This window comes from Bradyrhizobium sp. MI1.11 (genome assembly GCF_055811255.1).
The window spans coordinates 1-55690 of the sequence record NZ_JBVVPM010000049.1; the positions used below are offsets into that span (position 1 = coordinate 1).

At 62.8% G+C, this 55690-nt stretch carries 55 protein-coding genes and 1 pseudogene (1 of these 56 cut by a window edge); 28 read left to right on the forward strand and 28 right to left on the reverse strand.

Annotated elements, in window-relative coordinates; genetic code table 11:
- Positions 1–89: 89 nt before the first annotated feature.
- Positions 90–1001, reverse strand: a complete 912-nt coding sequence (locus AC0L30_RS32940) for a transglutaminase family protein (RefSeq protein WP_007596629.1) — start codon at positions 999–1001, stop codon at positions 90–92.
- 91 nt (positions 1002–1092) lie between these two features.
- On the opposite strand from AC0L30_RS32940, the gene AC0L30_RS32945 reads away from it, so the two are divergent.
- A complete protein-coding gene (locus AC0L30_RS32945; protein WP_007596632.1) occupies positions 1093–1899 on the forward strand; it encodes an N-formylglutamate amidohydrolase in 807 nt (268 codons plus the stop codon).
- 11 nt (positions 1900–1910) lie between these two features.
- Here the strand turns inward: AC0L30_RS32945 and AC0L30_RS32950 are convergent, their stop codons facing one another.
- The 3 genes from AC0L30_RS32950 to AC0L30_RS32960 are packed head-to-tail and all read right to left on the reverse strand — an operon-like array spanning position 1911 to position 4569.
- Positions 1911–2531 carry a LysE family translocator gene (locus AC0L30_RS32950; RefSeq protein ID WP_007596634.1) on the reverse strand — a complete coding sequence of 207 codons (621 nt, stop codon included), beginning with the start codon at positions 2529–2531 and terminating at the stop codon, positions 1911–1913.
- A gap of 44 nt (positions 2532–2575) precedes the next feature.
- Complete coding sequence (locus AC0L30_RS32955) at positions 2576–3091, reverse strand: hypothetical protein (RefSeq protein WP_007596636.1); 516 nt, start codon at positions 3089–3091, stop codon at positions 2576–2578.
- Between the two features lie 29 nt (positions 3092–3120).
- Complete coding sequence (locus tag AC0L30_RS32960; protein WP_219683733.1) at positions 3121–4569, reverse strand: LVIVD repeat-containing protein; 1449 nt, start codon at positions 4567–4569, stop codon at positions 3121–3123.
- A gap of 116 nt (positions 4570–4685) precedes the next feature.
- On the opposite strand from AC0L30_RS32960, the gene AC0L30_RS32965 reads away from it, so the two are divergent.
- The 3 genes from AC0L30_RS32965 to AC0L30_RS32975 are packed head-to-tail and all read left to right on the forward strand — an operon-like array spanning position 4686 to position 5972.
- A complete protein-coding gene (locus AC0L30_RS32965; protein WP_219683740.1) occupies positions 4686–5000 on the forward strand; it encodes an ArsR/SmtB family transcription factor in 315 nt (104 codons plus the stop codon).
- A complete protein-coding gene (locus tag AC0L30_RS32970) occupies positions 4993–5463 on the forward strand; it encodes an SRPBCC family protein (RefSeq protein WP_354202470.1) in 471 nt (156 codons plus the stop codon). Before AC0L30_RS32965 ends, AC0L30_RS32970 begins: the two co-directional genes overlap by 8 nt.
- A complete protein-coding gene (locus AC0L30_RS32975; protein ID WP_007596644.1) occupies positions 5460–5972 on the forward strand; it encodes an SRPBCC family protein in 513 nt (170 codons plus the stop codon). The genes AC0L30_RS32970 and AC0L30_RS32975 overlap by 4 nt, the downstream gene beginning before the upstream one ends.
- An 18-nt stretch (positions 5973–5990) precedes the next feature.
- Here the strand turns inward: AC0L30_RS32975 and AC0L30_RS32980 are convergent, their stop codons facing one another.
- Positions 5991–6170, reverse strand: a complete 180-nt coding sequence (locus AC0L30_RS32980) for a hypothetical protein (RefSeq protein ID WP_035995268.1) — start codon at positions 6168–6170, stop codon at positions 5991–5993.
- Between the two features lie 392 nt (positions 6171–6562).
- Between AC0L30_RS32980 and AC0L30_RS32985 the strand changes: the two genes are divergently transcribed.
- Complete coding sequence (locus AC0L30_RS32985; RefSeq protein ID WP_354169347.1) at positions 6563–7369, forward strand: transglutaminase-like domain-containing protein; 807 nt, start codon at positions 6563–6565, stop codon at positions 7367–7369.
- A complete protein-coding gene (locus AC0L30_RS32990; protein WP_219683727.1) occupies positions 7369–7560 on the forward strand; it encodes a hypothetical protein in 192 nt (63 codons plus the stop codon). Before AC0L30_RS32985 ends, AC0L30_RS32990 begins: the two co-directional genes overlap by 1 nt.
- Positions 7561–7587: 27 nt before the next feature.
- Here the strand turns inward: AC0L30_RS32990 and AC0L30_RS32995 are convergent, their stop codons facing one another.
- Positions 7588–8361 carry a DUF2189 domain-containing protein gene (locus AC0L30_RS32995; RefSeq protein ID WP_354169344.1) on the reverse strand — a complete coding sequence of 258 codons (774 nt, stop codon included), beginning with the start codon at positions 8359–8361 and terminating at the stop codon, positions 7588–7590.
- Positions 8362–8677: 316 nt separating this feature from the next.
- On the opposite strand from AC0L30_RS32995, the gene AC0L30_RS33000 reads away from it, so the two are divergent.
- Entirely contained in the window at positions 8678–10906 is a 2229-nt protein-coding gene (locus AC0L30_RS33000; RefSeq protein ID WP_473406122.1) for an ATP-binding protein, read from the forward strand.
- Between the two features lie 14 nt (positions 10907–10920).
- On the opposite strand, the gene AC0L30_RS33005 is transcribed toward AC0L30_RS33000, so the two are convergent.
- The 4 genes and pseudogenes from AC0L30_RS33005 to AC0L30_RS33020 form a co-directional block, all read right to left on the reverse strand.
- Entirely contained in the window at positions 10921–12531 is a 1611-nt protein-coding gene (locus AC0L30_RS33005) for an acyl-CoA synthetase (protein WP_354202467.1), read from the reverse strand.
- 119 nt (positions 12532–12650) lie between these two features.
- Positions 12651–13787, reverse strand: a complete 1137-nt coding sequence (locus tag AC0L30_RS33010; protein WP_473406123.1) for an epoxide hydrolase family protein — start codon at positions 13785–13787, stop codon at positions 12651–12653.
- 150 nt (positions 13788–13937) lie between these two features.
- Positions 13938–14393, reverse strand: a complete 456-nt coding sequence (locus AC0L30_RS33015) for a GatB/YqeY domain-containing protein (RefSeq protein WP_473406124.1) — start codon at positions 14391–14393, stop codon at positions 13938–13940.
- A gap of 33 nt (positions 14394–14426) precedes the next feature.
- Positions 14427–15170, reverse strand: a pseudogene (locus AC0L30_RS33020) (alpha/beta fold hydrolase); the annotation flags it as partial.
- A 131-nt stretch (positions 15171–15301) separates the two neighbouring features.
- On the opposite strand from AC0L30_RS33020, the gene carA reads away from it, so the two are divergent.
- On the forward strand, positions 15302–16492 hold the full coding sequence (gene carA, locus AC0L30_RS33025) for a glutamine-hydrolyzing carbamoyl-phosphate synthase small subunit (protein ID WP_007596664.1): 1191 nt from the start codon (positions 15302–15304) through the stop codon (positions 16490–16492).
- Between the two features lie 165 nt (positions 16493–16657).
- On the forward strand, positions 16658–17179 hold the full coding sequence (locus AC0L30_RS33030; protein WP_354202462.1) for a hypothetical protein: 522 nt from the start codon (positions 16658–16660) through the stop codon (positions 17177–17179).
- A 112-nt stretch (positions 17180–17291) separates the two neighbouring features.
- Here the strand turns inward: AC0L30_RS33030 and AC0L30_RS33035 are convergent, their stop codons facing one another.
- The gene (locus AC0L30_RS33035) at positions 17292–17816 is read right to left on the reverse strand and encodes a Dps family protein (RefSeq protein ID WP_007596666.1); all 525 of its coding nucleotides are present in this window, start codon (positions 17814–17816) and stop codon (positions 17292–17294) included.
- Between the two features lie 113 nt (positions 17817–17929).
- Here AC0L30_RS33035 and AC0L30_RS33040 point away from each other — a divergent pair, with 113 nt between their 5' ends.
- Complete coding sequence (locus tag AC0L30_RS33040) at positions 17930–18631, forward strand: class I SAM-dependent methyltransferase (protein ID WP_473367023.1); 702 nt, start codon at positions 17930–17932, stop codon at positions 18629–18631.
- 286 nt (positions 18632–18917) lie between these two features.
- On the opposite strand, the gene AC0L30_RS33045 is transcribed toward AC0L30_RS33040, so the two are convergent.
- On the reverse strand, positions 18918–19289 hold the full coding sequence (locus AC0L30_RS33045; protein WP_007596669.1) for an ArsR/SmtB family transcription factor: 372 nt from the start codon (positions 19287–19289) through the stop codon (positions 18918–18920).
- Positions 19290–19401: 112 nt separating this feature from the next.
- Between AC0L30_RS33045 and AC0L30_RS33050 the strand changes: the two genes are divergently transcribed.
- From AC0L30_RS33050 to greA, 3 genes are all read left to right on the forward strand, one after another.
- On the forward strand, positions 19402–20571 hold the full coding sequence (locus AC0L30_RS33050; protein WP_007596670.1) for an MFS transporter: 1170 nt from the start codon (positions 19402–19404) through the stop codon (positions 20569–20571).
- Between the two features lie 145 nt (positions 20572–20716).
- A complete protein-coding gene (gene carB / locus AC0L30_RS33055; RefSeq protein WP_354169330.1) occupies positions 20717–24181 on the forward strand; it encodes a carbamoyl-phosphate synthase large subunit in 3465 nt (1154 codons plus the stop codon).
- Between the two features lie 213 nt (positions 24182–24394).
- Positions 24395–24868, forward strand: coding sequence for a transcription elongation factor GreA (greA, locus tag AC0L30_RS33060; RefSeq protein WP_007596674.1), 474 nt, complete (start codon positions 24395–24397; stop codon positions 24866–24868).
- 186 nt (positions 24869–25054) lie between these two features.
- Here the strand turns inward: greA and AC0L30_RS33065 are convergent, their stop codons facing one another.
- Complete coding sequence (locus tag AC0L30_RS33065) at positions 25055–25534, reverse strand: Lrp/AsnC family transcriptional regulator (protein WP_007596676.1); 480 nt, start codon at positions 25532–25534, stop codon at positions 25055–25057.
- A gap of 265 nt (positions 25535–25799) precedes the next feature.
- Here AC0L30_RS33065 and trxB point away from each other — a divergent pair, with 265 nt between their 5' ends.
- The 5 genes from trxB (at position 25800) to AC0L30_RS33090 (ending at position 29672) form a co-directional block, all read left to right on the forward strand.
- Positions 25800–26765: a thioredoxin-disulfide reductase gene (trxB, locus tag AC0L30_RS33070; protein ID WP_354169327.1), complete on the forward strand. Its 966-nt coding sequence runs from the start codon at positions 25800–25802 to the stop codon at positions 26763–26765.
- A 5-nt stretch (positions 26766–26770) separates the two neighbouring features.
- Entirely contained in the window at positions 26771–27694 is a 924-nt protein-coding gene (locus AC0L30_RS33075) for a LysR family transcriptional regulator (RefSeq protein WP_007614700.1), read from the forward strand.
- 465 nt (positions 27695–28159) lie between these two features.
- The gene (locus AC0L30_RS33080; RefSeq protein WP_473406125.1) at positions 28160–29068 is read left to right on the forward strand and encodes a 4-hydroxy-tetrahydrodipicolinate synthase family protein; all 909 of its coding nucleotides are present in this window, start codon (positions 28160–28162) and stop codon (positions 29066–29068) included.
- 179 nt (positions 29069–29247) lie between these two features.
- A complete protein-coding gene (locus AC0L30_RS33085) occupies positions 29248–29394 on the forward strand; it encodes a hypothetical protein (protein ID WP_473255684.1) in 147 nt (48 codons plus the stop codon).
- Positions 29395–29492: 98 nt separating this feature from the next.
- Positions 29493–29672 carry a hypothetical protein gene (locus AC0L30_RS33090; RefSeq protein ID WP_007596684.1) on the forward strand — a complete coding sequence of 60 codons (180 nt, stop codon included), beginning with the start codon at positions 29493–29495 and terminating at the stop codon, positions 29670–29672.
- A 77-nt stretch (positions 29673–29749) separates the two neighbouring features.
- Here AC0L30_RS33090 and AC0L30_RS33095 read toward each other — a convergent pair whose 3' ends face one another.
- Both AC0L30_RS33095 and AC0L30_RS33100 read right to left on the reverse strand, forming a co-directional pair.
- Positions 29750–30427, reverse strand: a complete 678-nt coding sequence (locus tag AC0L30_RS33095; RefSeq protein ID WP_007596685.1) for a ParA family protein — start codon at positions 30425–30427, stop codon at positions 29750–29752.
- Positions 30428–30827: 400 nt separating this feature from the next.
- Positions 30828–31190, reverse strand: a complete 363-nt coding sequence (locus AC0L30_RS33100) for a hypothetical protein (RefSeq protein WP_473406126.1) — start codon at positions 31188–31190, stop codon at positions 30828–30830.
- 321 nt (positions 31191–31511) lie between these two features.
- On the opposite strand from AC0L30_RS33100, the gene AC0L30_RS33105 reads away from it, so the two are divergent.
- From AC0L30_RS33105 to AC0L30_RS33115, 3 genes are read left to right on the forward strand one after another with little or no spacing between them, the layout of a single operon-like run.
- On the forward strand, positions 31512–32678 hold the full coding sequence (locus AC0L30_RS33105) for a CaiB/BaiF CoA transferase family protein (protein WP_473255685.1): 1167 nt from the start codon (positions 31512–31514) through the stop codon (positions 32676–32678).
- Positions 32679–32680: 2 nt separating this feature from the next.
- Positions 32681–33604 (forward strand): HpcH/HpaI aldolase/citrate lyase family protein, encoded by a 924-nt coding sequence (locus tag AC0L30_RS33110; RefSeq protein ID WP_473406127.1) that lies wholly within the window; start codon positions 32681–32683, stop codon positions 33602–33604.
- Between the two features lie 6 nt (positions 33605–33610).
- Entirely contained in the window at positions 33611–34555 is a 945-nt protein-coding gene (locus tag AC0L30_RS33115) for an AEC family transporter (RefSeq protein ID WP_473406128.1), read from the forward strand.
- Here the strand turns inward: AC0L30_RS33115 and AC0L30_RS33120 are convergent.
- The 4 genes from AC0L30_RS33120 to AC0L30_RS33135 all read right to left on the reverse strand — a co-directional run bounded on the left by AC0L30_RS33120 (position 34548) and on the right by AC0L30_RS33135 (position 37898).
- A complete protein-coding gene (locus AC0L30_RS33120) occupies positions 34548–35027 on the reverse strand; it encodes an RES family NAD+ phosphorylase (protein ID WP_219683703.1) in 480 nt (159 codons plus the stop codon). The genes AC0L30_RS33115 and AC0L30_RS33120 overlap by 8 nt on opposite strands.
- 9 nt (positions 35028–35036) lie before the next feature.
- Positions 35037–35756 (reverse strand): type II RES/Xre toxin-antitoxin system antitoxin, encoded by a 720-nt coding sequence (parS, locus tag AC0L30_RS33125; protein ID WP_007596693.1) that lies wholly within the window; start codon positions 35754–35756, stop codon positions 35037–35039.
- 129 nt (positions 35757–35885) lie between these two features.
- On the reverse strand, positions 35886–36560 hold the full coding sequence (tenA, locus tag AC0L30_RS33130) for a thiaminase II (RefSeq protein WP_473406129.1): 675 nt from the start codon (positions 36558–36560) through the stop codon (positions 35886–35888).
- Positions 36561–36827: 267 nt separating this feature from the next.
- Entirely contained in the window at positions 36828–37898 is a 1071-nt protein-coding gene (locus AC0L30_RS33135) for an ABC transporter substrate-binding protein (RefSeq protein ID WP_473406130.1), read from the reverse strand.
- Positions 37899–38059: 161 nt separating this feature from the next.
- Here AC0L30_RS33135 and AC0L30_RS33140 point away from each other — a divergent pair, with 161 nt between their 5' ends.
- Positions 38060–38956: a LysR family transcriptional regulator gene (locus AC0L30_RS33140; protein ID WP_007596699.1), complete on the forward strand. Its 897-nt coding sequence runs from the start codon at positions 38060–38062 to the stop codon at positions 38954–38956.
- 39 nt (positions 38957–38995) lie between these two features.
- On the opposite strand, the gene AC0L30_RS33145 is transcribed toward AC0L30_RS33140, so the two are convergent.
- Entirely contained in the window at positions 38996–39958 is a 963-nt protein-coding gene (locus tag AC0L30_RS33145) for a DUF4238 domain-containing protein (protein WP_473406131.1), read from the reverse strand.
- Positions 39959–40658: 700 nt separating this feature from the next.
- Between AC0L30_RS33145 and AC0L30_RS33150 the strand changes: the two genes are divergently transcribed.
- The 6 genes from AC0L30_RS33150 (at position 40659) to AC0L30_RS33175 (ending at position 45683) form a co-directional block, all read left to right on the forward strand.
- Positions 40659–41924 carry a tyrosine-type recombinase/integrase gene (locus tag AC0L30_RS33150; protein WP_473406132.1) on the forward strand — a complete coding sequence of 422 codons (1266 nt, stop codon included), beginning with the start codon at positions 40659–40661 and terminating at the stop codon, positions 41922–41924.
- A 287-nt stretch (positions 41925–42211) separates the two neighbouring features.
- Positions 42212–42808: a hypothetical protein gene (locus AC0L30_RS33155; RefSeq protein ID WP_473306656.1), complete on the forward strand. Its 597-nt coding sequence runs from the start codon at positions 42212–42214 to the stop codon at positions 42806–42808.
- 67 nt (positions 42809–42875) lie between these two features.
- Positions 42876–43967 (forward strand): helix-turn-helix domain-containing protein, encoded by a 1092-nt coding sequence (locus tag AC0L30_RS33160; RefSeq protein WP_473306659.1) that lies wholly within the window; start codon positions 42876–42878, stop codon positions 43965–43967.
- Positions 43964–44380: a Rap1a/Tai family immunity protein gene (locus tag AC0L30_RS33165; RefSeq protein ID WP_473306663.1), complete on the forward strand. Its 417-nt coding sequence runs from the start codon at positions 43964–43966 to the stop codon at positions 44378–44380. Before AC0L30_RS33160 ends, AC0L30_RS33165 begins: the two co-directional genes overlap by 4 nt.
- A complete protein-coding gene (locus tag AC0L30_RS33170; protein ID WP_473306666.1) occupies positions 44359–44937 on the forward strand; it encodes a hypothetical protein in 579 nt (192 codons plus the stop codon). Before AC0L30_RS33165 ends, AC0L30_RS33170 begins: the two co-directional genes overlap by 22 nt.
- Positions 44938–45302: 365 nt before the next feature.
- Positions 45303–45683: a hypothetical protein gene (locus tag AC0L30_RS33175; protein WP_473306668.1), complete on the forward strand. Its 381-nt coding sequence runs from the start codon at positions 45303–45305 to the stop codon at positions 45681–45683.
- A gap of 204 nt (positions 45684–45887) precedes the next feature.
- Here AC0L30_RS33175 and AC0L30_RS33180 read toward each other — a convergent pair whose 3' ends face one another.
- The 8 genes from AC0L30_RS33180 to AC0L30_RS33215 all read right to left on the reverse strand — a co-directional run.
- Positions 45888–47261 (reverse strand): NAD(P)/FAD-dependent oxidoreductase, encoded by a 1374-nt coding sequence (locus AC0L30_RS33180; RefSeq protein ID WP_473406133.1) that lies wholly within the window; start codon positions 47259–47261, stop codon positions 45888–45890.
- 125 nt (positions 47262–47386) lie between these two features.
- Entirely contained in the window at positions 47387–48076 is a 690-nt protein-coding gene (locus AC0L30_RS33185; protein WP_473306673.1) for a GntR family transcriptional regulator, read from the reverse strand.
- A 66-nt stretch (positions 48077–48142) separates the two neighbouring features.
- Positions 48143–48922 (reverse strand): P-type conjugative transfer ATPase TrbB, encoded by a 780-nt coding sequence (gene trbB, locus AC0L30_RS33190; protein ID WP_473306681.1) that lies wholly within the window; start codon positions 48920–48922, stop codon positions 48143–48145.
- 260 nt (positions 48923–49182) lie between these two features.
- Positions 49183–50517, reverse strand: a complete 1335-nt coding sequence (locus AC0L30_RS33195) for an MFS transporter (protein WP_473406134.1) — start codon at positions 50515–50517, stop codon at positions 49183–49185.
- A gap of 135 nt (positions 50518–50652) precedes the next feature.
- Positions 50653–51078 (reverse strand): ribbon-helix-helix domain-containing protein, encoded by a 426-nt coding sequence (locus AC0L30_RS33200; RefSeq protein ID WP_473406135.1) that lies wholly within the window; start codon positions 51076–51078, stop codon positions 50653–50655.
- A gap of 7 nt (positions 51079–51085) precedes the next feature.
- Positions 51086–53074 carry a conjugal transfer protein TraG gene (locus AC0L30_RS33205; RefSeq protein WP_473406136.1) on the reverse strand — a complete coding sequence of 663 codons (1989 nt, stop codon included), beginning with the start codon at positions 53072–53074 and terminating at the stop codon, positions 51086–51088.
- Positions 53075–53111: 37 nt separating this feature from the next.
- On the reverse strand, positions 53112–54875 hold the full coding sequence (locus tag AC0L30_RS33210) for a relaxase/mobilization nuclease domain-containing protein (RefSeq protein ID WP_473406138.1): 1764 nt from the start codon (positions 54873–54875) through the stop codon (positions 53112–53114).
- Positions 54876–55293: 418 nt separating this feature from the next.
- Positions 55294–55690, reverse strand: partial view of a lytic transglycosylase domain-containing protein gene (locus tag AC0L30_RS33215; RefSeq protein WP_473406137.1) — the 3' portion only. It continues 326 nt past the right edge of the window; the window shows 397 of its 723 coding nt (coding positions 327–723); the start codon falls outside the window, past its right edge — the gene reads right to left on this strand; its stop codon occupies positions 55294–55296.

Genomic DNA, 55690 nt, shown 5'->3' on the forward strand with positions numbered 1-55690 from the left:
CCCCCCCCCCCCCCCCCCCCCCCCCCCCCCCCCCCCCCCCCCCCCCCCCCCCCCCCCCCCCCCCCCCCCCCCCCCACGGCGGTGAGCGTCTACGAAACTTCGGCTTCCAGCTCCTCGCCGCTGCGTTGCTCGTCCGACACCACCCTGATGGTCACGTCCATGGCATCGAACGCGCCCGCAGCGCCGATATAGACGCCGTGCAGCGGGATCGCCTGGCGCGGATCGCGTGCGACCGCGACGCGGATGAGGTCGCGGGTGCCGACGATGCCGTTGGTCGGATCGAACTCAATCCAGCCCGCGCTCGGCAGGTAGACCTGCACCCAGGCATGCGTCGAACCACCGCCGACATGGCGCTGCTCGATATCCTCCGGCAGGAAGATGTAGCCGGAGACGAATCGTGCGGCGATGCCGAGATGGCGCAGCGCCTCGATCATGAACAGCGCGTAATCGCGGCAGGTCCCGCTACCGGACTGCAAGGTGTCGAGCGGATGCTGCGTGCCCAACTCGTGGCGCTTGCGGTATTTAAACCGCTCGCGGATGCCGTGGGTCATGCCGCTCAGAATCTTGAAGGTCGGCGTCGGCGCGTCCTCGTCGAGAAAGCCGCGCGCCCATTCCGCGATCTCGCCGTCGGGATCGGTATATTGCGGCGTGATGTAGTGGACGAGGTCGGGAAATTCCTCGTCGTCATAGGCGAACGGATAGAAATAGGCCGAGTCGTCCGGCGTCAGCGCGAACTCCTCGACCGGATTGTGCTCGACGGTGACGTGCCAGTCGAAGACCAGCGTGTCCGCGCGCTCGTCGAAATTCGCGATCGCGACCGAATTGCCGAACACGTCGTGGATCCAGTGCAGCGACATCGGCTCGGGCGAGATCTCGAGCCTGGAGTCGAGCACGCGCAGATCATGCCCGTCGCTGGGACGCAGCATGATCCTGTGTTCGCCGAACGCCACAGGGCGGGTGTAGCGATATTCGGTCTTGTGATGAATCGTCAGCAGCGGCATCGTCAGGCAATCATGGTGATGTCGGGCGGACCAATCTATAGCAATCCAGCCCGATTCTTTGGGGTGACTGCTGTTTCATTAGGCAATCAGGATGGCTTTAGACACAATCGAGGCGACCAATCAACTCCTCAGCGAGGGTGACGTCCCCCCGGTGCACGAGGTGAATGCGCAAGGGACATCGCCTTTTTTGCTCACCTCGGACCACTACGGACGGGTCCTGCCGCGTACGCTTGGCGATCTGGGCGTCGCGGGAGGCGAGCTGACGCGGCATATCGCCTGGGACATCGGCATCGCGGGGGTTGCCGACCGGCTGGCAGAGATGCTGGGCGCACATCTGATCGCCCAGCGCTATTCGCGGCTGGTGATCGACTGCAACCGGCCGCCGGCCGCCATGAGCTCGATCCCCGTGATTTCCGAAGCAACCGCGATCCCGCGCAACGAGGGAATTTCGGAGCAGGAGCGCAAAGCGCGCAGGCGCGAGATTTTCGAGCCCTATCACCGCCGTATCGATGCCGCGATCGACCGCCGCGTGCACGACAAGCGGCCGACGGTGCTGGTGTCGCTGCACAGCTTCACCCCCGTTTACGCCGGCGTCGCGCGTCCCTGGCACATCGGCGCGCTCTACAATCGCGACACCGTGCTGCCGCAGCTGCTGCTCAAGCATCTGCGCAGCGAGGGCGATCTCGTCGTCGGCGATAACGAACCCTATGCGGTGAACGACCTCACCGACTACACCATCCCCGTGCATGGCGAAGCCCGCGGCCTCGTCAACACCGGCATCGAGATCCGCCAGGATCTGATCGCCGACCAGTCCGGCCAGCAACAATGGGCCGAGCGGCTGGCGCGGATTTTCGCGGAGATCGAGCTGGAGCTGCGGGCGGCGAGGCTGGTCGATTAGCCCGATGGCGGTTATTTCGCCCTGGTCAGCGCCAGCCAGATGCCGCCGCCGATCATGAAGCCGCCGGAGATGCGCGACATCATGCGGGTGCGGCGAGCCGAGAAGAACTTTCGGGCACGCCCGGCGGCGATGGCGTAGAGCGCGTCCGTCATCACCGCAGTGACCATGAAGGTAGCTCCCAGCAGCGCGACCTGCGGGAAGTGGTCGCGGTTCATGTCCATAAACTGCGGGATGAAGGCGCCGAAGAACACCAGCACTTTCGGGTTCGACAGCAGCACCAGGAAACCTTGCAGGAAGAATCCGCCGCGCGGCGGCGCCGGCGGCTCGTCCACCTTGACGCCCTCGACCGGCGCCCAGATCAGCTTGATGCCGAGCCAGACCAGATAGGCGGCGCCGGCAAAGCGCACCCAGTCGAACCAGTAGCCCATGGTCGCCATGAGTGAGGTCAGGCCGACCGCGACGATGCCGATGACGATGGCGAGGCCGGCCTGCGCACCGGCCACATTGGTCAGCGCCGCACGCGTGCCGTGACGCAGCCCGTTGGCGATGACGAGGGTGACGATCGGCCCCGGCAGCAGCGCGAGCGCGATGCAGGCGGCAAGGAAGGCGAGATAGGCTTGCAGAGACATCATGGGAGGACTCGCTGAGAGCGGTTTGGGACATTAATGCATGACCCTCAGTTTCCGTCCAGCGCAGCCGTCACCCACGTCTTCATCTCCGGCGTCTGCAGGAACACGAGCACCGCGCGCTGCATCACGCCTGTTCCCCCGCTTCCCTGCGCAGCCGCAACGAAGAGATCGCAGCCCCGTGAGACGGCGATGCCGAGCGCGGCGTGACGAGTGTGGTCGGGCCTGTCCAGATCATAGCGCCTGGCACGGCCGCGCATCGCTCCAATGCCAACTTCCTCACCCGGCGCGACGGCCGCAAAGCGCGGGCTGATCAGATCGATATCCGCAACACGATCGACCTCGTCGTCATCGGCGACACCGCGGTCACAGCTGCAAAAGCCGCGTTTTGCGCGCAGGTACAGCTCAGTGCCGGCGCAGGCGCCATCGCAACGGAACGCGCGCCCGGACGGCCAGCCGTCGCGCGGGAACGGCCAGGCGATCTCGCGCCAGCGCGCCGTCTCTTCGGCGGGTGCCGGCGCAAGCTGATAGGTCGCGACCCCGGACACACCGAGTGCGATCACCATTGCTGCTAACGCTGCCCCACGCCGCATCGTCAGGTCTTCGGCAGACCGGCGACGGCGCGCGCGGATCCGGTCAATTCAAGAATGTGCAGGCCGGTATTGGCGCGATCGACGATATAGACATATCCGCGGTCGTCGGTCTCGACATTGTTGGTCTGGATCGCGACCTTGCAGCGTTGGCCGCCCTCGATCGGGATGCAGCGCTTGTCGGTCGCGCTCGTGATCGACGGAATGAAGTAGCCGACTTCCTTAGGATGATAGGGGTCGCGGATGTCGAGCGCGCGCACGCCGGCATTGAAGAAGGCGATGAAAGCCATCTTCTTGTAATAGACCGGCGCCATGCTCTCGTTCGCGGAATGCGAACCAAAGCGGCCGCCGCGCTGGCAGAACTGTCCGCTCGCCTCCGGCACGGTGTAGCTCGAGATCATCATCGGCCGCGTCTCGGTGGTGACGTCGGCAAACCAGACCATCTGCCGCGCCTCGCCGCATTCGTTGAGGATCGCCTCGTCGACGATCATGACGATGTCTCGGGTCTTGCCGTCCTTGTCCTCGGCAAATTCCGCAACCGGCATGTCGAGCATCGGAAACGTGGTGTGTGCGCCGTTGAAGGCGGACATCGGCAGGCGCGAAATCTCCGGAAAACGCAGATTGTCCGGCGTCGGCTCCTTCGGCCCGTTCAAGAGCTTGTCGCGATCGACGATCTGCAGGATGCCGCCCTTGTTGGTGCCGTAGCCGAAAAAGACACGATTGCCGTTGGGCCCGGTCGAGATCGGTCCATGCAATTCGGTCGGCACCGGGCCGGTCGAACCGGGCTCCTGACCGGGCAGGCCAAAATCCCTGATCTTCTGTGGATGGGCGGGATCACTGAGATCATAGACCTGCGTCATGCGCCGCGTGCGCCAGTCCGGCGCGCCCGAGACCAGGAAGGCAATGCCGGTGTCGCACTCCCACCAACTCTTGTGCGTGTCCTTCAGACCGTCAATGCGCGTGATGAGCACCGGGCTTGCGGGATCGGAGACGTTCCAGATCTCATGCGCCTGACCACCGAAAGTGCGCAGCATGTAGACCGCATTGGAATCCCCTTTCGGCAGCGATTTGCCGTCGCAGACCCGCACCATCTGCGCGCCGCCAGATTCATACTTGCCTTCCTGCCCCGGCAGGTGCCGCAGATACTTTGGCTTCGCGGGATCGGTGACGTCGACGATCGAGGTTCCGTTCGGCTCGGCCTGCCCCGTCATCGGATTGACGGGCGCGGGCACATCGTCAGTGCCGCCGTGATGACCGATATAGGCGATCCAGCGGTCGCCCTGGTGATGAATGGTCGGCTGATACGCGCTGCGCGCCTGAAGGTCGCTCACACCGACCAGCTTCATGTTGGAAGCTTCAGGCGGCGCGCCGATGGTCTGCTCCTGTTGTGCCTGTGCCGCGATGCTGCAGGCAGAAACGGCGAGGCCTATCGCAAGCGGGACCCAACGGAACATCAAAGTCCTCCCGGAACCAATCTGTGTTGGCTGAGCGTTGACGCTAGCACAGCCATTTGCTGGCGCCAAAGAGACCATCTTGACAGGCAACCATTTGGTTGCCTATTATCGCCGCCATGGATGAGGTCTTCAAAGCGCTCGCCGATGCGTCACGACGGTCGCTGCTCGACAGGCTTCACACCAGGAACGGCCAGACGCTGAACGAGCTCTGCGAAGGCCTCGCGATGACGCGCCAGGCGGTGACCAAGCACCTTGCCATTCTGGAAGACGCCAATCTGGTCACGACCATCAGGCACGGCCGCGAGAAGCTGCACTATCTCAATCCGGTTCCGATCCATCAGATCGGCGAACGCTGGATCAAGAAATTCGAGCGCGGCAAGCTCGCCGCACTCGGCGAGTTGAAACGCCAGTTGGAGAAGCGTGATGAGTAAGCCGCAATTCGTCTATGTCACCTACATCGAGACCACGCCAACGAGGCTGTGGGAGGCGCTGACATCAAGCGAGTTCAGCAAGCAATACTGGTTCGGCGCCGAGGTCAGATCCGACTGGAAAATCGGCTCCCCTTTCGCGCTGCTGCTGGATGGCGAGACCACGGATTCCGGCGAGATCCTCGAAGCCGATCCGCCGCGGCGGTTGTCCTACAGCTTCAAGCATGAGAAATATGAGGAGCTGCGCAGTGAGCCGATCTCGCGCGTCGTGTTCACCATCGAACCGTTCGGCTCGCTCGTGCGTTTGACGGTGCTGCATGACGGCTTCGTCGAAGGCGGCAAATATCTCGGCGCCGTTTCCAACGGCTGGCCGGCGATCCTGTCCGGTCTCAAGAGCCTGCTGGAAAGCGGCAAAGTGCTGGCCATTCCGCGTGCAGCCCTCAACAAGGGATTCGATGCAAAATGAACCTCGATCAGTTCAAGCCGCTCACCGTCTACACGATTTACATCGCCGCGACGCCGGACAAGGTGTGGGAGGCGCTGACCTCCGCCGAGTTCAGCCGCAAATACTTTTCCGGCTTTGCGGTTGAGATGGAGCCAAGACTCGGCGGCAAATTCATCGTCCGCGCGCCTGACGGGTCGGAACACATCTCGGGTGACGTGTTCGAATACGATCCGCCGACCAAGCTGACGGTGACGTGGAACGTCAACTGGCCCGACCTCGTCGCGAAGCTCGGCACCACGCTTGTCACTTATGAGATCGAACAAGCCGGCGAGGCCGTCCGCCTCACCATGAGCGAACGTCACGACCGTCCGCTCAGCGACGACATCCTCTCCGGCGGCCGCACCGGCTGGCCCGCAATCCTGTCGGGGCTGAAGAGCCTGCTGGAAACGGGCAAGGCGCCGCAGATCAAGATGGCGCCGCCGGTGCAGATGCTGGAAGCGTTGAAGGCGATGGGTATCAAGACGCCGTAGCGGACGAATTCCGCCCCGTCATCGCTTCTTCTTCACCGGAGGCGGATTGATTTCGTCGATCTTGCGACTGCAATCCGCTTCCGAGCCGTGCGGGCCCGAGACAAAGGTCCCGCTGACCTTGATCGCGTACCAGCCCGACTCGACGCCGAGCCGGAGCGCTTCTTCTGTCTTGACGTGCCGTGGGGAGAGAGCTTGCATCTGGTGCTTTCGGTTGGCGTTCGATCTCATGATCGAATCGCGGTGAAACCTTCAGGCGTCCGCGGCACGCGCCTGCCGCATCCGTCTCACCCGCTGGAGCGGGCAATATGCGCAACGACGGCTGCTGCGACGTCGCGATGAGTCGGCTCCGCCGGTGCGAGGAAATGAGGCGCTTCACGTCGCGCGGATAGTCGTGGCGCTGCATAGGCGCACAGGCGACCGCTCTTTCGACATTCCCGCACCGTGCGCGCAATCGCCGCAATTAGCTATCGTTTTCTCACCCGTGCCGCGCTTTTGAAGCGCCAAATGTCACTCGCGACCGAATAAGCCGTCGAAGCCTTGTGATCGGCGGCTTCGTAGCCATGTTGGGAGCTTAGCCAAGGGAAAAACGTATGAAGCTCCGCGTCGGGTTTGAGATGCTGTACGAATTCCCGCAGCCCACGCCTATGATCATGGTGTTGGGCATGCACTTCACCCGCGCCTCCGATGTCATCGTGCCCGACCTGATGACCACGAGACCCTCGGTGCCGATCACTCCCTATCGCGACCTCTTCGGCAATTGGTGCAGCCGCATCGTGGCGCCGGCCGGCGCCTTTCGGCTTGCCGGCGACGGCGTCGTGAGCGACAGCGGCCTGCCCGACCCGGTGTTCCCGAACGCGGCTCAGCACGCCGTCGAGGCGCTGCCGACCGACACGCTCGTCTATCTGCTCGGCAGTCGCTATTGCGAGACCGATCGCCTGTCGGATATCGCATGGAAACTGTTCGAGCACACGCCGCCAGGCTGGGCGCGGGTGCAGGCCATCTGCGATTTCGTTCATCGTCACATCGCTTTCGGCTATGAGCACGCGCGCGCAACCAAGACGGCGCGGGAGGCCTACGACGAAGGCAAGGGCGTGTGCCGCGACTATGCTCATCTTGCCATCTCGTTCTGCCGCTGCATGAACATTCCGGCGCGCTACTGCACCGGCTATCTCAGCGACATCGGCACGCCGAAGCCCTGGGCCGCGGGAGATTTCGCCGGCTGGTTCGAGGCCTATCTCGGTGGAAGCTGGCACATGTTCGATCCCCGCAACAACACGCCGCGGATCGGCCGCGTGCTGATCGCACAAGGACGCGATGCCGCGGACGTCCCGATCACCCAGACCTTCGGTCCGAATAAGCTGCTCAATTTCAAAGTATGGACCGACGAGGTTGCCTGATGACAGACAACAGCGTTGCGCTCAGCGCCGATGAATTTGCGTCCTTGGCCGAGATCGGCAAGGGCAAGGTACAAGGCGAAATTCCGCAAGCGCACGGCGAGCGCCTGACCAACCTCGGTTATGCGATCAGGCGCCTCGGCGAACTCGAACTGACCTCATCCGGCGAGCGTCGGCTGGCATCGGGTGAATAGCTCGCTGCCGTTGCGTTCGGCTTCCTGCTACGCCACCGGCACCACGATCCGCCGATAAAGATGCCAGGTCGCGTGCCCGAGCACGGGCAACGTCACCACCAGCCCCAGAAAATACGGCAGCGCCGAGACGATCAGGACCATCACGATCACCGCGGCCCAGCCAATCATCGGCAGGGGGCTGGCCACGACCGCGCGCACGCTCGTTACCATCGCCGTGACGAAATCGACCTCGCGGTCGAGCAGCAGCGGAAACGACACCACGGTCAGCGAAAACAGGATCAGCGACAGCACCGCGCCGACCGCGTTGCCGATGCCGAGGAAAAGCAGGCCTTCATTCGTGGTCAGCACCACCGTCATGAACTCCTGCAGGCTCGAGAACGAGGCATGCAGGCCAAGCAGCAGCGCGATCAGAAGCCGCACCTGATACATCCAGACCACGAAGACGAACAGCGTGACGAAGGCCATCCAGCCGATCTCGCTGCGCGCGCGCACGGCCGACCAGATCGCGCCAAGCGAGACGGGCTCGCCGCGTTCGCGGCGGCGGCTGACTTCATAGAGCCCGATCGCCACGAATGGCCCGAGCAGCGCGAAACCGGCGGCCAGCGGATAGACCAGATAGACCATGCCGAACGCCGTGAAGCACAGTATGATGGCGATGCCGCCGGCGGCGTAGAGCGCACCGAAGCAAAGGCCGTAAAGCGGCAGCGCCTGGAAATCACGCAGGCCCTCGACCAGCGCCTCGGCGATGTCGGTCGCCGCGACGGGACGCACCACCGGATCGACCTTGCCCGAAATGGACATCAGCTACCTCCTCGTTGGCCGGCGCGATCTCCGTCGCGCGCGGATTGACCTTGATCTTAGCGTCCCCGCGGCCAGCGCGCACGCGCGAGTTGGATTGCTGCACGACGGTATCCCGACGCCGCCGGCGCAGACCGAGGAAAGCCGTCGCGCCGGCGGCGGCGCTCCCTTCGGGGAGCTCATCCGTGCTGCACGCGGCTCTGAATCTTTCCCGCCGAGGACTTTTTCGGCCCGTTGCCTATGGACTGAGCGGAGGATGGTGCCGCAAATTGGGTCCTTGAACGAGCACCTGCGATGACCAGAGTGGACCGTCCGACCGATGAGCTTGCGTACCCGGCTACTGATACTCGTCATCGCGGCCATGCTGGTGCCGGCGAGCCTCGTCGGGCTGCGTTTCGTGCAGAACCGGAGCAGTGAAATCAACGCCGCACTGGCCAATCTAGCGGCCTCGGCCGACGACATTGCGAGCGACCTGGGCGAGAAGATTCAGGGCACCACGCAGCTTCACTACGGTCTGGCCCGCGCGCGCGACATCGACACGCGCGACAAGGCGGCATGCTCGGCGTTTCTGTCGGACGTGCGCGAGGAATACCCTCAGTTCACGGGAATCCTGACGATCGACCCGGACGGCAACCTCTTCTGCGACTCGCTGCGGACCAACCGCACCCTCGATCTGAGGGATCGCGCCTATTTCAAGCAGGCCCTGGTCTCGCGCAGCGTCGTGGTTGAGCCGGTATTCGGCCGGCTGACCGGAATATCGGTGCTCCAGATCGCATATCCGGTGCGATCGGAGGCGGGCGCGCTGAAGCTGGTGCTGCTCGCCTCGTTCAACCTGCGAAAATTCGCCGAGTATCACCACAAGCGGCTGCTCGCCGAGAAGGATATCCTGCTCATCGACAGCAAGGGCACCGTTCTCGTCGCTCCCTCGGGAGCCGGCTGGACCGCGCCCGTGGGCGCGTCGATTGCTGGATCCGACCTGCTCCGCTTTGCGACGACTCCCGATCAAAAGGCATTTCAGGAAGTGACCGATCGCGACGGCCGCACGCAGGTCTGGGCCGTCGCCCACTCACCTTCGATCCGTGATGCCGGCCTCTACATCCTGGTCGGACGGTCCAAGGACGGATTGGTCGCGGCGGCAAATCGCCGGCTCTACGAGGACATGGCGATCCTCGCGGTGGCCTTGCTGCTGCTGCTCGCCGGTGTATGGATCCTCGCGACCGTGAGCGTCGGGCGCCAGGTCGGGCGGCTCGCCAACATGGCGAAGAGACTCGGGCTCGGCGATCTCAGCGCGCGAATTCCTCCTCCCCATCCGCGCGGCGAGCTGGGCGGATTGATGACCCTGCTCAATGGCACCGCCGAGTCGCTTGAGCAGCAACGCGCGGCCATCGCGGACCTCAACCAGAGGCTCAGCCAATCCCAGAAGATGGAGGCCATGGGCCAGCTTACCGGCGGCGTGGCGCATGACTTCAACAACCTCCTCACCGTCATCCTCGGCAATTCGGAGCACCTTGCCGACAGGCTGGCGGGGAACAAGGAGTTGCACCGGATCGCCGGCGACATCGCGACAGCCGCCGAACGCGGCTCCGACCTGACGCGCAGCCTGCTCGCCTTCGCGCGCAAGCAGCCCCTGAGGCCGCGAGACATCGAAATCGGCGACAAGATTAAGGAGATGGAGCACTTGTTGCGCCGCCCCTTGGGCGAGCACATCGAATGCACCTTCGCGCTCGCGCCGGACCTGTGGTTGATCAGCGTCGATCCCGGCCAGCTAACGACGGCGCTGCTCAATCTCGTGCTCAACGCGCGCGATGTCATGCAGTTGGGCGGCAGGCTGACCATCGAGGCGCGCAACGTCTCGCTCGGTGAATCCGACTTGGACATCAATGGCGAACCGCGACCAGGCGACTATGTCATGGTGGCCGTGACCGACACCGGCAGCGGCATGACCGCCGAGGTGGCGAGCCGGGCGTTCGAGCCGTTCTTCACCACCAAGGAGGTCGGCAAGGGGACCGGGCTCGGCCTGAGCATGGTCTACGGGTTTGTGCGGCAGTCCGGCGGATTGGTGCAGATGCAGTCTGCGCCGAGGCAAGGCAGCGCCGTCAGGCTGTTCTTTCCCCGCCTGGCCACGCCGCCAAACGAGGACGCCTCACCCGCCGAAGGGATCGTCGCGCGCGAAGGAAGCGAGACCATTCTCGTCGTCGAGGACAACGATATGGTTCGGACCTATGTCGAAAGCGAGCTGAAGACGCTCGGCTATCGCGTCATCACAGCCGCGAGCGGCCCGGCTGCGCTCGACCTGTTGCACCAGTCCGGGGACATCGACCTGCTGTTCACCGACGTCGTGATGCCCGGCGGCATGTTCGGGCCGGAGCTTGCCAGGCAAGCAATCCAGCTGCGGCCCGGGCTCAAGGTGCTCTTCACCTCCGGCTACAGCCAAAATCCGGTCAAGGCCCCCGACGGGATTGGCGATGCCCGCATCCTGACCAAGCCGTTCCGGCGGCGAGACCTCGCCGCGATGCTGCGGTCCGCGCTGTCGACGCCGCAGCGGTGAGATGACGATGTGCTCTACCCGAGCGCTCGCAGCTCGCGCCGCAGCACCTTTCCGGTGGCGGTCATCGGCAGTGTCTCCGCGAACTCCACGAAGCGCGGGTATTCGTGGGCGGCGAGCTGTATCTTGACGAACTCCTGGATTTCTCGCGCGAGTGCGTCGCCGGCGGCGAAGCCCGGACGCAGCACGATCCAGGCCTTGATCGATTCGGTGCGGATCGGATCGGGAATGCCGACCACCGCCGCCATCGCCACCGCCGGATGCTTCATCAGCGTGTGCTCGATCTCGGACGGACCGACGCGATAACCGGCGGTGGTGATGACGTCGTCCTCGCGGCTGATGTACCAGAAGTAACCGTCCTCGTCCTGGATACCGAGATCGCCGGTGAGCAGGAACTCGCCGGCATATTTCTTCGCCGTCGCGTCCGGATTGCGCCAGTATTCGAGCATCGTGCAAGGACAGGGTTGGCGCACGCCGATGATGCCGCGCTGGCCACGTGGCTGCTCCTCGCCTCTGTCGTTGACGATGCGAACATCGAAACCCGGCGTCGCCTTGCCCATCGAACCGGGGCGAATCGGAAACAGATTCGCGTTGCTGCCGATCACGAGATTGCATTCGGTCTGGCCAAACACCTCATGCGCGTCGATGCCGAAAGTCTCGCGCACCCAGCCGAGCAACTCGCCACCAAGGGACTCGCCGCCGGTAAAGATGCTGCGCAGCCTGACGCCCGGATGCGTCACCCCGGCCTGCCGCATCAGCTTCAGCGCGGTCGGCGGCAGGAAGACATTGCGCACGCCGAGATCGGCCATCATCTGCATCGCCGCCTGCGGCTCGAACTTTCGCGCGCGGTGACCGACCAGGGGAATGCCGTGATACCAGAACGCGAACAGGCCGTTGATGAGGCCGCCGATCCAGGCCCAGTCAGCCGGCGTCCACATCAGATCGCCGGGACGCGGCAGGAAGTTGTGGCACATCTCGACATTGGGGAGATGTCCGAGCACGACGCGGTGCGCGTGCAGCGCGCCCTTCGGATTGCCTGTCGTGCCCGAAGTGTAGATGATCAGCGCGGGATCGTCCGCAGACGTCTCCACCAGCGTGAAATCGGGCGATGCAGCCTTGACCGAATCCCAGAACGATGTCGTGCCCGCCGGCGTTCGTTCGCCAACGATGTAGATATTCTTAAGCTCCGGCAGACGGTCGCGAATCTTCGAAAGCTTCTCCCAGCCGCCCGCGTCGGTGAAGATCGCCTTGGCCTGCGAGTTCGACAGACGGAATTCCAGCGCGTCTTCGCCGAACAATGCGAACAGCGGAATGGAGATCATCGCCGATCGGAACGCGGCCATGTGCGCGATCGGCAGTTCCAGCGACTGCGACAGGAACACCGCGACGCGGTCGCCGCGGGCAAGACCATCCGCCTTCAGCACATTGGCCAAGCGGCGCGACATCTCCGCGACCTCGTCGAAGGATGTGCGCGTGATGGCGCCGTTCTCGTCGAGATAGACCAGCGCCAGCCGGCCGGTACCGTCGGCGTGGCGATCGCAGCAGGCCTCCGCCATGTTGAAGCGCGCCGGGATCTCCCAGCGGAAATTGCTGTAGAGTTCGTCGTAGGTGCTGGCTTGGGTGAGCATGGTCGTTTCCCGGCCGCGTCGTCATGGCCGGACTTGTTCCGGCCATCCACGTTCTTGTTTGGCCTCAGTTTAAGGACGTGGATGCCCGGGACAAGCCCGGGCAAGACGGAGAATGCGTCTCAGCGCACCGTCCGGAAGAAATTTCTGACCTCGTCGACATAGAGCTCCGGCTGCTCGAATGCGGCGAAATGCCCGCCCTTCTCCATCTCGCTCCAATGCGTGATGTTGTGGAAGTTCGGCTCCATCCAGCGCCGCACCGGCGTGATGATCTCCTTGGGAAAGACAGCGACGCCCGTCGGCACCTTGACGACCGGCGTGGTCCGGCGCTTGCCGAAGCTTTCCCAATAGAGCCGCGCAGACGAGGTCGCGGTCTCCGTCGCCCAGTAGAGCATGACGTTGTCGAGCAGCTCGTCCTTGGTGAAGATGTTTTCGGGATGACCGTTGCAATCGGTCCAGGCCCAGAATTTTTCCAGAATCCAGGCCGCCTGCCCGCTCGGCGAATCCGTCAGACCGTAGCCGAGTGTCTGCGGCCGCGTCGATTGCTGCTTCGAATAGCCGGAGTCGAGGTCGACGTAATGCTTGAGGCCGGCGAGCGCGCGTTTCTCTTCCGGTGTCGGTTCGCCCTCGACTTTCGGCGCGGCGTTGAAGGCGAGCGTGATGTGGATGCCGGCGCAATGCTCGCCGTCCTGCATGCCAAGCGAGGTCGTCACCGCCGAGCCCCAGTCGCCGCCCTGCGCGCCATAACGCGCGTAGCCGAGCCGGTCCATCAGCCTGGCCCAGGTCGCGGCGATACGATCGACGCCCCAGCCGGTGGTGTTCGGCTTGCCCGAGAACCCAAAGCCCGGCAGCGACGGACAGACGACGTGGAAGGCATCGGCGGGGTTGCCGCCATGCGCGACAGGATCGACCAGCGGCGCGATTACCTTCTGGAATTCGACGATCGAGCCGGGCCAACCATGAGTGATGATCAGCGGCAGCGCCGTCGGCTCCTTCGAGGGCGCATGCAGGAAGTGGATGTCGAGCCCGTCGATCTCGGTGGTGAACTGCTCGAAGCGGTTGAGCTGGGCCTCACGCGCGCGCCAGTCGTAGCCGTCGGCCCAATAGGTGCAGATCTCCTGGATCCATGTCAGCGGCGCACCCTGGCTCCAGTCGTCGACCAGCTCCGCCTCCGGCCAGCGCGTGCGAGCGAGGCGCGACTTGAGGTCGGTGAGGATATCGTCGCTGATGGCGATGCGAAACGGCTTGATGGCGGTCATCGGTTGCCTCCCCATTTTTTCTTGTCATTCCGGGGCGTGCGGAGCACGAGCCCGGAATCCATCGATCAACAGAGTCGGCGGCGCGATGGATTCTCAGATGCGCAATTGCGCATCATAGCTCGACGCTATGCGTCGCCCCGGAATGACGGCCTAGCCCGTCAGAGCAACCTTCACCAAACCGGACGCCTTGCCGAAATCCATCTGGCCGGCATACTTCGTCTTCAACACGGCAATCACCTTGCCCATGTCCTTCATGCCGGCGGCGCCGGTCTCGGCGACCGCGTCAGAGATCGCCTTCTTCACGTCGTCGTCCGACATCTGCTTCGGCAGATACGCCGAGATCACCGCGATCTCGTCGCGCTCCTGCGCGGCGAGTTCGGCACGGCCGCCCTTCTCGTAGAGCTCGACCGACTCCTGGCGCTGCTTGATCATCTTCTGAAACACGCCGAGCAGGTCCGCGTCCGAGAGCGGCGGCTTGCCGCTGCCGCGCGCCTCGATGTCGGCGTTCTTGATGGTCGAGTTGACCATACGTAGCGTGGACAGCTTGCGCTCTTCCTTGGCCTTCATGGCCTCCTTGACCGCATTGTTGATGTCGTCGCGCAGCATGATCGTGCTCCCCTAGAATATCCGACGCCTGATCTAGGCCGTTCGCGGCCCTGAGACAACGGGGGTTTCCAGCCATTCGACCAGCGCGCGCACCGTCGCCGCAGGCTGCTCCGGTTGCGGCAGGTGTCCGCAATTCTCCAGAACGACGAGCCTTGCGCCGGCAATGCCCTCCGCCATCTCCTTCGAGAATGCGTTGGGAATCGTGTTGTCCGCATCTCCCGTCAGCACCAATGTCGGGCATTTGATCGTCGCAAGCGTCGGCCGTGAATCCACTCGCGCGATGATCGCGGTCTGCTGTCGCAGATAGCCTTCGACGCCGACGTCCTCGCCCTGCTCGTGCACGAGCTGGCGAATACCGGAATCGTCGCGGCGAGAGGGATGGACCAGTTCGGGAAACATCTCCTCGCGCGCGGCACGCAGCTCACCGCGCCGGGCCCGCTCCATCAGGCCGCGGCGGCGCGCGGTCGCCTCCGGCGTGTCGGGCCGCGCCTGGGTGTTGATCAGCGCCAGCTTCGTCACCCGCTCGGGCGCCTGGCGCATGATCTCGAGGGCGATGTAGCCGCCCATGGAATGGCCGGCGAGCGCGAAGCGCGGCGGCGCCTCGCTCAGCACCCGTCGGGCGATTGCCGCCATGCTGTCGTCGCGAACATGGTTGGCGACCATCACCGGGCCGAACCGCCAGAGCGCCGGGATCACCGGCGCATAGATCCGGGCCGAGGAAGCTAATCCCGGAACCAGCAGAATCGGCGTCGTCTGGTCCATTATTGCCTCCCAAGCCCCGGAATTTGCCGGAAATTATGCCGCGGAGCTTAGGGGCCCAAGGCGACCTGTCAAATATGCAAAAACGCATGTGAATCCGCGCTTCTCCGCTTTGACGGCAGCGCCCGCGGGGACTATGAACCGGGCTTATGACACAATCCGAAAACGATACCGCCTGGCCGGACCACAAACCGACCGCGCTGTTGGTGCTTGCCGACGGCACAGTGCTGGAAGGCTTTGGCCTCGGCGCCGAAGGCCAAGCCGTCGGTGAGGTCTGCTTCAACACCGCGATGACCGGCTATGAGGAGATCCTCACCGATCCCTCCTATGCCGGCCAGCTCATCACCTTCACCTTCCCGCATATCGGCAATGTCGGCACCAACGACGACGACATCGAGACGGTGAACATGGCCGCGACACCAGGCGCGCGCGGCGTGATCCTGCGCACCGCGATCACCGATCCCTCGAACTACCGCGCCACCAAGCATCTCGACCAGTGGCTGAAGGCCCGCGGCATCATCGGCCTCTCCGGCATCGACACCCGCGCGCTGACCGCACTGATCCGCAACAAGGGCATGCCCAACGCCGTGATCGCGCACGCCAAAGACGGCGAGTTCGACCTGCACGGCCTGAAGGAAGAAGCGCGCGAATGGCCGGGCCTCGAGGGCATGGACCTCGTGCCGATGGTCACCTCCGGCCAGCGCTTCACCTGGGACGAGACGCCCTGGCTCTGGGAGAAGGGCTTTGGCCGTCAGGACAAGCCTGAGTTCAACGTCGTCGCCATCGACTACGGCATCAAGCGCAACATTCTGCGCCTGCTCGCCGGCGTCGGCTGCAAGGTCACGGTGGTGCCGGCAACGACGTCATCCGAGGATATCCTGGCGATGAAGCCGGATGGCGTGTTCCTGTCGAACGGTCCCGGCGATCCGGCCGCGACCGGCAAATATGCCGTGCCCGTGATCCAGGACGTGATCAAGTCCGGCACGCCGACATTCGGAATTTGTCTCGGCCATCAGATGCTCGGCCTCGCCGTCGGCGCCAAGACGAAGAAGATGCACCAGGGCCATCACGGCGCCAATCATCCCGTGAAGGACGAGACCACCGGCAAGGTCGAGATCACTTCGATGAACCACGGCTTTGCCGTGGACGAGAGCACCCTGCCGACGGGCGCGACGCAGACCCACATCTCGCTGTTCGACGGCTCCAATTGCGGCATCCAGCTCGACGGCAAGCCGGTGTTCTCGGTGCAGTACCACCCCGAGGCCTCACCGGGTCCACGCGACTCGCACTATCTGTTCCAGCGGTTTGCGGACCTGATGCGGCAGAACAAGAGCGCGTAAGGTGCGCGCTCTCCTGCAACTGCTATGACGACATCGAGCCCGGGTCTTCTCCCGGGCTTTTGTCGTTCCGGGGCGCAGCGCAGCGCGAACCCGGAATGACAGCGGAACGAGGAACGCCGCTCAATTCCTGTCGTTGATCCCTGCTACGCTCACGCAGGAGCCCTTATGTCCGTCGTCCGCGACAATGCCGAGCCGCTCGCCATCGTGTTTGAGGATGACGGGCTCGTGCCGAACAATATCCTCCCCTTCCTGGTCTACCAGGCCGCAGTGAAGCTTGATTCCAGACAGCCGGAAGAGACAATCGAACGCTTGTTCGAAGCGAACGGCTGGGGCGGCACGTGGCGCAATGGCGTCTTCGATTATCTGCATTATCATGCGACGGTGCACGAGGTGCTCGGCGTTGCGCGTGGCAGCGCCCGCGTTCGCTTCGGCGGCGACCACGGCCAGGAGCTGGAGATCAAGGCCGGCGACGTCGCGATCCTGCCCGCCGGCACAGGTCACCAACGCATTAAGGCGAGCGCGGATTTCTGTGTGATCGGCGCCTATCCGCCGGGCGCGAAGATGGAGGTCACCCGCGCAACGCCGGAGAACCACGCCAAGGCGCTGAAGACGATTCCAAAGGTCGCGCTGCCGCCGGCCGATCCGGTGACGGGCAAGAATGGCGCGCTGATGCGGTTGTGGCGGTAGCTACAAAGACGTTGCAGTAGGGTGGGTTAGCGAAGCGTAACCCACCTCTTCTGTTTCCGCGGAGGCAGAGGCGGTGGATTACGCCTGCGGCTAATCCACCCTACGACCTATCCTACGCCTCGTTCGCACCTTCCTGTCTCGTGGCTTCGAACAGGAACCAGGTGCGGCGCTCGGTCTCGTCGATGAAGTTTTCGAGGATGCTGGCGCTGGCGACGTCACCGGCGTCGTCGCAGACCTCGTGTGCCTTGCGCATTGCCGCGGCGACATGCTTGTTGTCCTGCATCAGCTCGCGCAGCATCTCGCGCGGCGGGACATAGTCTTCGTTGTTGTCCTTGATGGTCTGGAGCTTGGCGATCTGCCCGATCGATTTCAGCGTGGTACCGCCGATCTTGCGGACGCGCTCGGCGAGTTGGTCGGTGGTGGCGAAAATCTGGTCGGACTGTTCGTCGAGCAGCAAATGATAGTCGCGGAAATGCCGGCCGCTGATATGCCAGTGGAAATTCTTGGTCTTCAGATACAGCGCGAACGCATCGGCCAGAAGCACGTTGAGCGCCTCCGAAACCTTGTTGACCGCCTGGGACGACAGATCGGTGGGTGTGTCGAGGTCGGGCGAGACCTTTTGTGGGGCTTTGCTCACGGGAAACCTTCCTGTTAGGACGCGGACATTGACGGCGCGCCGCCGCACCCCTAACGCAGGCGGGCAGCGCCGGTTCCTGCATCGGAACCGTTTGGCCGGGACCCTCGACGACCATGGACGATTGGATCGACTATTACGACTCGACGCACACGATCTATGTCAGCAAGCTGCATCGCGACTTGCACTTCCAGATCATCGCGCGGGACATTATCGGCTACATCTCTTCGCCCGAGGCGACCGTGCTCGACTATGCCTGCGGCGAGGCGCTGTCGGCGAGCGAGGTCGCTGCGGCCTGTGGAAAGCTGATCCTCGCCGAGCCCGCGCCCGGCGTGCGCGGCCGGTTGATCGCGCGCTTTGCCCCGAACACGAAAATCCGCGTCCGCTCGCTCGACGACGTCCACAACATGCAGGAGCAGTCGATCGATCTCGCCGTGATGAACTCCGTCGCGCAATACATGACGCCGGACGAGCTCGATGCCGCGCTCCTCAACTTCCGGCGTATCCTAAAGCCCTCCGGCAAGCTCGTGCTCGGCGACATCCTCCAGCCCAATGTCGGCATGTTCAGGGACGTCACGGCGCTGCTCAGCTTCGGCCTGCGTCACGGCTTTTTGAAAGATGCGCTGATCGGGCTGATCAGCACCGCACTGTCGGATTACCGTCATCTGCGCACGCGCATCGGGCTGCAGCGCTACAGTGAGGAGGAGATCACCGCCAAGCTCAAGATAGCCGGCTTCGCGGTCCAGCGCGCTCACCGCAATATCGGCCACAATCGCTGGCGCATGACGTTCGTCGCGCGGCCGCCGTTGGTTCGGTAAGTTTCTTGGGTTCGGTGAGTTTCCTGGGTTCGTTAAGCATAACGTCTGCCTGAGGTGGCTTGTCGCACCCTGATCGGCAATGATCGCCGCGGCCCGGTGGCGGAAGTGTCTACGCGAGGGCGATGCATCGCTCTTTATCCTGGTTCAAATCCAGGCCGGGTCTCCACGCTTCGCCCCTGCGGGGCTACGCGTGGCGCCGCCACGCGAAGCCCGAAGGGCGAAGGGCGAAGCGTGTCCGGCGTAGCTGGAGCGAAGCGCATGCGTAGACGGACTGGCCGACCAATCCTCACTCCGCCTCGACCACTTCACATTCAGGCAAGAGTCGCAGCCGGTCGGCATCCTTTGCCGCGGAGGCGATGACGGCATCGAGCAGGCCCGGAAAACGTGCGTCCAGATCCTCGCGGCGCAGCCGCACGAAGCGGTTGGTGCCGGCGACGCGGGTCTGCATCAGGCCGCATTCGCGCAGCTTGGCGAAGTGATAGGCGAGGTTTGATTTGCCCGCGAGCCCGTTGAAATCGCCGCAGCACAGCTCGCCGCTGACACGTTCCTGCTGCGCGAGCTGATACACAATCGTCAACCTGATCGGGTCGCTCAGGCAATCCAGAACCATCGGCAGTTCGATCTGCTCGCGGGTGGGGTGGGGAGGCGTGCGGCTCATGGTCTGAGGATCATAGTGAAATCGCCTCGATGTTCAATAGTTCTTGAACCAATTGACTCCTGACCCCGTCCCATCGATAGTTCAATAAACGTTGAACATCGGGATTTCTCGGATGAGCGTATTCTGGTTGGCCTTGGCGGCCTTTGCGATCGGCACGGAAGGCTTTGTCATTGCAGGGCTTTTGCCGTCGATCGCCACCGACCTGGCGATTTCAGTCCCCGCCGCCGGCCAGTTGGTCACGGCCTATGCTCTCACCTATGCGGTCGGCTCCCCGATCCTGGCGGTGACGCTGAACAATATCGACCGCCGCACCGTGCTGGCCCTGGCGCTATCGACCTTCATCGCCGGAAACCTCGCGGCGATGGTGGCGTCGAATTACGCCCTGCTGCTGGCCTCGCGCATGCTGATGGCGCTGGGCTCCGGGCTGTGCATGCCGACCGCGCTGGCCGTATCCGTGGCCGTCGCCGCGCCGGAGCGACGCGGCCGCGCGGTGGCACTCGTCACCTCGGGCCTCACGGTTGCGACCGTCATCGGCGTTCCCCTCGGCAATCTCGTCGGCAGCATGCTCGGCTGGCGCGCGACCTTTGCCATGGTCGCCCTGATCGGTGCCGTTGCGCTCGCCGGCCTCCTGCTCGGCCTGCCCCGCGGCCTGCCCCGCAACACGGCCTCGCTCAGCGATCGGCTGGCGGTGGCGCGTCACCGCAATGTCCTGACGGCGCTTCTGATCACGATCTTATGGGCGCTCGGCGGCTTCACAGTGTTCACCTATTTCGCGGTCCCGCTGCGCGGTCTTGGATTTGATGCGTCGCAGATCAGCCTCGCGCTGCTGGTGTTCGGCGGCGCCGCCGCGATCGGGAACATGCTCGGCGGCGTCCTGGCCGACCGGCTCGGCACGCTCGCCACAGCAGGTCTCGGGCTTGCCGGCATGGCCAGCGCGCTGATCCTGCATTCGCTGGTCCTGAAGCTGATGCCGGGACAGGCGCATTATGCGGTGCTGGGCGCGATCTTCCTCTGGGGCATCTCGGGATGGGCGTTCTACCCGGCCCAGGTCGCCAGCATCATCCGGATCGAGCCGCAGGCCTCGATGATCGCGCTCTCGCTCAACGCCTCGGCCATGTATCTCGGCTTTGCGATCGGCGGTGCCTTGGGCGGCGCCGTGCTTGCGGCGTGGAGCCCGGCCGATCTCGGCTGGGTCGGCGGATTGAGCGTTTCGGCGGCTCTTCTGGTCCATCTCGCCCGGGGCTGGCAGGCTCGGCCAAAACCGGTCAAAATTGCCGGTTGATGGGCGTTTTTCGGGGTTTCGCCGCCCCGAAAACTGTTCTAAGACCCACCCCGCGCGCGAGGGGGGACCACCGCGCTCTCGGCCAAAGGGACGCGCAGCAGGCGCGCCCTTTTTTTGTGCCCAAATTCCACTTCGGCGAGAGTTGATGCCCAAACGTACAGACATCACCACCATCCTGATCATCGGCGCCGGTCCCATCGTGATCGGCCAGGCCTGCGAGTTCGACTATTCGGGCACCCAGGCGGTGAAGACGCTGAAGGAAGAGGGCTATCGCATCGTCCTCGTCAATTCCAATCCGGCCACCATCATGACCGACCCGGAATTGGCCGATGCGACCTATATCGAGCCGATCACGCCCGAGATCGTCGCAAAAATCATCGAGAAGGAACGTCACGTCATTCCCGGCGGCTTCGCGCTGCTGCCGACCATGGGCGGACAAACCGCGCTGAACTGCGCGCTGTCGCTGCGCCAGCAAGGCACGCTCGAAAAGTATGACGTCGAGATGATCGGCGCCACCGCGGACGCGATCGACAAGGCCGAAGACCGTCAGCTGTTCCGCGAGGCCATGACCAAGATCGGGCTCGAGACACCGAAGTCGCGGCTCGCCAACGCCTCCGCCCTGAAGAAGTCCTTCCGCGACAAGTACCAGGCCGATCGCGCGAAGGCCTCGGGCGCGGCGCTCGCAGAGCTCGAGCGGCAGTGGACGCTCGGCGAGAGCGACCGCCGCAAGCGCTACCAGGAATATGCGCTCGGCCAGGCGCTGATGGCGTTGTCCGAGATCGGCCTGCCCGCGATCATCCGCCCCTCCTTCACCATGGGCGGCACCGGCGGCGGCATTGCCTATAACAAGGAAGAGTTCCTCGACATCATCGAGCGCGGCCTGGATGCGTCTCCTACCAACGAAGTGCTGATCGAAGAATCCGTGCTCGGCTGGAAAGAGTACGAGATGGAGGTGGTGCGCGACAAGAAAGACAATTGCATCATCGTCTGCTCGATCGAGAATCTCGATCCGATGGGCGTGCACACCGGCGATTCCATCACGGTGGCGCCGGCGCTGACGCTGACCGACAAGGAATACCAGATCATGCGCGACGCCTCGCTTGCGGTGCTGCGCGAGATCGGGGTCGAGACCGGCGGCTCCAACGTGCAGTTCGGCGTCAACCCGGAAGACGGCCGCATGGTCGTCATCGAGATGAATCCGCGCGTGTCGCGTTCCTCCGCCCTGGCTTCGAAAGCCACCGGCTTTCCGATCGCAAAGGTCGCCGCCAAGCTTGCGGTCGGCTACACGCTCGACGAAATCGCCAACGACATCACCGGCGGCGCCACGCCGGCCTCGTTCGAGCCGACGATCGACTACGTCGTCACCAAGGTGCCGCGTTTCGCCTTCGAGAAATTCCCCGGTGCCTCCACCACGCTGACCACGTCGATGAAGTCGGTCGGCGAAGTCATGGCGATCGGCCGCACCTTCCAGGAAAGCCTTCAGAAGGCCTTGCGCGGGCTCGAGACCGGACTCACCGGCCTCGACGAGATCGAGATCGAAGGTCTCGGTCGCGACGACGACAAGAATGCGATCCGCGCTGCGCTAGGCACGCCGACGCCGAACCGGCTGCTCCAGGTCGCCCAGGCGATGCGGCTCGGCTGGTCGGACGAGGAGATCTTCAATTCCTGCAAGATCGATCCGTGGTTCCTCAGCGAGATGCGCGGCATCGTCGACATGGAAGCGAAGGTCCGCAAGAACGGCCTGCCGGGCAACGCCTTCGGCATGCGCACGCTCAAGGCCATGGGCTTCTCCGATGCCCGGCTCGCGGTGATCGCGGAGACGACGGAGGCCGAGGTCACGGCGAAGCGCCACGCGCTCGGCGTTCGCCCGGTCTACAAGCGCATCGACACCTGCGCGGCCGAGTTCGCCTCGCCCACCGCCTACATGTACTCGACCTATGAGGCGCCGTTCGCGGGCGCGCCTGCGGACGAGAGCTCGCCGTCCGACAAGAAGAAGGTCATCATCCTCGGCGGCGGACCGAACCGCATCGGCCAGGGCATCGAATTCGACTATTGCTGCTGTCACGCCTGCTTCGCGCTGCACGACGCCGGCTACGAATCCATCATGGTCAACTGCAACCCGGAGACGGTGTCGACCGACTACGACACGGCCGACCGGCTCTATTTCGAGCCGCTCACCGCCGAGGACGTGCTGGAGATCATCGCGAAGGAACGCACGAACGGCACGCTGCACGGCGTGATCGTGCAGTTCGGCGGCCAGACCCCGCTCAAGCTCGCGCGGGCGCTGGAAGCCGCTGAAGTGCCGATTCTCGGCACCTCGCCCGATGCCATCGATCTTGCGGAAGACCGCGACCGCTTCAAGCGGGTGCTCGACAAGCTGCGGCTGAAGCAGCCCAAGAACGGCATCGCCTATTCAGTCGAGCAAGCGCGCCTGGTCGCAACCGATCTCGGCCTGCCGCTGGTGGTGCGCCCGTCCTACGTGCTCGGCGGCCGCGCGATGCAAATCATCCGCGAGGAGAACCAGCTCAGTGATTACCTGCTCGGCACGCTGCCGGAGCTGGTGCCGGGGGACGTCAAGGCGCGCTACCCGAACGACAAGACCGGCCAGATCAACACCGTGCTCGGCAAGAACCCGCTGCTGTTCGACCGCTATCTGTCCGATGCGACCGAGATCGACGTCGACTGCCTCTGCGACGGCAAGGACACCTTCATCGTCGGCATCATGGAGCACATCGAGGAAGCCGGCATCCATTCCGGCGACAGCGCCTGCTCGCTGCCGCCGCACTCGCTGGACGACAAGATGATCGAGGAGCTGGAGCGGCAGACCCGCGAGCTGGCGCTCGGCCTCGACGTCGTCGGCCTGATGAACGTGCAATACGCCATCAAAGACGGCGAGATCTACGTGCTCGAAGTCAATCCGCGCGCCTCGCGCACGGTGCCCTTTGTCGCCAAGGTGGTCGGCACGCCAGTCGCGAAGATCGCGGCGCGCGTCATGGCCGGCGAGAAGCTTGCCGATTTCAAGCTGAAGAAGGCGAACTTCGATCATGTCGGCGTGAAGGAATCGGTATTTCCGTTTGCCCGCTTCCCCGGCGTCGATACCGTGCTCGGCCCCGAGATGCGCTCGACCGGCGAGGTCATGGGCATCGACCGCTCCTTCGCGGTGGCGTTCGCCAAGAGCCAGCTCGGCGGCGGCACACGGGTGCCGCGCAAGGGGACGGTGTTCGTCTCGGTCCGCGAAAGCGACAAGACGCGCATCACCGAGGCCGTCCGCGAGCTGCATTCGCTCGGCTTCAAGGTGCTGGCGACGTCGGGCACGGCCCGCTTCCTGACCGACCAGGGCATCCCGACCGAGAAGGTGAACAAGGTGCTGGAGGGCCGGCCGCACATCGTCGACGCCATCACCAATGGCGACGTCCAGCTCGTCTTCAACACCACCGAAGGGCCGCAGGCGCTCGCCGACAGCCGTTCTCTGCGGCGCGCGGCCCTCTTGCATAAAGTGCCGTATTACACCACTCTTTCCGGGGCCGTGGCGGCCGCGCAGGGCATCCGCGCCTATCTGGGCGGGGACCTTGAGGTTCGGACCCTGCAGAGCTACTTTTCGGAAACCTGATCGCGAGCGGGAGGCCCAACCTTCCGCTAAGTGATTGGCGATGAAGCCACTATGGCCGGAGGAACTGTCCGGCCATAAGGTTGTTCTGTTCCGGCGCCAAGCCCATATGAACGTTCGGCGGCACGCGCGTTGAGCCCCCGGACAGAACTGACGAATCAAGTTGCGTGCGCGCTGACATGTCAGGGCGCGCGCGACCGAAGGACGAGAGAAGAGATGGAAAAGGTACCGATGACAGCGGGCGGCTTTGCCGCACTCGGGGAAGAACTGAAGAAGCGCCAGTCGGAGGACCGTCCGCGGATCATCGAGCATATCGCCGAGGCGCGCTCGCACGGAGACCTTTCGGAGAACGCGGAATACCACGCCGCGAAGGAAGAGCAGTCCCACAATGAAGGCCGCATCGCCGAGCTCGAGGACAAGCTCGCGCGCGCCGACATCATCGACATCTCGAAGCTGTCCGGCGACACCATCAAATTCGGCGCGACCGTGACGCTGGTCGACGAGGACACCGAAAAGAAGACGGTGTGGCAGATCGTCGGCGAGGTCGAGGCCGACGCCAAGAAGGGCCGCATCTCCATCACCTCGCCGCTCGCGCGCGCGCTGATCGGCAAGAAGAAGGGCTCAACCGTCGAGGTCAATGCACCCGGCGGCGCCAAGGCTTATGAGATCACCAAGGTGGAGTGGCGGTAGCGATTTGCCGTCGCGTGTGATTTGAAAAGGCCGCGCGATGCGCGGCCTTTTTGTATCTGCGTGTTGCCGGGAATGAGGTGGGATGATCCTCACCTCTGGTCATTGCGAGCGGAGCGAAGCAATCCAGAGTCTTTCCGCAGAGGGAGCCTGGATTGCTTCGCTCCGCTCGCAATGACGGAGGAGGCGCTACCTTCGTCCCCTCACGTCGAGCGGCACCGCCGCCTCGTATTTCGAATTGTGCAGCACCAGCGAGGTCCGCACGTTGCGGACGTGCGGGGCGGCGGTCAGGTGGGTGACGAAATCCTGGAAGGTGGCCATGTCGGGCGCGACGCATTTCAGGATGAAATCGACCTCGCCGGACAACATCCAGCACTCGCGCACCAGCGGCTCGGCGCGGACGAACTCCTCGAAGGCGCGCAAATCGGCCTCGGCCTGGCTGGAGAGGTGCACTGCGGCAAACACCGTGACGTCGAAGCCGAGCTTTCGTGCGTCCAGAAGCCCGCGATAGCCATGGATATACCCCTCCTCCTCCAGCGCACGGACTCGGCGCAGGCAGGGCGGTGGCGAAATGCCGACGCGCTTGGCCAGCTCGACATTCGTGATTCGACCGTCGGCCTGAATCTCGGTGAGAATTTTCAGGTCGATCTCGTCTAGGTTCCGCGACACGTGATTGGAACTCCTGGCCTTTGCGGCGGTATTGGTGGGTCTGTCGCAATCCTCATAGCGCAGACCGCGCACTCGGCGCAATTTTATTGCGCGTGCAGCGCAATCGACTTTTGTTCCCTGTTGGAAAAATCCGCCGACAGGGAATGCAATTCTTGCATAGCTCACCAGAAGGCTTAGATTACCTCTGATATTTCAGCGCCTCCGCGAGGCCTCCCGGCACGTTCCGCGCCCGCGCTGCAGTCCCCCGTGAAAGGCATCTGTCGAAATGTCCGCCGCTGTCCATGCAAAGGTCGTCATCATCGGCTCCGGCCCCGCCGGCTACACGGCGGCGATCTACGCCGCGCGCGCGATGCTCGAGCCGATCCTGATCCAGGGCATCCAGGCGGGCGGCCAGCTGACCATCACCACCGACGTCGAGAACTATCCCGGTTTCGCCGACGTGATCCAGGGCCCCTGGCTGATGGAGCAGATGGAGAAGCAGGCGCTGCATGTGGGCACCCAGATCAAGACCGATCTGGTGACGAAGCTCGACACCTCGCAGCGACCCTTTCGCCTGACCTGCGATAGCGGCGACGTCTATCTCGCCGACACCGTCATCCTCGCCACCGGCGCCCAGGCGCGCTGGCTCGGGCTGCCGTCCGAAGCGAAATTCCAGGGCGGCGGCGTGTCGGCCTGTGCCACCTGTGACGGGTTCTTCTACCGCAACAAGGACGTCGTGGTGGTCGGCGGCGGCAATACCGCGGTCGAGGAAGCCCTGTACCTCACCAACCATGCCTCGCAGGTCACCATCGTGCATCGTCGCGATCACTTCCGCGCCGAACGCATCCTGCAGGAGCGTCTGTTCAAGCACCCAAAGATCAAGGTGGTCTGGGACTCAGCCGTCGACGAGATCTGCGGCACCGAGAACCCGAACAAGGTCACCCATGTGCGACTGAAGAACGTCAAGACAGGCGCCTTGACCGATGTGCCGACCGACGGCGTCTTCGTCGCCATCGGGCATGCCCCGGCGACCGAGCTCGTGGCCGGCCAGATCAAGCTGAAACCGTCGGGCTATGTCGAGGTCGCCCCGAACTCGACCGCCACCTCGGTCCCCGGCCTGTTCGCCGCCGGCGACGTCGCCGACGAGACCTATCGTCAAGCGGTCACGGCGGCCGGCCTCGGCTGCATGGCAGCACTCGAGGCGGAACGATTTTTGGCCCTGCGCGCCAGCGAGCGCGCGGCAGCGGAATAGACATCATGGCAAGAACACGCGACGGATTTACGGATATGGACTGGGACAAGCTGAAGGTGTTTCACGCCGCGGCGGAAGCGGGCAGCTTCACGCACGCGGGCGAGCAGCTCGGCCTGTCGCAATCGGCGGTGTCACGCCAGGTCTCGGCACTGGAGCAGGAGCTTTCGGTCTCGCTGTTCCACCGCCACGCCCGCGGCCTGATCCTCACCGAACAGGGCGACCTCCTGTTCCGCACCGCCCATGACGTGTTCATGCAGCTGCAGGCGGCGCGCGCCAAACTGACCGACAGCCGCGAGCGGCCGAGCGGCGATCTCAAGATCACCACCACGCCCGGCGTCGGCATCAACTGGCTGATCCCCAGGCTCGGCGAATTCACCGCGCTCTATCCGGAAATCCGGATCTCGCTGATCGTCACAGACGAGGAGCTCGACCTGTCGATGCGCGAGGCCGATGTCGCGATCCGCACCCGCAAGCCGACGCAGCCGGATCTCATCCAGCGCAAGCTGTTCGCGATGGGCTTCCACGCTTATTGCTCGCCCGATTACATCAAGCGCTTCGGCACGCCGCGCACGCTGGAGGAGCTCGACTCCCATCGCATCATCACGCTCTCCGACGGCAACTTCGCGCCGCATCTTCAGAACCGCAACTGGCTGGTCGAAGCCGGGCGCAACGGCTCGGGTCCGCGCGAAGCCTATTTCAGGGTCAACAACATTCTCGGCCTCGTCCGCGCCTGTCAGCAGGGCCTCGGCATCGCCGCGCTGCCGGACTATCTGATCGAAGAACAGAGCCGCCTCGTGCAGCTGTTCGGCGAATCGGATTCGATCCAGCTCGATACGTATTTTGTTTATCCGGAAGAGCTGAAGACGGTCGCGCGCGTGCAAGTGTTCCGCGACTTCGTGGTGAGCAAGGCGCAGCGTTGGCCGTCCTGATTTCCGCATGTCTGACATGCGGCTTGGACGCTTGATGCATGGCGCGAAGCTAGCCCATAATCTTTTCACGCTGAGCCTTCGCGTTGCGCATTTGTCCCCCTCCTCCAGTGGCGCGGGAGTTCAGTAATCCCTCTTGGAAGGTGATTGTGTCGGCCTCACGTGGCCAATACCTTAAGCCGGGCTCGATCGAGCCCGGCTTTTTTTTGGCGGATTCGGCCTTCGCCCTCCACGTGTATTGACAGTTCCATGCTTACCCCGCATGATTTGCAAATGATCACGAAGTCGTGCGTAAGCTCGTCGCAGGCAATCGCCTCGAAAAAAGGCCCCCATCTGGGGACCTCGGATTTTTGCACGCGCTAACACAGCCTTCGTCATCGCGAGCCGAAACTTCGAAAACCCCGCCGCCTGGACGGGGTTTTTTCATGTGCCCTCGTCTCAGGACTTTTCCCGAGAAGGAGATGGAACATGACCGGACTACAGGAACAATTGCACGGGCTCTGGCTGCCGCTGGTGACGCCGTTTCGCGACGGCGCCCTCGACGAGAGGTCGCTGCGCCGGTTGACACGGCATTACAGCGGACAGGCTGTCGACGGCTTCATCCTGGGAGCGACCTCCGGTGAAGGCATGACGCTGCGCGACGCCGAGCTCGAACGCCTCGTCGCCATCGTGCGCGACGAGCTGACCACCGGCCACAGCAAGCTTCCGATCTGCCTCGGACTCTCAGGCGCGGACACTTCGCGGCTGAAGGAGCGTCTCGACGCGACCGCGGACTGGCCGATCGACGGTTTTCTGATCGCGAGCCCGTATTATGTGCGGCCGTCGCAACGCGGGTTGCTGGCGCATTTCGAAGCGCTCGCCGATCACGCCGCCTGGCCGTTCGCGCTCTACAACATCCCCTATCGCACCTCAGTCAACATCACCAACCAGACCCTGCTGCGGCTTGCCGGGCATCCGAACATCATCGGCCTGAAGGATTGCGGCGCGAGCCGCGAGCAATCCATCGCGTTGCTGCGCGACCGTCCGAGGGATTTTCGCGTGCTGACCGGCGAGGATGCGAATTATTTCGACGCGCTCAGCGACGGCGCCGACGGCGGCATCGTGCTGTCAGCCCATCTCGAGACCGCGACATTTGCGGCTGTCCATGCCGAGCTGAAGCGCGGCAATCACGATGCGGCGCTGGCGCGCTGGCAGGAGGTCGCGGACCTGACGCGGCTGTTGTTCACCGAGCCCAGTCCCGCACCGGCAAAATACTGGCTGTGGCGCACGGGCCTGATCGACAGCCCCGAAGTGCGCCTGCCGATGGTCGAGATCGGCAGCGAACTCGCCGTCCAGCTCGACCGCGAGATCGAACGGCGGACGCAAGTCGCGGCGTAGCTGATGGCCCCTCACCCCACCCTCTCCCCGTAAGAACGGGGAGAGGGAGTGAGAGAGCGGAGTGCTTGGTTAACCGCGCCCGAACGGCCTTCGCTGCTGCCGCATGGCGCATCCACGGCTCGTTTACGCAAACGCGCCTATCGTCTTCATTCAAAGTCTTTTCAAATGGGGGAACGATCATGGGGCAGCGCATCCGCCCGACGGCCGCAGACATGTTCGCGTCGGCTGATTTCATGCGGGGAATTCTGGTGGTGTCGTCGTTCGGCTTCTGGGCGGTGATGCTCGGCCTGATGCCGGTGCTGGTGTTTCGAGTCTGGCTGGCGTGATGCCGGTGCAGGTCCGGATGGTTAACCCGTGGTAGCACCTGTGTTCGAAAGCGCGCGAAACTGCGACCCGGATTTTTAAATCATCCCGTGTAGCGTTCATGCCCATAAGCGAAGAAATCGCGGGGGCGTTTGTGAATAGTCATAACGAAATGGCGTCGCATTACGACGCTGGACAGCAGGGCTTCACCACCGAGGACATTCTCTGGGCCGCCGGCATCTGGTCAGTGATCCTCACTTTGTCGCCGGTGATCGTGTTCTACATGCTGATGGTGGCATAGCCTCCACAGCGATCTCCAGAAACGCAAAACGCGCGGATGTCCGCGCGTTTTTCGTCCGGGGAATGATTTATGAAAAATTACGCCGCCTGCTTGTGCATTGCGCCGGACGCCGACGCCGTGCCGCGAATAGCCTTCACCGAACGTTCGATTGCCGCCCACAGCCTTGCGATTTCCTGAGCCGCACGACTCTCGGCCTGATATTCCCGCGCGCCCTCGCCGTGGCTCAGCGCCATCAGCAGATCCGAACGGTTGGTGATCTGGCCGCCCCACACCGGAGCACGGAACTTCGCCAGTGCCTCGCGGGCAATGGTGACGATCGGGCTTTCGGACTCGTCGCGGCGCGCCGGCGCACCGTTGAGCACGACCGCGTAGGGCTTGCGCGCCGCACGGCACATCTGGATGGTTTCCTGCACCGCGTTGACGTCGAACACGCCGGGACGGGCGGGGATCACCACCATGGTGGCATTGCGGATGGCGTCGTCGACGACGGCCGAGAGGTTCGGCGGCGTGTCGATCAACACCCATTCATAACCGTCGCGCTTGGCAGCGGAGACGATGCCGCTGACCGAGTTTACCGCGGACTTGATCGGCGGTTCGTTGGTGCCACGCAGCTTGTGCCACAGCGTGAGCGAGCCTTGCGGATCCGCATCGACGAGCAGGATCGGCTTGGTCGCCTTGATCTGCGCGGCGAGATGCGCGGCCAGCGTACTCTTGCCTGAGCCACCTTTACGCGATGCAAAAACAATAACGTTCATACCTCTGCCTCCAGATTGACCCCAGGCGGCGAAAATGAATCACCGCGGTGATTCGGGAAAGAAAAATTTATCATAAGTTATGCTGGCGCCATGAAATAACAAAGCGCGTTGGCTTTTGAGTCACACTACTGCGTGCGCGGCGCTGCGGGACGAAGCGGAATGCAACCTCGCCGCGCAATCCGCTTCGCTAACCGTTTCCATCCCGCCTTGTCGCAAGCGTCCGCACACGGAGGCGAACAAAAGGAGTCCGGTGGCTGGTGTGGGGCTGATGCCCTGGTCGGTTTGACTCAAGGGGACAGCGAACGAGGAGCCGGACACGCAAATGCCCGGGACTTCAAACGCACTGCGCGCTTTGGCCCGGGCATGATCGAGTTTCAAAGAGGGAACGCGGTGTCCGCGTTCAGCCTTCGCTGGCTTTCTTCTTCTTGGCCGGCTTGGTGCTCTTCTTCGCCGTCCGGGTCGAGCTCTTGGGCGCGATGCTGGTCGGCTTGCCGGCGCGGGGCGCGGCCGCCATGCCCGGCTCCGGCCCCGGCCGGAAGAACACCCGGCACTGTGGCGAGAGCTGCGACTTCTTCTGGATCATGCAGGCGGTGATGGCGTCGACGTTCGGAACGAACTCGCCGCACAGCCGCATCGCATCAGGGGTGCAGGCCTGCTGCTCCTCCTGGGAGTAGGCAAAGCCTTCACCCGGGTGGATCAGGACGGCCAGGGCGATCCCCGTGATCGCAGCAGCGAAAGATTTCTTAAAGCGGAACGCCGGCATCGATCCCCCCAAATGTCGAGTCGGAGGCGATAGTGGGTGAACGGGCGTTCGTTGGCAACCGAGGCGAGATGCGAAAGCCGCGACGTGTGCGGTCTCGGCAACAGGGCCCCTAAAACAAAAAACGCGAAAACAACCCCATGCACAGTAGCCAAGTCCATGTGGCGATTGAACTTTGCGGATCGCGATTTGCGGATTTTACGAAATTGGATTTGACTCGTCGGGCAAAACAGGAGCATGATGCCATCATCACAGAACGTGCGTGGGCTGGTCGGCTTGTCTCCTGCGCTGGACAAAAGCGTGAGCGGGAGCGGAGACGATTGCATGGAGCGACATGAGGCGGAGCTGCCGCTGTCGGGCGTGACGGTGGTCTCGCTCGAGCAGGCGATCGCGGCTCCTCTTGCCAGCCGGCATCTTGCGGATTGGGGCGCGCGGGTCATCAAGATCGAGCGGCCGGGCGATGGCGATTTTTGCCGCGACTACGATCATGTGATGAACGGGATGTCGAGCCAGTTCGTCTGGACCAACAGGTCGAAGGAGAGCCTCGCCATCGACATCAAAAGTCCTGAAGGCCAGGAGGTGCTCGACGCCCTGCTGCCGCAGGCCGACGTCTTCATCCAGAACCTGGCGCCCGGCGCGGCGGAGCGGCTGGGCCTCGATGCCGCATCGCTGCTGCGGAAGTATCCCCGGATCATCGCCTGCGACGTTTCGGGCTATGGTACGGGCGGACCCTACAGCAACAAGAAGGCTTACGATCTCCTGGTGCAGTGCGAGGCCGGCGTCCTCGCCATCAACGGCACCGAGGCGGAGCCCGCCAAGGTCGGACTTTCCGTGGTCGATATCGCCACCGGCATGTACATCCTCAACGGCGTGCTGATGGCGCTGTATCGCCGCGAGCGCACCGGCAAGGGCACCGCCTTCCAGGCCTCGCTGTTCGATTCCATTACGGACTGGATGAGCTATCCCGCCTTCTACACGCAGAGTACGGGCCGCCCGCTGCCGCGAACCGGGGCAAGGCATGCAACGATAGCGCCGTATGGCCCTTTCCGCGTCGGCGACGGCAACACGATCTTCTTCGGCATCCAGAACGACCGGGAATGGCGATCGCTGTGCGCCATTGTGCTTGGCGAGGCCGCCTTTGCCGACCATCCCCGCTTCCGCACCAATCCGCTGCGCATGCAGAACAGGGACGATCTGCAGGTCCATATCGAGCAGCGTTTTGCGGCGATGACCAGTGACGAGGTGCTGCGGCTGCTCGACGAGGCCTCGATCGCCAACGCACATCTGAATTCGGTCGAGGCGTTCCTGGAGCACGAGCAGCTCCGCGCCCGATCCCGGGTGCAAACGGTGGGCACTCGTTGCGGCCCGGTGATGAGCTTCCTGCCGGCTCTCACCATTCCGGGCCTGTCGCCCAGGATGGATCCGGTGCCTGACGTCGGCCAGCACAACCCATCCATCCTCAGCGAGCTCGGTCTCGCAAAGGAGACGTGACGATGGTCCGTCTACGGCCGACGCGGGTCTATCTGGCCGTTCCCGCGCATCGCTCCCGTCTCGTCGCCAAGGCTGCGGCCTCGGCCGCGGATGCGGTGTTCATGGATCTCGAGGACGCCGTGCCGCCGTCCGAGAAGAGCGCGGCGCTGGAGGAAGCCGCGGGGTCGTTATCTTCTCTGGATTGGGGCAACAAGGTCGTCGCTGTCAGGCTCAACGCCGTCGACAGCCCCTTCATCGCGCAGGAGATCCGTAAGCTCGCTGCGCTGCCCCGGCTGGATTCGGTGATCGTGCCGAAGGCGGAGCGCCCGAGCGACACCGCCGCCATTGCCGATCAGCTGCGCGCGGCCGCGCCGGATCGCGCCTCGCCTGTCGCGGTCGAACTGCTGATCGAGACCGCGCTGGGTCTCGTCAATGTCGACGCGCTCGCCGCCGCGCACCAAAGCGTCGCCGCCCTTCATCTCGGCGTCGGCGATTTCGCCGCCTCGATCGGCGCCCGCTCCTCGGAAATCGGCGCGTCGCCGGACGGCTATCGCCACGTCGGCTCCGCCGAAAGCGGCTATGCCTCCGCCCCGCTCGATCTGTTCGCCTATCCGATGATGCGCCTGCTGGTGGCCGCGCGCGCGTTCGGCCTGCGCGCCATCGACGGCCCTTGCGGCGCGTTCCGGGACGCCAGACTGACCGAAAGCAGCGCGCTCAAGGCGGCGGCGATGGGTTTTGACGGCAAGCAGGTGATCCATCCCGACCAGATCGAGCCCACGCTGCGGGCGTTCGTCCCCTCCGACGCTGAGCTCGCGCACGCGCGGCGGGTGGTCGAGGCCATGGAGCAGGCCGAGGCGCAGGGCCAGGGCGCGGTGACGCTCGACGGCAAGATGATCGACTATGCCAATGTGCGCATGGCGCGCCGGATCATCGAGATGGGGTCGTAGCCGCGCATGGCCACCGTGCTGATCGTCGCGCCGGTGTTTGCGCTGATCGCGGCCGGCTATGCCGCGGTGTTGTTTCGCTTCGTCTCCGAGACCGCGCATAAGGGCATCTCCGAATTCGCCTTCAGCATCGCCATTCCCGCCCTGCTGTTCCGCACCATCGTCGTCTCGGAATTCTCCGGCGTCAGCCCGTGGCGGATGTGGGGCGCCTATTACGGCGCGCTCGCGCTGACCTGGATCGCGGCGCTCATCCTCTCGGCGCTGCTGCGGAAGCGGCGCGAGGACCGCGAGGACGGCGTCGTGTTCGCGATCGGCTCGGTCTACGGCAACATCGTCATGCTCGGCATTCCGCTGACGCTCTCGGCGCTGGGCAATGAGGCCGCGGGCCCGATGGCGCTGATCCTGTCGGTGAACACGCCGCTGCTCTGGCTCTGCGGCACGCTGCAGATGGAGCTGGTCGACCGCAAGCAGACCGCCTCGGCCGCATCGCTGATCCTGCCGGTGCTGCGCGATCTCTCCCGCAACCCGATCATGCTCGCGATCGGCTTCGGCCTCGTCTGGCGCCTCACCGGCCTCGGCCTGCATCCGGTCGTCGACCGGACCGTCGAGCTCTTGGCGCAGGCGGGATCGCCCGCTGCCCTGATCGCGCTCGGCATCAATCTCTTTCGTTTCGAGGTCAAGGGCGAGAAGCTCGGCATCCTCGCCATGAGCGCGCTCAAACTGCTGGCGATGCCGGCGGCCGCCTTCGTGCTGGCAAAGCTGCTCGACCTGCCGCCGCTCGCGGCCGGCGTCGTCGTGCTGTTCGCGGCGATGCCGACCGGCGCGAATGCGTACATCTTCGCGGTTCAGTATCAGCGGCTGGTGAACCCGGTATCGGGCGTGGTGGCGCTGGGGACGCTGCTGGCGGCGGTGACGTTGCCGGTGGTGGTGTGGGTGGTGGCGGGGGTTAGGTAGCGTTGGCCGGCCATTGGCCGAACAGCCTGAGGTCATGGGGATAGCGCGCGACATGCGCCACGCGGATGCGCGCCGCGTCCTTGTGCCTGGGATTGATGAGGTAGTTTTGCGCGAATGGCACGATGACCGATGGCACCGACACCATCGCCGTGCGCACCTCAGTGAACCAGGTCCGCAACACGTCGCGGCTCACCCTGGGATCGTCAGCCCAATCCGGCGATATACTCTCGATGTCGGCCCGGCTCACCGTCTCGACGGCGAGGTCGTCCGGCACGTCGATGCCGAGCAGTTGGTAGCTCGTCGGCAGGTCCTCGAAATCGATTTCAAGATGCACCATCACTTCGAGCAGTGCCGACGCCGGATGATCCGCTGCGTAGACCGCGTGCCGGCCGCGATCATGCCAGCGGCCGTCGGCCTTGAGGCCGCCCACGCCAGACAGATCGTCGAAGTTGGAGATCCGCCAGATCCTCACGCCAAATCCTTACGCAAGGATGCCGTGATCGATCCGGTGCAGCATCTCTTCGACGACGCGCGCGCCCGCCTCCGTCGCGAGGTAAGCAAGTGGCGTTTCCCCGCGAAGCAACTTCTTGGGCTTGCGCAACCAGCGGTGCGCCTTCGCAGGCTCGCCGAACACGTTGGCGGCCAATCGGTCAACCCGCGCCAGCCGCACGGCTTTGTCGGTCTCCTCGACCGTCAGCGGCTCGCCCTCCGACAGCCGCCGCGCCAGTGTGCGCTTCGGCACGACAAGCGCGTGAATTTCGTCGTCGCTGTAATTGGCGAGGCGCTTGAGCGCGGCAGGTTCGATGCGAAACAGGCTGTTGGCGTCGATAACGACATTGAACAGCTCGGCCGACGGCTGCGATTCATCCGTCCCGCCCCTGCCCAGCCCGAGCGAAGGCGCGTCGGTGACGGTGGAGAGCCCCGTGACCGCATCGAAATGCCCCTGCACGACAATGGCGCCGGCTTGCGGTTGATAGGTGTGGTCCTGCTCGGAGGCGAACAAGCGTTCAATTGCCGCCCCCCCGCGCGATTTGTCGGGAGGAGATTTGTGCGTCGGCTTCGATGATGGCTTGCGGTCAGGTCGCTGGGTCAGGGCTGCCGCCGCGATCGTCTTGATCTGTTTGTTGGTCAGCGAGCCGGGGGCACGAAGCCCGCGGGAAGTTGAACCAACGCCTTTGCCAGTCCGCTCGTTCTTTGCCATTGGTCCGCCGTAATGCCAAATGCCTGAAAAATACAGCCAAGTGGCATTTAAGCACATGGGCTGCCGGATTCAAGCGCGGCGGTGCTCTCGCGACCTCATGCCGGGAAGCTCAGACAATGCCTGAAAGAGCTATTGAACGCGCTGACCCTCGCGCCAGGCCATCTCCCAGAAGTCTGCCTCGAGTCGGGTGGCTTCCTTGAAGATCGCAATCAGTTCCGCCTCGCGGGCCGGCGTGGCGTAGAGATCGGCGAGATGCTCCATGTGCGCCCGCGCTCTGGCAGCGACCTCCTGGTACGGCGCGCCGGCGTACTCGGCGATCCAGACGCGGTAGGCGTTCGTGTCAGCGTCCGCGAGGGGGAGCGACGCGAGCCGCGTCGCGATCTCCGCGTACCCGATCACGCAGGGGGCAAGCGCGACCTTGAGCGCCAGCAGATCGCCGCGCATTCCCGCGTCGAGCACGTAGCGTGTATAGGCCAGCATCTCGGCCGCCGGAGGAGCATGTTCAAGATCGGTCGGCGATAGACCCCAATCGGCACAGAGCTTCACGTGGAGGTTCATCTCGACATCGAGGATGGCCGAAAGTCCGGCCGCTGCTTCACGCATGTCGGCGAGTTTTGGCGACTTGTAGACCGCGAGCGCGTAGGCGCGAGCAAACTCGATGAGGAACAAGTAGTCCTGAACGAGGTAGTGACGAAACGCCGCTTCGGGGAGCGAGCCGTCCGCCAATCCGCTCGTGAAGGGATGCTCGGCGTAGGCCCGCCACTCAACGGATGCTGCTGTCTTCAGACGCTCGAAGAAACTCACGATGTCTGCCCGGCCTGCTTGTCCATGAACGCCCTTGGTTCGCTACCGATAGCGTATTGCGAACCGGGGAGCTACGGTGACCGCGCACAAAACTGGATTTGAGCAGCGTTGCGGATGGGGCACTCCCCGCGTCGAGAGCTTTGTGCACTGTCACAGTAATGCCGAACCCACCGTTCCGAGAGTTTGATCGCGCAAAGCTGCCATTTCGGCATCGGCCACGCTTCACCCGAAAAGAAGATTGCAGGAGCGGCCCCACTCGGCGAGCCTTCAGATGTCGACGAGGTACACGCCTTTGGCTCCAGTCGGATTGGGGCCGAGTGCAGGCCCGATCATCTCCTCGAACTGAGTCTTCAGCCGTTCGACGCGTGTCCGATCCTGCATGAACAGCCGGAAACGCAGCGGATCCGTATTGTACTCCGAAATCGGCTTGTAGCCACCGGGGACCGGCACGTCGCGACGCACCGACCACTGGCCGGTCCGGGCAATCGTGGCATCTTTCGAGGCCATCCAGCTTAGATAAAGCTGTGCTGCGGCTTTGTGCTGCGCCTCGCGAAAGATTGCCGCTGTCTGCGGCCAGCTGTGGAACACGTCGTGCGGAGGCAATGCGAAGCGTAGCGGGCTATTAGCTGCCGGCGCAAATGCTCCGGAGGCTGTGAAGGTCGCAGCTCGCTTACCCTCCTGCACCGCTAGGCGCGCCGGCACAGTACCACGGACCCACAATACGTCCTGCTGCAGCAGGCGATCTATGTACTCCCATCCATGGGCGTTGACGATACGATCGAACTGATAGAGCACAGCATCGTCATCGTGCGGATAAGTGAGACAGATGCGCCCCTTGAGCTTCGGATCGAGATAGTCGAGCGCATCGCGTGGCGCGTCCGCCTCCGGAACAAGCGTAATATTGAACGAGTTGCTGAAAGCGACGACGCTGATTGCGTGGAAAGCGGCGTCCGGGTCCTTATATTCGGGCGCGATGGCGTCCCAGTCGAGCGGCTTGTAGGCGAGGAGTTGATCTTGTGTCTTCCAACGCTCGAAATCCTGCAGCGTCTGCAGGTGCGCGACATCAGCCTCCAGGCGACCGCGCGCAAGCTGCAGGTCGATGCGCGCATCATGGAATTTGCTGAGATCTGTTATGATGCGGGCGTCCATGCCCGGAAAGCGCTTCTTGAAAGCCTGCTCCAGGCCCGCCGAGGCGTTCGGAATGTCACCCCCTGCGTACACCACAAGCTTTCCGCCTTCCGCGAGTGCCGCACGATGCAGCTCGTCCAGGCTGCGCGTCTCAACGTCCGGGGGCACTGACTGAGGTCTGGCGACCGATGCACGCGCGGCAGCAAGCACGAGCGGTGCTGCAAGAGAGATTGCCGCAAAGGCGCGACGGCTGAACTGTTGCATGACTCTTTGATCTCCGAATTTTGCTTCCCTCAGTTATTCCGCGCGCTTGCCTGATACAATCACGTGAAATTGTGACATACAGTAACGCGGCAGCGATACAATCGCTGATGGATCGTTTGACCGAACTGGAAGCCTTCATTCGAACCGTCGATCTGGGCAGTCAGGCGGCGGCAGCCGCGGCGCTTGGTCTGTCGCGAATGGCGGTCGGGCGACAAATCCAAGCCCTTGAGCGGAGATTGGGGGTACGCCTGTTGCAACGCACGACCCGGCGACAAGCGCTGACCGAGGCCGGTGCGGCATTCTACGAGCTAACGCGCGAACCATTGAGGCAACTGCACGACGCCTCCGACCGAGCATCGGAATCGCGAACCAGCCTTCACGGCAGGCTGCGCCTGAGCGCGCCCGTGTCTTTTGGTGTGCGGTATTTACCGTCGGTGCTCAGCCGTTTCAGCGAACAACACCCCGGGGTGGAGATCGACCTGGTGCTCAATGATCGGATCGTCGATCTGGTGGAGGAGGGATTCGATCTGACGCTGCGCATCGGTCGTTTGGCAGACTCCAGCTTGATGTCGCGGCGGCTCGCGCTGTGTCGAAGAGCAATCTGCGCTTCGCCCGCATATCTGGCGCGACACGGCATTCCAAAGCATCCGGCCGACCTGCTTGCTCACAACTGCCTGCGCTACACTCAGGCCGGACAGTCGCAAAGTTGGGCGATGACAGCTCCTGACGGAACCAAGGAAGTGGTGACGGTGGGCGGCAACTTGGCTGCCAATAATGGGACGGCCCTCATGATGGCGGCCTTGGCGGGAGAAGGCATCATTTTGCAGCCGCTGTTCATCGTTGATGAGGCCTTGCGTGATGGCCGGCTGGTTCAACTGCTGTCGACCTACCGCCTCGGTGAATTGGAGCTTCATGCTGTTTTTCCGGCAGCACGCTACATGCCGGTGAAGCTGCGGCGTTTCGTCGACCACTTGGTGGAATCCTATGCCGTCGGGCTACCGTGATAGAGAAAGCGTGGCCCCCATTGGAAGGCTGCCGCGGGCTTAATCGCCGCCTCTGGTGGATTTGACTCGAATGGTTGAGATCAACGCGTATCCCGTGGGCGTCTTGAGTTCGGTGGTTACCGGTTCAACGCGAAAGGACCGATGCTTATTGAGGAAGGGTTCGACCCACTCGTGATGGTCGCGAAAAAAGATAAGTTCTTCTCCGCACCTGGCAATGGCTTGATTTATAGCGCGGACTTCGTTCCGGGAAGGCGTCAGCAGGCGACAACGAAAAGCCTTGAATGTCGTGTCCATATTTTGATCCCGCGCATCAAGATCGGGGCGAATACGCAAAGCAAGGTCGGGAGCTAGCGGCACCAGCCTGTTGATGATTCTTGGATCGTTAGACGTCTCAATTCCGTTTGCGAAATCGCTAGTAAAGAAGGGGCTATCCTTGGCGTATTCGTTAACAACAGTATCCCAGGCGGAATTCCCCCAGATGTTCACCCGCTCCATGATTCCATTGATGCCGAGGGCTTGAGGGTACTTCTCGTTGATGGTTGTTTTGATGACCGCACTCTCGATCAACTCGGTATAGCTCTTGCCTCCGAGAGCTTCCGGCGCTCTCGGAATCTCTCCCGATGCGTCGAGGATCTTGCCGGTGGCTTCAACCGTGCTCCTCAAAGGTCCCGAATGTAGCCGCATTGCTGCCGGCGAGCAGATCGTTACGTAGGCGGCGAAGCCGGCAACCACATGGACAGTATCACGACTCGGTTTTCCAGTTCGCAGTTCTGCGATTGCGGGATTGTAGTTGGGTTCGACTGTTTTCAAGAATTCTTCGATGGCTCGATCGTTCAGCAGATATTCGTTCGTGCTGCCGTTTTGCACGCGGCAGACATCTTTTGAACTGCATGGGAAAACATGGCCGTCGCGCTTGCGAAAGCCGTGCATCTGCTTTCCATCAAGCTCAGGCGAATAGAACTGCCGCAGATGAACCTGTGAAACGTAATGATCGAGAGGCATGGCGGGTTTTGTCAGAGAATTTCAGAGGGCGGGGCCTCAAAACAATTAGGCGACTCAACCGGACTATAATTTTAGGCATACCGGCTTGCTCAACGAATAAAAGCCCGGGCTGAGAGCGGCGCTTTTGGTTAAACCGCGATGGCCGTTATCGTCGTCATATTCTCGACGACGTAGCGAAGCCGCTCAGCTGTTTCCTGTTGGCTCGAATGCTGTAGACAGGGACGCAACGATAATTCTCTATCCACATTTGATTACGGTGATAGTGCACTCTTTATATTGCCGGATATCGCAGATGCCATGTCGCAGATAGCGCAGGCCGCGCGTTGGGCAACGAGCGCTTCTTCCACTGCCCCTTGCGACTGACCAGCTATGGTTCATGTGGAGTTTCGACACTCTCACCGCGCTCCCGACCGGTTTTATACGCAGATCGCGAAATGATGATAACGCGCCTGCCGCAGGCGGGAGGCGCCAATCCGTGATGTCTGCTTAAGCCCTGCCGCACCGTTGGTACAGTTGGGTGGGCTCGAACCACCGACCTCCTGTTCCACAGACACAGACAGGGCTCCGCCGGCACTACGCCATTCCCGCCGTTCGTACGCAAATCGTTGCATTATCAAGAAGTAAGACCGCCGGTCCTCGCCTTACCTGCGCTGCAATTGGCGCTATGGTGGTAGCTACGTGGTAGCTACAGAGGCGATCGATGGCTGTTTCGAGTATAACGATCCGCGCAGTGCAAGCGCTCAAGCCGGGCGAAACTATCTGGGACGCAGACCACCGCGAAGCGGTGCGGGGCTTTGGTGTACGGCGTCAACGCGACCAGGCGACCTACGTCCTAAAGTATCGCGTGTTCGGTCGGCAGCGCTTCGTCACCATCGGTCCGCACGGTGCCCCCTGGACACCAGAGCTGGCACGCAAGGAGGCCAAACGGCTTTTGGGCCTCGTTGCCAATGGCAAAGACCCGGCGGACGAGAAAGCCAAAGCGCGCCTGCAGGCGGCCGACACGCTCCGGACAATCGTGGATCAGTATCTCCGGAACGCCAAGCAAAGGCTGATGCCCAGGACCTATTCGGAAATAGAGCGCTATCTGCTGGTCAGTTGGAAACCCCTGCATCCGGTTTCGGTCTTCCAGATCACCCGCCGTCATATCTCGGCTCGCGTCACTGACATTGCATCAACTCACGGAGCGGTCTCAGCAGCCCGCGCCCGGACAGCACTGTCCTCAATGTTCAACTGGGCAATACGCGAGGGCCTCGACATTGCTGCGAACCCGGTTCTCGGCACCAATCGACCCGCGCAGCCGGGAAGCCGCGAACGGGTCCTAACGGAGACCGAGCTATCAGCGATCTGGCGAGCCTGTCGCGATGACGATTACGGACGCATCGTGCGTCTATTGCTGCTCACAGCCCAACGCCGTGATGAAGTTGGCAGTATGCAATGGGCCGAACTTGACACCGGTGCGGGGCTCTGGACGCTGCCAGGCACCCGGACCAAGAACCATCGCGAGCATTTGCTGCCATTTGTTCCCGCCGCCCTGGCCCTACTCCCACCCCGCCGAGATGGTCGAGACTTTCTCTTTGGTGACGGACCCCGACGCAGCGGTGACCCGCATCGCGGGTTCTCCGGCTGGTCAAGGTCGAAGTCGGCGCTTGATGCGCGCATTGCGGAAGCCCTGGGTGAATTCCTACCCCATTGGACGGTCCATGATCTTCGCAGATCCGCGTCCACTGTGATGGCCGACCGGCTTGGCGTGCTGCCACACATCGTGGAGGCGATCCTAAACCACGTCAGCGGCCACCGGGCTGGCGTAGCCGGTGTATATAACCGCGCGCGGTACGCGGCCGAGATGCGTGATGCGCTCGAACGTTGGGCCGAACACGTCACGGCCTTACCAGCCCAAAAGCCGGGGTGTGCTGGCGCTGGCTCTCATCCGGATTTCATCCACGAGGCAGCCGGGGTCCATTTCTAGTTCAAGCTTGCCCTCGAGGGGGCGAGGCTTTTTCTCGAGAGAGAGCCGCTTGCTCGCCCGCCCCAGTTCAAATCCGACACCTCGGCGGCGAGTACCGCTGCCTTGGCCCGAGAACCGGTTTTTGACCTACCTACCGCTAAGTGAGAATGAGTGAAAATTTTACAATGTATAAATACAATTATAATCATGCACTTAGAATAGAAATGCAACAGAATTGAAAAATAATCTTTGAATTTGGCGTTTTCCTGATAGGGTTCCTGCTAGCGATTCACCGGAGGCCACCGTGCATGTCGTTGCCCGTCGAGAAGGAAGTCCGCGAGATCCTTGAGCCGTTCAACAAGCGGATCCGCAAGGTGCTCGATAAGGCGTTCAAGGACTTCCTCGCCAAGCGCGGCGCCGGCAATGTGTACAAGCGGACTGACTCGGCCGACGTGTTCGACAGCGTCATCCGCGCCGCGATCGCGGAGTTCAACGGCAAGGCGGACGTGGTGGTCTTCCCGACCGGCGCGACGGCGCGCTTCCTGTTCGGCGGCCGGGTGCTAGTGCGGTTCAAGAAGGCGGTCCGCCGCGGCAAGGGCAGCAACATCTCCACCGGCGCCAACGACAACTTTCTGGATCCCGGCATCCCGTTTGCGGACGCGCCGCAGGCGATGAAGGTCGAGGTCTGCTGGAAGGTGAACGAGTTCGGTACCGGCTACAAGTCGGTGCACGTGACGGCGCGCAACGGGGATGGCCAGCTCTGGAGCTACGAACTGCCCGGCGGCCAGCAGGGCATCATTGAGTTCCCGCAGAAGACCGCCATCCCGCAGCCCCGCCGCCGCAGTGTGGCGAAGCTCAAGGACATGGCCAAGACCAAGGAAAAGAACGGCGGCAAAGCGTCCTGACCCGCCCGAGGCGGTTAACCGGACGTAAACGAGAATCGTCGCCGACTGCCAGGGTGAGGACTGCGAAATGTCGAAGGTTGGAACCATGCTGCGCCTCGCGCGGCAGCTACGCGGATTCCCGCAGAACGAGGCGGCGGAATGCCTCCGCCTGCCGAACACTGAACTGTCTCGCATCGAGAACGGATTGAAGGAGCCGACCGCGCAACTGCTCGAGACGGCGGCCGAGATTTTCTCGGTGCCGGTGGAGTTCTTCGGCCAAACCGACGCCATCTACGGCGCGCCGATCAGCGTGCATGCGCCGATGTGGCGCAAAAAGTCGAATGTGTCGGCGACCGAGCTCCACCGGATTGTCGCTGAGCTTAACGTGCGCGTCATGCACTTACGCAAGCTGCTGGAGGCGACTGACCTCGATCCGGTGAACAAGCTCCCGAGGTTCGACGCCGACGAATACGACAACGACGCCGAGAAGATCGCCGGCCTGCTCCGTCGCTTCTGGCAGGTCCCCGATGGCCCCATCCACGACCTCACCGCGCTGGTCGAGCAAGCCGGCATCCTGGTGGCGCATTCCGACCTGGGCGGCTCGACCGTCTCGGGCGTGCGCTTCTCCGTGCCGGGCATGCCGCACATCATCGTGCTCAACCGGCGGCAGCCTGCGGATCGCATGCGATTCACTCTGTGCCACGAACTCGGCCACGTGATCATGCACGGGTATCCGACGCCGAACATGGAGGAAGAGGCCGACACCTTCGCTTCGTGCTTCCTGGTTCCCACCGAGGACGTCAAGCCGTACTTCGCCGAACGCCGTGTTGACTTGCGCCTGCTCGCGGCCTTGAAACCGGAGTGGAAGGTTTCGATGGGCTCGCTAGTGTTCGCCGCCAAACGCGCGGGCTTTCTGAACGAAACCCAGGCCCAGTACATCTGGAAGCAATTCAACATCCAGAAGATCAGGCTGCGCGAGCCGCCGGAGCTCGACTTCCCGATGGAGGAGCCGCGCACGCTCTCCGACCTCGTCTCGTTGCACATAAACGACATGGGCTATTCGGTAGCCGATCTGTCGAAAGTGTTGATGATGAACGAGACCGAGGTCGCGAAGACGTATTCGATCGATCTCCCCGGCCAGGAGAAGGGCCGCGCCTCCCACCTTCGCATCATACAATGATGCGGTTGATGCTGGTCGCGGCCTGTTTCGGCCTGTCGGGTTCTGCGCTCGCCGCCGAGGTGCCGTCGACGGCGTTCTTCTCCGGCAACGACGTCCACCAGTGGTGCCAGCGCGACAAATCGATGGCGCAGACCTACGTCGCCGGCCTCTATGACATGGCCGCCCACGGCGCCACCGCGATCGACAACATGCGGCATTGGCACAAGGACATGCCGAACAACGACGCAGAGGTCGACTTCGCGTTGGATCGCGTCGTCGGATACTGCAAGTCGGACCGCGCCACCCTCGAGCAGGTTACAGACGTGTTCTGCAAATATCTCACGGACAACCCGGTTGAGCGTGACGGGCTGCCGGCGATCATGTTCCCGAAAGCGCTGACGAAGGCGTGGCCATGTCCAGCGATGAAAAAGTAAGGTCAGGCAAGAAGCGGCGCGCGCGGATGGAAAATTCGCTGGCCGACATCATCGGCTGGAACGGCGACAAGAGCGATCTCTACCGCGAGATCGGCCGCTTCGTGTTCGAATACAGCCAGCTTGAGGCCGAGTTGCGCCGCATATTCCGGAAGAAGGTCAGCATCGATCTCGAGCACAACGACATCATGACGGCGGCGTTCGACTTCGCGAAGCTGGTCACGGCAATCCTTGCCGCATCAGCGATTGAGGAGGATCGGCAAGACGGAAAGCCGGATCCCGTGCTCGAGAAGCTGCTGAAGGCCTGCCACAAGGTGAACGAAGCTCGCATTGCGGTTGTGCACGGTCGTTGGTCGTCGACCTACGGCGGAGATCGGGTCTACCAAGTCGCGCGCGGATCGATGAAGCAGCAGAAGATGTTCGAGTACGGGGGCGACTTGGACGAGCATTCGGACGCGATCGTCAAGCTACGTACAGACATCGTCAACGCCGTCCACGCCGGCGACGAACGTCGAGGGCCGCCGATGAAGAAGCGTATCTTTCGTAAAAAGAAGATTTGAAGAATCTGCGGCACAAATGATTGAGCCCGCATATCGGCCGATGTGCGGGCACCCCTCGTTTAGAGGGTGGTTGCTAGGAGATGCAGGATGGCCACGGCCACGCCCGGATCTATTGAAAGGCTTATCTTCACAAGCTTTCTCCTTCTGGTTGGGAGGGCTTGGACCAAGCGATTTCAGGGTTTTCGGCACCGCGCGATGCCTGCATTCTTGGTGGCTATCGGTCACAAGTCGTGAGGCTTTCGGTCCCAAGTCGTCCGGTACGACGCGTTGTCCGGCTAACGAGCGGTGCGGCTTTTGTGCTGGCCGCGGCTCCGAGGTATATGACGCCCCGGTCACTGCGGTATTCAAGATCGACCAGGAGACGGGTGAACCCTGCCCCGTTCAACGTATTGAGTCACTGGTATCCATCCGACATCCATCCGAGCGGCCGCATGCTGGTGGCGGAGCACAACCTCCCTGTCACCATACGCGACGGTGACGGTCTAAAGATCGTTGCCGCCGGATTGTCGGTGTTCCGCATCGGCGATGATGGCCCGCTGGAGTTCGTACGTAAGTACGATATCGAAGTGGGCGACCAAAAGCATGTTCTGGATGGGAATGATGGAGCTATGAAATCGCGCCAACGTGTGGCGACTAATTCTCTGAATCAATGCGTTGACCGAGAGACTCACATCTGCCCAGCGTCGCTCTTCCGACAGCAACGGTCACAGGTGCGAATCGTGTCGGGTGCGCCAGAAAATCAGTAATTTGGCTGGATCGCGCGACCACACGCAAGCCACACTCACCAAAGACTTAGCGAGAGGGCCATGTTGGCGTGTGGTCGACGGCTTGTTGTCCCGCGACGAGCGCATCGTTTTCGTTGGCCCGCACTTGGATGCTTCGTCATGCCGCGCACACGATTGCCGTTTTGGGTACTCCCGACGCCCGATCAACCGCCTCAGCCGGCCGAGCTAAAGGGTACCGGTTCTCGCGCCATCCTGCAGCTTTCGTATGAAATTCTTGTCGTCGTAGCGAGACAGGCTGAGACGTTCTGCGAATTCGAACCGACTTGCACCTCGAATCCAGTCTGCGCAAAGCGCTCCCGTTGCACAGGCAGCCATCGTTCCGAAACCTGAAAGCGCGCCGGCGACGAAGGCCCCCTCGGTCTTCATGGGCCCAATCAGCGGCCAATTTTCCTTCGTCATAGTATAATACCCACCGTAGTGCGCAATTTGCCGCGGCAGCCGCCCGTAGTATTGCCTAAGGCGGGGATTGAGCCGGCTTGCTCCTCTTAGAACAATATCCGGAAAGTTGGGGTCGATCGGTAGCGTCCCCTTCGGTTCTGACGGCGTTTGATTATAAGCCCAGCCAAGCTTGATCCATTTTCCGTGATCGCCACCGTCCGGACGGCAGTGGATTCCACCTGGCATGGGGCGGGCGAGCCAGGCCGTTGTGGAATCCTCATCGAGAAGCTGACGCTCCTGGCTCGTCCAGTCGAGCATCTGCGCATCCAAGTCAATCGAGAATGGCATTCGTCGATCGATAGCACCGAGGTTATCGGCGAACGCAATTTTCTGATGGAATACGTTCTCGACTGGAAGCTGCTCCCCTAGCATTCCCGCTATATCGGCGACGTAGGGGCCGGCGGCGTTCACCAGGATCTCGGCGTGCAGCATCTGCTCGCCTTCCTTGCCACGCGTCTTCAGTACGAAGCCACCGCCTTGCCGGGCGATTTCAGTGACACACGCCAAACTCACTTTGCCTCCTGCAGTTCGGATTTCCTCCAACATCAGGCTTCCAAGCTGCTGGCCGCTGATATCTCCGGCGCGACGAACATGGAGAACGGTGGAAACTTCGCTGTCGAACGTCGGAAAATGACGCCGGATCAAAGCCGGATTTTGAATCACATCGACGCCCTCGGGGGCGTCGCGCCAGTCCTCCGAAACCGCCGGCGTGTAGGACGACGTGGACGCAGCTTCGTGCACACGTATCCGGCTGGCGCCCTCTGGCCCGTAACCGGTATAGAGTTCCTCCAGCAGTTGATCCGGCTTCCGCTGACGTGTCGCCAGTGCGTAGCCCCGGCGCGTAATATGTATGCAGTTGTCGTGCCGCTTGGCAATTTCCTCGAGCAGGTCGATGCTATAGTCGGTGAATGCCGTCATGATCGGATGTGGCCACCAGTTGCGGTAGTTTTCACCCGAGGCGGCCGAGGTGAGGCCCATGGGTGCACTCTGGTCGACAATCACGATCCGCAAGGCAGGGCGGCACTTGGCCAAATGGTAAGCGCAGGCGATACCGACGATTCCTGCTCCGATAACGGCGACATCAGCTTTGCGAGCAGTCATTTCACTCTTTCTCCAAGTCGACTTTCCAAATCGACTTTTATTGGCACGCGATCAGGACGCATCCGCTCGGACTGCCATCCTGGTTTGACATTGCATGTGGGCTGAGAGACGCGGAGCAAGTCAGCTTACGGGCTGTCTTCCCGCAAGGTGTAACGTTGTGCGGACCTGAGCGTTTTCTGGGTCTGCACAATGTGGTCGCGCAACAGGCGGACGGCCTTTTCGATCTCGCCGTTGCGGCACAGTTCGAGCAACTGGTAATGCTCACGCTGTGGACGCTCCTTGCCGGTCGCGCGGGAAACCAGTGCTCGGGTAAAACGGCTGACGTGGCCGTAGTTCGCCTCGATCATCGCCAGCAGCCGCGGGCGATTGCAGGGCGCGTAGAGTGCTTTGTGGAATCGCCAATTGAATGCGCCCCATTTTCCCGGGTCGGGCTCCCGGTCATACGACCGGAGAATTTTGTTGGCTTCCTCGAGATCGATCTCTCCCATCGCCGGGATTGCCAGGCACAGGGCATGGCATTCGAGTGCAATGCGAATCTCAAGCAGCTCCAGCACCTCGTCGATCGACAAATCCGAAACGACCGCGCCGCGATTGGGCTGCAGCGTAACGAAACCCTCCGCTTCCAACTGCCTAAGGGCCTCTCTTACTGGGATACGACTGGTTCCGAACCGCTCCGCCAGTTCGTCCTGCCGGAGCTGAAATCCAGGCGCAAACTCGCCGGAACTGATCGCACGCCGCAGCGCCTCGCACACGGTGTCCGGCGCCGACCCATGACCTCCGGCCCATCGATCTTTTGCGGCTGGTTGAGATCTCATCCCTGCTTCTCCGGCGCCTGTTGCAGGCCGCGATCGACATAGAATTGTATAAAATACATTTGTATATTATTCAACCACTGCATACAATACGTTCATATTATATCCAATATCCACCGTTCCCATGAATTCGGAATACTGTCGCCGAAGGAGTAAGCCAATGAAATGGCCGGTACCCCACGCCTTGAGAAGATCGAGAGCTTCGGCCCCGCGGACCTCGCCGATTGGGATGCGGTCAGGACGCAGCCGGAGTGAGGAGCGAACGAGGTCAGACAAGGTGGCTACGCCGTCCTTAGTCCGCAGCGCCACAAGGTTGGGCGCCTTGCATTGAAGTTCGCGCGTATCTTCGATCAGGACGACACGATCAGCGGTCTTCGCTACCTCCGCCAAGAGAGCATTGGTCAATGTCGTCTTGCCGGTCGATGTGCCACCGGCCACCAAGATATTCTTGCGAGTGGCGACCGCAGTCCTCAGGGCGTCGGCTTGCCCGGAGGTCATGGTTCCGGCGGCGACGTAATCGTGCAGCGTAAAGACGGCGACCGCTGGCTTGCGGATAGCAAAAGCCGGGGCAGCAACGACCGGAGGCAAGAGGCCCTCGAAGCGCTCGCCGGCCCCGGGAAGTTCAGCCGACACGCGTGGCGAGCTGGCGTGCACCTCCGCGCCTACATGGTGAGCCACCAGACGAACGATGCGCTCGCCGTCCGCCGCAGACAGGGTTTCGCCTGTGTCAACCAAGCCACTCGACAGACGGTCGATCCAAAGCCGCCCATCGGGATTGAGCATGACCTCGACGATCGCATCATCTTCCAGGTAGCCTGCGATTGCCGCGCCAAGTGCGCTCCGCAGCATTCGCGCACTGCGCGAATTCGCTTCCGATTGAATGGAATGGATTGCCACTGCCGTCCCCACCGAACGAGAACGTCTGGAGCGTCCTCAGGTGGGTTGATTAGAAAAAGCACCAATGGATTTGGCGCAACAAGCGCTTACGGGAAGCGTAGATTGGCGTAGAAAAAGAAAGACCGAAAACTCATACGCGCACTCGTGCGAAGCGAACCGGAGCGCTGCTGAACGTTCATGGTATTCCTCGGTAAGCTTGCTGCGGACGTGGTTCACCACTCCGCATCGGCATCCGCCGGCATGACCACGAGCAATTGCTCGTTGGGCATGAACGTTTCGGCCTTGTCGGAAACGCCAGCAGGCAGAAAGAGCGGAATTGAACGCATCCGCCGCCCGAAGGATCCAAGCCACGGTAGCGCGAACCAGACGAAGGCGGTGATCTGCACCGTCGCATTCACACCGAACGCGACCTGATAGGCCAGGACGGTCCTGTGGCCCTCCACGAGTGGCCATTGCTGCAAGATCAAGCCGGTCCCGAATTGGGAAAGAAATGCCCAACCGAAGTGCAGCACATTCAACGCGCCGTTGGCACGACCGGTAAGTTCTGGCGGAAAGTATTCAATTATCGCCGCGAAGCTGACCACGGTTGCCGTTCCGACAATTGCGACCACCGACCAAGGCAAGATCGACGGCAAAGGCACGCGAAGGATCAAGGATAGCTCGGCCGCGATGAACAGCCCTGCAATCACGCCCGCGATAATCTCTACTCCACCCCCTCTTCGCTTGATGCAATGGACTAATGTGCCGAACAACCAGGCACCGCCGCAAAGGACGAGCGACATCGTGAATAGCTGTCCGACAAGTCTCGTTCGATCAAATCCCTCGACGTCGGTCAGCCACGGCGCCGCCCACAATCCTTGCAGAGACCAGGCCGATCCCACGCAAGTGGCTGACAACGGGGCAATTCGCCAGAAACGCCAATCGCGAAAGACGGAGCTCAGTGTGCTGACCGTCGATGCTGTTGGCGGGATGATGGGTCGTTCAGGAACCACGATATAGATGAGCAGGGCCGTCGCGCCGGTTGCCGCCGCCAGGATTTCAAAGAGCTGTCGCCAGCTGATCCAGCCGAGGAGGTGTTCGGCCGGGGTCGTGGCGGTCACCGCTCCGAGCGAGCCCAGCATGATCATGTAGCCGTTCAGCAAGGCCACTCGTTCGCTCGGAAACCAGAGAACGATGGACTTCAATCCAGCCGTCAATGCCGCCGCCAAACCAAGGCCGATCAATGCTCGCGAAATCAAGAGCGATGGCAACCCGGTCGACATCGCGAATAGGCAGGAGCCTGCGGCGGCGACCAAAAGCAGGCAACTCTGAATCCGGCGAGGGCCAAAGCGATCCAGCAGAATACCGATTGGAATCTGCGCCGCCGCGAACACCAGGAAGTAGACGGACGTGAGGAGCCCGAGATCGGCAGTGCCGAGACCGATCTCCGCGACGAGATGACTGGAAATCAGAGCGTTGATCGTTCGGAACAGATACGAAAGATAGTATCCGGCAGCAAATGGGAGAAAAACGCGCGCGACGAGACGCCATGCCTCCGAATTTTGCATGCTGCCCCTTTTGCTCTCTAGCTCATGCGAGCCGATAGCGCGTCCAGCTTTTTGTCGGGTTGGCTAAATTGCTGCGATCGTGGGCTGGCGTGGAAAAAGAAAGATCGGCAAAAATCCCTGACCTACGTGGTTCAATCAGGTTTGGCTGTCGGTCTCCTGACGAACGATATCCTCTGGAATGTCCCGCAAAAAGCTCTGCCCCTTCTGCAGCCGGCGTCCGAGCGCTTCGACAAATCCTTCAAAGCGCTCCCTGCCCTTTGCCTGCGCGGCCGCTTGCGCATCGTTGGGCAACGGTGGCGTAATCGTCAGCCAGAAGCGGATGAACAGAGCCAAGGTCTCAGCCGTCAAACCAACGTCACGCTCCAGCCGCTGCATCTGGCGCGATAGCCTGTCCAGGCGACGGGCAAATGCGGCTTCCCGCCTGTCCTCTCCGTCGGGCGATAAAAATGAAGCAACAGCCGCTTCCACGATCGCAGACCGAGAGAGCCGCTTGCGATCGGCGAGTTCCGAGATCTGTTTCAGAAGCTCTGGCGGGAAATACACGTTCATCCGGTCGCGCATATTTGCCTCACAGGTCCATGCCGTCGTTTGGGTCCATGACGACCTGACGGGTGATGCCGCGCATCTGCTGACGGATAAGTCGAGACTGGCGAACCGCGTCCTCGTCGTCGTCAAGCACGACGGCAAACTCTTCTGCCGGCGTCGGCTCGGTCGTCTCCTTGACAATCGCGACGTGATCGGGGAGTTCGGGCTCGCGACGGAGGCCGCTGTTCGCCGTGTCTTCCTCGGCGTCCGCGGCTTTGTCAGTTGGATCTCCCGTCGGATTCGGCGTTCCGAGCGCTGACCATCCGTCCGTTCGCGATGACCGGCCGGCGGCCGCGAGATCGGGCGGCGGCAGAACCCGCTCGGTGAATCGCCGATCCTCGTAGTAGCGTACCTTCTTCGCCCGGATCGGCGCTGTCCCTGCCACCATGACGATCTCGTCCATTGGCGGAAGCTGCATGACCTCGCCTGGGGTCAGCAGCGGCCTTGCAGTCTCCTGACGGGAGACCATCAGGTGCCCCAGCCAGGGATTCAATCTGTGACCGGCATAGTTCTTCATGGCCCTCATCTCGGTCGCCGTACCGAGCGCATCGGACACGCGTTTCGCGGTCCGCTCGTCATTGGTCGCGAAGCTGACCCGGACGTGACAGTTGTCGAGGATCGCATTGTTCGGCCCATAGGCCTTTTCGATCTGATTGAGCGATTGCGCAATCAAGAAACTCTTGATGCCGTACCCCGCCATGAAGGCCAGCGCGGACTCGAAGAAATCGAGCCGCCCCAGAGCTGGGAACTCGTCGAGCATCATCAAGACGCGATGCCGGCGGTCGCGGGCGTGCAAGTCCTCGGTCAAGCGCCGGCCAATCTGGTTCAGCACCAAGCGAATCAATGGTTTGGTTCGTGAGATATCCGAGGGGGGCACCACCAGGTACAGCGTGGTGGGGCGGCTATCCGCGATTAGGTCGGCTATCCGCCAGTCGCACCGGCAGGTCACCCGGGCCACGACGGGATCGCGGTACAGCCCGAGAAATGACATCGCGGTGGACAGCACGCCAGAGCGTTCATTCTCCGATTTGTTAAGGAGTTCGCGGGCGGTCGAGGCGACCACGGGATGAGCACCCTGCTCGCCAAGATGCGCGCTGGTCATCATCGCCTTCAGCGTCGCTTCGATCGGCCGCTTCGGGTCGGACAGAAAGGCGGCCACGCCGGCCAAGGTCTTGTCCGCCTCGGCATAAAGGACGTGAAGGATGGCGCCGACCAGGAGCGAATGACTGGTCTTCTCCCAATGGTTCCGCTTATCGAGCGAGCCTTCGGGGTCGACCAGGACGTCGGCGACGTTCTGGACGTCGCGAACCTCCCATTCCCCACGACGGACCTCGAGAAGCGGATTGTAGGCTGACGACTTTGGATTCGTCGGATCGAACAGAAGGACGCGGCCATGTCGCGCGCGGAAGCCGGCGGTCAGTTGCCAGTTCTCACCCTTGATGTCGTGAACGATGGCCGAACCCGGCCAGGCAAGCAGCGAGGGAACGACCAGGCCGACACCTTTGCCAGACCGAGTAGGCGCGAAACACAACACGTGCTCCGGCCCGTTATGCCGCAGGTAGTCGCGGTCGAGCTTGCCCAGCACCACGCCATCCGGGCCGAGAAGCCCGGCCGCTCTCACCTCCCCCAGATCTGCCCAGCGCGCCGAGCCATAGGTCTCGACATTCTTGGCCTCGCGTGCCCGCCAGACCGACATGCCGATCGCCACCGCGATTGAAATGAATGTCCCCGAAGCCGCGATGAAGGCGCCCTCGACAAAGACCTGAGGCGCATAGGCGTCGTAGACGAACCACCACCAGAAGAAGACCGGCGGGTAATAGACCTTCCAGCCTGACAATTCGAACCAAGGACGTCCGAGCTCCGGCTGCCAGGCGAGCCGCCAGGCCGTCCACTCGGTCGCGCCCCAGATGGCGAGCAAAACGATCAGGCCGACAACGATCACCTGTCCCCAGAGGATCTTGGTTCCGGACATCTCGAAAGTCCTTTGCGCAACTGCATTGGAGAGAATGCTAGAGGCCGAGGTCCCGCTTGCGACCAAAGCCCCATTCGATGCCACCGCCGTCCTTGACGACGCCGGTGACGTGTTGGCCGAGCTTCTGTTCGAGCTCGCGCGACCAAGGCACGAGTTGGAAACCCAGCCCGTTATCGATCATGGCGAAGCGTCCCGAGGTAAGCGTCAGGCGCTGGCGATACGTACCTGCCACACGCTCCCCGGACGCCGCCTTCACATGAGGCAGGCCGGTGTCGGCCGAGACCTTTGCAGCCACCTCGTCCAGTTCACGTCGCCGCAACGTGTCCAGAAGGTCGCGCTGCAAGATGATGTGTTGGCCCTTCCGCCGCGCCAGACCGTCCTGAACCAGATGCTTGGTACGGGCTTCCATGGCGGCGCGGGCCTCGCGGCCGAATCCGCCCATGGCGAGCGGCATGGGATCGCGTTCGACCAGCCTGTGGTCGAGCCACGTCGCTCCTTTAGCCGTAACTTGCCCCGCGAGATCGAGATCGGAACGGGTTGCCAGCACCACGGTCGGCCGCGGATCGCCGGTTTGACCGAAGCGTCTGACTTCGACGATTCCGCCGATCGGCGGTGCATGTTCGAAGGCCTCGATCCCGCGGAAGCGGACATGGTGGACGCGGCCGTCTGTCCCGTCGATCAGGGCATAAGCCTCGCCGGTCAGCTCATCATGTAGCCCTCGATCGACCAGTCGTCCGATGATCCCGGACGCCGGCTGTCTACCTTCGATGACGAAGTCGGCAACGCCGCGCGCTTCCCCGCGCTCGGTAAAGGCGCGGTGCATGGTCTTGATGATGTCGCCGCGCATGCCGAGGTCGCGCAAGCTGCGCTCAGCCTCGAGCGCGACCATCCACTCCCCAGGTGCGGCAGATGCGGCAAGGCCCATCTTCTCCAGGTGTTGAAGGCGACCGATCATCAGTCGCCGGATCTCAGGATCTGAACTGCCGGGATTCTCTGGGCGAAGATCGATATAGCCGGTCTCATCTGCCGCCAGCCGGATCTCCCGATCGAGCCGCGTCCATCGTTCAACCGAAACCTCCCTCTCCAGTGAGTTGCGGATTTCGTGCTCGGGTTTTGGCCCCAGTTCGATGCCGACCAGTTCCTCGGCGCGCGAGCGGAGGCCCTGGCTGATATAGTCGCGGCAGATCACGAGATCCGCCCCTTGCTCATCTACTCCCCGCACGAGAAGGTGGACATGAGGGTTGTCGGTATTCCAGTGATCGACCGCCACCCAGTCGAGCCGCGTGCCAAGATCGGTCTCCGTCTGCCTGGCGAGATCGCGGGTGAACGCCTTCAGGTCGGTCATGTCGCCGGCATCCTCTGGCGAGACGATGAACCGGAAATGATGCCGGTCGTCTTTGCAGCGTTCGGCGAACGCCGTAGCATCGGCGCGGTCGCTGCCGGCGTCGAACATCTCGGCCCGTTCACCACTCCGGGTCACGCCCTCGCGCTTCAGATACGAGAGGTGGGCGGTAAGTGGCGCTGAACGGAAAGCTCGGCCTTTGTGGCGGACAACACGCGCTTTCACCACGACGCGCCGCGTCGGGCTAAACAACCGGCTGCGAGTAAAGGCGAGCCGGCCGCGGCCAAACGTCGAGCGCCCATAGGCCGCAGAACGCCTGCCAGCCGCGGCCTGACTCGATGTGTGTCCTGCTTTCTTCGCCGCGCGCAGAACCTGGCTGATGAAGGTCTTGGACTTGGGCGCGCGAGTATGGCGGATGCGCCCAGGCCGAATTCGCAGTTCGCTATCGCCTGCGGTCACAGCCGGCCCTCCAAGCGAGCGAAAGCGCCTACAGTGCCGAAATTGTCCTTGATTGCATTGTTCAAAATGCAAGGCGCGGCACGCGCCCCGACCGACCGGCACGCCAGAACCCAAGCCACGCCAGTGGCTTGCGGTTCGACCGGCGAGCCCCTTTTATCTCGCCGTCCTGCCGTCGTGGTCTTCCGGCCGCTGATTCCCGAAAGAGCCGCCGCGAATTGGCAGCCAACTCGCGAAACCCCCACTGCTTCCGAGCGCTTGCGATAGCGATCGTTACCCGAAGGGCCGAGACACCCGAAGGGTGGCTCGGTGAGGAGCGAAGCGACGAGTAGAGCGCGGGCCGAAGGCATCGCCCGTACGCCATCAGCACGTACCACCTGCTCGGTGAAGCACGCCAAGGCTTGCGAACCCGCACACTTCGTCATTGCGATACTCCCGAATCCGATCGACGGACGAACACGCCAATAGGCCGGGGGACCATGGGTGAAACATCGGGTGCCGAGATTGCGGTTGTGACACCGCTCGATGGCATGAGCGCCAGCAACCGATCGCGCGGTTTCATGAGATCGGATCGCGTGACGAATAGCGTCGCAGCTGCTGATGACTGTCCGTTGGACGTCCACCTCTGCGGCAGTTCGATGGCAAGCAGATTTGCAAGCTTTGTGACGTATGCTCGCGTCTCGTCTCGCAAAGAGCCGCCAGCGAGATGCTCTTCATAGCGAAATGGTCCCGCGTTGTAGGCGGCAAACACGCCAGGCGAGCCATACCGATCGAGCAGTTCGCGCAAGTAGGCCGTGCCGGCCAGAATGTTGTCGCGC

Bases quoted from the DNA above. Each gene is read 5' to 3' on its own strand.
- AC0L30_RS33100 (WP_473406126.1), bottom strand. From the start codon at position 31,190: ATGCCGGCGTTCCGCTTTAAGAAATCTTTCGCTGCTGCGATCACGGGG.
- AC0L30_RS33000 (WP_473406122.1), top strand. From the start codon at position 8,678: ATGAGCTTGCGTACCCGGCTACTGATACTCGTCATCGCGGCCATGCTG.
- AC0L30_RS33195 (WP_473406134.1), bottom strand. From the start codon at position 50,517: ATGCAAAATTCGGAGGCATGGCGTCTCGTCGCGCGCGTTTTTCTCCCA.
- AC0L30_RS33165 (WP_473306663.1), top strand. From the start codon at position 43,964: ATGATGCGGTTGATGCTGGTCGCGGCCTGTTTCGGCCTGTCGGGTTCT.
- AC0L30_RS32995 (WP_354169344.1), bottom strand. From the start codon at position 8,361: ATGTCCATTTCGGGCAAGGTCGATCCGGTGGTGCGTCCCGTCGCGGCG.
- AC0L30_RS33030 (WP_354202462.1), top strand. From the start codon at position 16,658: ATGTCCGTCGTCCGCGACAATGCCGAGCCGCTCGCCATCGTGTTTGAG.
- AC0L30_RS33110 (WP_473406127.1), top strand. From the start codon at position 32,681: ATGGTCCGTCTACGGCCGACGCGGGTCTATCTGGCCGTTCCCGCGCAT.
- AC0L30_RS33090 (WP_007596684.1), top strand. From the start codon at position 29,493: ATGCCCATAAGCGAAGAAATCGCGGGGGCGTTTGTGAATAGTCATAAC.
- AC0L30_RS33160 (WP_473306659.1), top strand. From the start codon at position 42,876: ATGTCGAAGGTTGGAACCATGCTGCGCCTCGCGCGGCAGCTACGCGGA.
- AC0L30_RS33050 (WP_007596670.1), top strand. From the start codon at position 19,402: ATGAGCGTATTCTGGTTGGCCTTGGCGGCCTTTGCGATCGGCACGGAA.
- AC0L30_RS32970 (WP_354202470.1), top strand. From the start codon at position 4,993: ATGAGTAAGCCGCAATTCGTCTATGTCACCTACATCGAGACCACGCCA.
- AC0L30_RS33185 (WP_473306673.1), bottom strand. From the start codon at position 48,076: ATGAGATCTCAACCAGCCGCAAAAGATCGATGGGCCGGAGGTCATGGG.
- AC0L30_RS33150 (WP_473406132.1), top strand. From the start codon at position 40,659: ATGGCTGTTTCGAGTATAACGATCCGCGCAGTGCAAGCGCTCAAGCCG.
- AC0L30_RS33075 (WP_007614700.1), top strand. From the start codon at position 26,771: ATGGCAAGAACACGCGACGGATTTACGGATATGGACTGGGACAAGCTG.
- AC0L30_RS33115 (WP_473406128.1), top strand. From the start codon at position 33,611: ATGGCCACCGTGCTGATCGTCGCGCCGGTGTTTGCGCTGATCGCGGCC.
- AC0L30_RS33155 (WP_473306656.1), top strand. From the start codon at position 42,212: ATGTCGTTGCCCGTCGAGAAGGAAGTCCGCGAGATCCTTGAGCCGTTC.
- greA (WP_007596674.1), top strand. From the start codon at position 24,395: ATGGAAAAGGTACCGATGACAGCGGGCGGCTTTGCCGCACTCGGGGAA.
- AC0L30_RS33105 (WP_473255685.1), top strand. From the start codon at position 31,512: ATGGAGCGACATGAGGCGGAGCTGCCGCTGTCGGGCGTGACGGTGGTC.
- AC0L30_RS32960 (WP_219683733.1), bottom strand. From the start codon at position 4,569: ATGTTCCGTTGGGTCCCGCTTGCGATAGGCCTCGCCGTTTCTGCCTGC.
- parS (WP_007596693.1), bottom strand. From the start codon at position 35,756: ATGGCAAAGAACGAGCGGACTGGCAAAGGCGTTGGTTCAACTTCCCGC.
- AC0L30_RS33095 (WP_007596685.1), bottom strand. From the start codon at position 30,427: ATGAACGTTATTGTTTTTGCATCGCGTAAAGGTGGCTCAGGCAAGAGT.
- AC0L30_RS33005 (WP_354202467.1), bottom strand. From the start codon at position 12,531: ATGCTCACCCAAGCCAGCACCTACGACGAACTCTACAGCAATTTCCGC.
- AC0L30_RS32985 (WP_354169347.1), top strand. From the start codon at position 6,563: ATGAAGCTCCGCGTCGGGTTTGAGATGCTGTACGAATTCCCGCAGCCC.
- AC0L30_RS32990 (WP_219683727.1), top strand. From the start codon at position 7,369: ATGACAGACAACAGCGTTGCGCTCAGCGCCGATGAATTTGCGTCCTTG.
- AC0L30_RS32945 (WP_007596632.1), top strand. From the start codon at position 1,093: ATGGCTTTAGACACAATCGAGGCGACCAATCAACTCCTCAGCGAGGGT.
- AC0L30_RS33200 (WP_473406135.1), bottom strand. From the start codon at position 51,078: ATGCGCGACCGGATGAACGTGTATTTCCCGCCAGAGCTTCTGAAACAG.
- AC0L30_RS32940 (WP_007596629.1), bottom strand. From the start codon at position 1,001: ATGCCGCTGCTGACGATTCATCACAAGACCGAATATCGCTACACCCGC.
- AC0L30_RS33180 (WP_473406133.1), bottom strand. From the start codon at position 47,261: ATGACTGCTCGCAAAGCTGATGTCGCCGTTATCGGAGCAGGAATCGTC.
- carA (WP_007596664.1), top strand. From the start codon at position 15,302: ATGACACAATCCGAAAACGATACCGCCTGGCCGGACCACAAACCGACC.
- AC0L30_RS32950 (WP_007596634.1), bottom strand. From the start codon at position 2,531: ATGATGTCTCTGCAAGCCTATCTCGCCTTCCTTGCCGCCTGCATCGCG.
- AC0L30_RS33205 (WP_473406136.1), bottom strand. From the start codon at position 53,074: ATGTCCGGAACCAAGATCCTCTGGGGACAGGTGATCGTTGTCGGCCTG.
- AC0L30_RS32965 (WP_219683740.1), top strand. From the start codon at position 4,686: ATGGATGAGGTCTTCAAAGCGCTCGCCGATGCGTCACGACGGTCGCTG.
- AC0L30_RS32975 (WP_007596644.1), top strand. From the start codon at position 5,460: ATGAACCTCGATCAGTTCAAGCCGCTCACCGTCTACACGATTTACATC.
- AC0L30_RS33085 (WP_473255684.1), top strand. From the start codon at position 29,248: ATGGGGCAGCGCATCCGCCCGACGGCCGCAGACATGTTCGCGTCGGCT.
- AC0L30_RS33010 (WP_473406123.1), bottom strand. From the start codon at position 13,787: ATGACCGCCATCAAGCCGTTTCGCATCGCCATCAGCGACGATATCCTC.
- AC0L30_RS33140 (WP_007596699.1), top strand. From the start codon at position 38,060: ATGGATCGTTTGACCGAACTGGAAGCCTTCATTCGAACCGTCGATCTG.
- AC0L30_RS33045 (WP_007596669.1), bottom strand. From the start codon at position 19,289: ATGAGCCGCACGCCTCCCCACCCCACCCGCGAGCAGATCGAACTGCCG.
- AC0L30_RS33145 (WP_473406131.1), bottom strand. From the start codon at position 39,958: ATGCCTCTCGATCATTACGTTTCACAGGTTCATCTGCGGCAGTTCTAT.
- AC0L30_RS32980 (WP_035995268.1), bottom strand. From the start codon at position 6,170: ATGCAAGCTCTCTCCCCACGGCACGTCAAGACAGAAGAAGCGCTCCGG.
- trbB (WP_473306681.1), bottom strand. From the start codon at position 48,922: ATGCTGCGGAGCGCACTTGGCGCGGCAATCGCAGGCTACCTGGAAGAT.
- trxB (WP_354169327.1), top strand. From the start codon at position 25,800: ATGTCCGCCGCTGTCCATGCAAAGGTCGTCATCATCGGCTCCGGCCCC.
- AC0L30_RS33015 (WP_473406124.1), bottom strand. From the start codon at position 14,393: ATGCTGCGCGACGACATCAACAATGCGGTCAAGGAGGCCATGAAGGCC.
- AC0L30_RS32955 (WP_007596636.1), bottom strand. From the start codon at position 3,091: ATGGTGATCGCACTCGGTGTGTCCGGGGTCGCGACCTATCAGCTTGCG.
- AC0L30_RS33040 (WP_473367023.1), top strand. From the start codon at position 17,930: ATGGACGATTGGATCGACTATTACGACTCGACGCACACGATCTATGTC.
- AC0L30_RS33170 (WP_473306666.1), top strand. From the start codon at position 44,359: ATGTCCAGCGATGAAAAAGTAAGGTCAGGCAAGAAGCGGCGCGCGCGG.
- carB (WP_354169330.1), top strand. From the start codon at position 20,717: ATGCCCAAACGTACAGACATCACCACCATCCTGATCATCGGCGCCGGT.
- AC0L30_RS33080 (WP_473406125.1), top strand. From the start codon at position 28,160: ATGACCGGACTACAGGAACAATTGCACGGGCTCTGGCTGCCGCTGGTG.